The organism is Merdimmobilis hominis (assembly GCF_900104615.1).
GTDB lineage: Bacteria > Bacillota > Clostridia > Oscillospirales > Ruminococcaceae > Merdimmobilis > Merdimmobilis hominis.
In genome coordinates this window covers 1,349,001-1,406,671 of record NZ_LT629939.1, presented here as the reverse complement: position 1 = coordinate 1,406,671, position 57,671 = coordinate 1,349,001, and the positions used below count along the sequence as shown (strand labels likewise).

At 56.2% G+C, this 57,671-nt stretch carries 48 protein-coding genes, 1 tRNA gene and 1 riboswitch (1 of these 50 only partly in view); of the genes, 16 read left to right on the top strand and 33 right to left on the bottom strand.

Annotation, left to right across the window (positions count from 1 at the left end; all coding sequences use genetic code 11):
• On the bottom strand, positions 1–63 hold the 5' portion of the coding sequence (locus tag BQ5353_RS06760; protein ID WP_054331261.1) for a M20 family metallopeptidase. It extends 1,116 nt beyond the left edge of the window; 63 of the gene's 1,179 nt are visible here — the first part of the coding sequence; its start codon is at positions 61–63; its stop codon lies beyond the left edge, outside the window.
• A gap of 375 nt (positions 64–438) precedes the next feature.
• Positions 439–3,174 carry a preprotein translocase subunit SecA gene (gene secA, locus BQ5353_RS06755; protein ID WP_071427537.1) on the bottom strand — a complete coding sequence of 912 codons (2,736 nt, stop codon included), beginning with the start codon at positions 3,172–3,174 and terminating at the stop codon, positions 439–441.
• A 263-nt stretch (positions 3,175–3,437) separates the two neighbouring features.
• On the opposite strand from secA, the gene BQ5353_RS06750 reads away from it, so the two are divergent.
• A complete protein-coding gene (locus BQ5353_RS06750; protein ID WP_054331841.1) occupies positions 3,438–3,767 on the top strand; it encodes a hypothetical protein in 330 nt (109 codons plus the stop codon).
• 214 nt (positions 3,768–3,981) lie between these two features.
• On the opposite strand, the gene BQ5353_RS06745 is transcribed toward BQ5353_RS06750, so the two are convergent.
• Positions 3,982–4,890, bottom strand: coding sequence for a LysR family transcriptional regulator (locus tag BQ5353_RS06745; protein ID WP_054331842.1), 909 nt, complete (start codon positions 4,888–4,890; stop codon positions 3,982–3,984).
• Positions 4,891–5,159: 269 nt separating this feature from the next.
• Between BQ5353_RS06745 and BQ5353_RS06740 the strand changes: the two genes are divergently transcribed.
• The gene (locus BQ5353_RS06740) at positions 5,160–6,407 is read left to right on the top strand and encodes a cation:proton antiporter (RefSeq protein ID WP_071427536.1); all 1,248 of its coding nucleotides are present in this window, start codon (positions 5,160–5,162) and stop codon (positions 6,405–6,407) included.
• 51 nt (positions 6,408–6,458) lie between these two features.
• Here BQ5353_RS06740 and BQ5353_RS06735 read toward each other — a convergent pair whose 3' ends face one another.
• The 3 genes from BQ5353_RS06735 to brnQ form a co-directional block, all read right to left on the bottom strand.
• Positions 6,459–7,127: a rhomboid family intramembrane serine protease gene (locus BQ5353_RS06735; protein WP_231357953.1), complete on the bottom strand. Its 669-nt coding sequence runs from the start codon at positions 7,125–7,127 to the stop codon at positions 6,459–6,461.
• A gap of 197 nt (positions 7,128–7,324) precedes the next feature.
• Positions 7,325–7,576, bottom strand: coding sequence for a kinase to dihydroxyacetone kinase (locus BQ5353_RS06730; RefSeq protein ID WP_054331843.1), 252 nt, complete (start codon positions 7,574–7,576; stop codon positions 7,325–7,327).
• A gap of 82 nt (positions 7,577–7,658) precedes the next feature.
• A complete protein-coding gene (gene brnQ, locus BQ5353_RS06725; RefSeq protein WP_071427535.1) occupies positions 7,659–8,972 on the bottom strand; it encodes a branched-chain amino acid transport system II carrier protein in 1,314 nt (437 codons plus the stop codon).
• A gap of 234 nt (positions 8,973–9,206) precedes the next feature.
• Here brnQ and BQ5353_RS06720 point away from each other — a divergent pair, with 234 nt between their 5' ends.
• Positions 9,207–9,884, top strand: a complete 678-nt coding sequence (locus BQ5353_RS06720; RefSeq protein WP_143117178.1) for a hypothetical protein — start codon at positions 9,207–9,209, stop codon at positions 9,882–9,884.
• Between the two features lie 254 nt (positions 9,885–10,138).
• On the opposite strand, the gene BQ5353_RS06715 is transcribed toward BQ5353_RS06720, so the two are convergent.
• Together BQ5353_RS06715 and BQ5353_RS06705 are read right to left on the bottom strand one after the other, a co-directional pair.
• Positions 10,139–11,926 carry a Na/Pi cotransporter family protein gene (locus tag BQ5353_RS06715; RefSeq protein WP_071427533.1) on the bottom strand — a complete coding sequence of 596 codons (1,788 nt, stop codon included), beginning with the start codon at positions 11,924–11,926 and terminating at the stop codon, positions 10,139–10,141.
• 297 nt (positions 11,927–12,223) lie between these two features.
• Positions 12,224–13,186, bottom strand: coding sequence for a delta-lactam-biosynthetic de-N-acetylase (locus BQ5353_RS06705; RefSeq protein ID WP_071427531.1), 963 nt, complete (start codon positions 13,184–13,186; stop codon positions 12,224–12,226).
• 269 nt (positions 13,187–13,455) lie between these two features.
• Here BQ5353_RS06705 and eno point away from each other — a divergent pair, with 269 nt between their 5' ends.
• Positions 13,456–14,757, top strand: a complete 1,302-nt coding sequence (gene eno, locus BQ5353_RS06700; protein ID WP_054331845.1) for a phosphopyruvate hydratase — start codon at positions 13,456–13,458, stop codon at positions 14,755–14,757.
• Between the two features lie 84 nt (positions 14,758–14,841).
• Here the strand turns inward: eno and BQ5353_RS06695 are convergent, their stop codons facing one another.
• From BQ5353_RS06695 to BQ5353_RS06650, 9 genes are all read right to left on the bottom strand, one after another.
• Positions 14,842–17,172, bottom strand: a complete 2,331-nt coding sequence (locus tag BQ5353_RS06695) for a hypothetical protein (RefSeq protein WP_054331846.1) — start codon at positions 17,170–17,172, stop codon at positions 14,842–14,844.
• Positions 17,173–17,598: 426 nt separating this feature from the next.
• Positions 17,599–18,639, bottom strand: coding sequence for a G5 domain-containing protein (locus BQ5353_RS06685; RefSeq protein WP_054331848.1), 1,041 nt, complete (start codon positions 18,637–18,639; stop codon positions 17,599–17,601).
• Between the two features lie 644 nt (positions 18,640–19,283).
• Positions 19,284–19,682: a 30S ribosomal protein S9 gene (gene rpsI / locus BQ5353_RS06680; RefSeq protein ID WP_054331849.1), complete on the bottom strand. Its 399-nt coding sequence runs from the start codon at positions 19,680–19,682 to the stop codon at positions 19,284–19,286.
• Between the two features lie 20 nt (positions 19,683–19,702).
• Positions 19,703–20,131, bottom strand: coding sequence for a 50S ribosomal protein L13 (gene rplM / locus BQ5353_RS06675; RefSeq protein ID WP_054331850.1), 429 nt, complete (start codon positions 20,129–20,131; stop codon positions 19,703–19,705).
• 403 nt (positions 20,132–20,534) lie between these two features.
• On the bottom strand, positions 20,535–20,801 hold the full coding sequence (locus BQ5353_RS06670; RefSeq protein ID WP_054331851.1) for an AbrB/MazE/SpoVT family DNA-binding domain-containing protein: 267 nt from the start codon (positions 20,799–20,801) through the stop codon (positions 20,535–20,537).
• 102 nt (positions 20,802–20,903) lie between these two features.
• A complete protein-coding gene (locus tag BQ5353_RS06665) occupies positions 20,904–21,182 on the bottom strand; it encodes an AbrB/MazE/SpoVT family DNA-binding domain-containing protein (RefSeq protein ID WP_054331852.1) in 279 nt (92 codons plus the stop codon).
• 276 nt (positions 21,183–21,458) lie between these two features.
• Positions 21,459–21,923 carry a COG2426 family protein gene (locus tag BQ5353_RS06660; protein WP_054331853.1) on the bottom strand — a complete coding sequence of 155 codons (465 nt, stop codon included), beginning with the start codon at positions 21,921–21,923 and terminating at the stop codon, positions 21,459–21,461.
• Between the two features lie 41 nt (positions 21,924–21,964).
• The gene (locus tag BQ5353_RS06655) at positions 21,965–23,368 is read right to left on the bottom strand and encodes an oligosaccharide flippase family protein (RefSeq protein ID WP_054331854.1); all 1,404 of its coding nucleotides are present in this window, start codon (positions 23,366–23,368) and stop codon (positions 21,965–21,967) included.
• A gap of 212 nt (positions 23,369–23,580) precedes the next feature.
• On the bottom strand, positions 23,581–24,258 hold the full coding sequence (locus tag BQ5353_RS06650; RefSeq protein WP_054331855.1) for a helix-turn-helix transcriptional regulator: 678 nt from the start codon (positions 24,256–24,258) through the stop codon (positions 23,581–23,583).
• 679 nt (positions 24,259–24,937) lie between these two features.
• On the opposite strand from BQ5353_RS06650, the gene BQ5353_RS06645 reads away from it, so the two are divergent.
• Complete coding sequence (locus BQ5353_RS06645; RefSeq protein WP_054331856.1) at positions 24,938–25,318, top strand: RidA family protein; 381 nt, start codon at positions 24,938–24,940, stop codon at positions 25,316–25,318.
• 397 nt (positions 25,319–25,715) lie between these two features.
• On the opposite strand, the gene BQ5353_RS06640 is transcribed toward BQ5353_RS06645, so the two are convergent.
• The 8 genes from BQ5353_RS06640 to BQ5353_RS06605 form a co-directional block, all read right to left on the bottom strand.
• A complete protein-coding gene (locus tag BQ5353_RS06640) occupies positions 25,716–26,576 on the bottom strand; it encodes a YitT family protein (protein ID WP_054331857.1) in 861 nt (286 codons plus the stop codon).
• 430 nt (positions 26,577–27,006) lie between these two features.
• Complete coding sequence (locus tag BQ5353_RS06635; RefSeq protein WP_054331858.1) at positions 27,007–28,395, bottom strand: MATE family efflux transporter; 1,389 nt, start codon at positions 28,393–28,395, stop codon at positions 27,007–27,009.
• A gap of 73 nt (positions 28,396–28,468) precedes the next feature.
• Positions 28,469–28,927 carry a MarR family winged helix-turn-helix transcriptional regulator gene (locus BQ5353_RS06630; protein ID WP_054331859.1) on the bottom strand — a complete coding sequence of 153 codons (459 nt, stop codon included), beginning with the start codon at positions 28,925–28,927 and terminating at the stop codon, positions 28,469–28,471.
• 370 nt (positions 28,928–29,297) lie between these two features.
• A tRNA-Leu gene (locus BQ5353_RS06625) sits at positions 29,298–29,385 on the bottom strand.
• A 109-nt stretch (positions 29,386–29,494) separates the two neighbouring features.
• Positions 29,495–31,666, bottom strand: a complete 2,172-nt coding sequence (locus BQ5353_RS06620) for a sensor histidine kinase (RefSeq protein WP_071427529.1) — start codon at positions 31,664–31,666, stop codon at positions 29,495–29,497.
• A gap of 51 nt (positions 31,667–31,717) precedes the next feature.
• Positions 31,718–32,422 carry a response regulator transcription factor gene (locus BQ5353_RS06615; RefSeq protein ID WP_054331863.1) on the bottom strand — a complete coding sequence of 235 codons (705 nt, stop codon included), beginning with the start codon at positions 32,420–32,422 and terminating at the stop codon, positions 31,718–31,720.
• 406 nt (positions 32,423–32,828) lie between these two features.
• Positions 32,829–33,146 carry a helix-turn-helix domain-containing protein gene (locus tag BQ5353_RS06610; RefSeq protein ID WP_054331864.1) on the bottom strand — a complete coding sequence of 106 codons (318 nt, stop codon included), beginning with the start codon at positions 33,144–33,146 and terminating at the stop codon, positions 32,829–32,831.
• Positions 33,147–33,433: 287 nt separating this feature from the next.
• Entirely contained in the window at positions 33,434–34,288 is an 855-nt protein-coding gene (locus BQ5353_RS06605) for a DUF4438 domain-containing protein (protein ID WP_054331865.1), read from the bottom strand.
• Positions 34,289–34,596: 308 nt separating this feature from the next.
• Between BQ5353_RS06605 and BQ5353_RS06600 the strand changes: the two genes are divergently transcribed.
• The 5 genes from BQ5353_RS06600 (at position 34,597) to BQ5353_RS06580 (ending at position 38,777) form a co-directional block, all read left to right on the top strand.
• Positions 34,597–36,384, top strand: a complete 1,788-nt coding sequence (locus tag BQ5353_RS06600) for an aminopeptidase P family protein (protein WP_071427528.1) — start codon at positions 34,597–34,599, stop codon at positions 36,382–36,384.
• A gap of 6 nt (positions 36,385–36,390) precedes the next feature.
• Positions 36,391–37,476 (top strand): ethanolamine utilization protein EutH, encoded by a 1,086-nt coding sequence (locus BQ5353_RS06595; protein ID WP_054331868.1) that lies wholly within the window; start codon positions 36,391–36,393, stop codon positions 37,474–37,476.
• A gap of 159 nt (positions 37,477–37,635) precedes the next feature.
• Positions 37,636–37,908: a sporulation transcriptional regulator SpoIIID gene (gene spoIIID / locus BQ5353_RS06590; protein ID WP_054331869.1), complete on the top strand. Its 273-nt coding sequence runs from the start codon at positions 37,636–37,638 to the stop codon at positions 37,906–37,908.
• Positions 37,909–38,081: 173 nt separating this feature from the next.
• Positions 38,082–38,387 carry a hypothetical protein gene (locus BQ5353_RS06585; protein WP_054331870.1) on the top strand — a complete coding sequence of 102 codons (306 nt, stop codon included), beginning with the start codon at positions 38,082–38,084 and terminating at the stop codon, positions 38,385–38,387.
• A 24-nt stretch (positions 38,388–38,411) separates the two neighbouring features.
• Positions 38,412–38,777 (top strand): DUF134 domain-containing protein, encoded by a 366-nt coding sequence (locus tag BQ5353_RS06580; protein ID WP_054331871.1) that lies wholly within the window; start codon positions 38,412–38,414, stop codon positions 38,775–38,777.
• Positions 38,778–38,873: 96 nt separating this feature from the next.
• On the opposite strand, the gene BQ5353_RS06575 is transcribed toward BQ5353_RS06580, so the two are convergent.
• From BQ5353_RS06575 to BQ5353_RS06565, 3 genes are all read right to left on the bottom strand, one after another.
• The gene (locus BQ5353_RS06575; RefSeq protein ID WP_071427527.1) at positions 38,874–40,178 is read right to left on the bottom strand and encodes a M20 metallopeptidase family protein; all 1,305 of its coding nucleotides are present in this window, start codon (positions 40,176–40,178) and stop codon (positions 38,874–38,876) included.
• Positions 40,179–40,241: 63 nt separating this feature from the next.
• The gene (locus tag BQ5353_RS06570; protein ID WP_071427526.1) at positions 40,242–41,273 is read right to left on the bottom strand and encodes a 1-aminocyclopropane-1-carboxylate deaminase/D-cysteine desulfhydrase; all 1,032 of its coding nucleotides are present in this window, start codon (positions 41,271–41,273) and stop codon (positions 40,242–40,244) included.
• A gap of 97 nt (positions 41,274–41,370) precedes the next feature.
• Positions 41,371–42,318: a DMT family transporter gene (locus tag BQ5353_RS06565; protein WP_161802862.1), complete on the bottom strand. Its 948-nt coding sequence runs from the start codon at positions 42,316–42,318 to the stop codon at positions 41,371–41,373.
• 664 nt (positions 42,319–42,982) lie between these two features.
• Here BQ5353_RS06565 and BQ5353_RS06560 point away from each other — a divergent pair.
• Positions 42,983–43,732, top strand: coding sequence for a YaaA family protein (locus BQ5353_RS06560; RefSeq protein WP_054331877.1), 750 nt, complete (start codon positions 42,983–42,985; stop codon positions 43,730–43,732).
• A gap of 228 nt (positions 43,733–43,960) precedes the next feature.
• Here BQ5353_RS06560 and BQ5353_RS06555 read toward each other — a convergent pair whose 3' ends face one another.
• Positions 43,961–46,936, bottom strand: coding sequence for an EAL domain-containing protein (locus tag BQ5353_RS06555; protein WP_071427525.1), 2,976 nt, complete (start codon positions 46,934–46,936; stop codon positions 43,961–43,963).
• Between the two features lie 41 nt (positions 46,937–46,977).
• On the bottom strand, positions 46,978–48,417 hold the full coding sequence (locus tag BQ5353_RS06550; protein WP_233424502.1) for an extracellular solute-binding protein: 1,440 nt from the start codon (positions 48,415–48,417) through the stop codon (positions 46,978–46,980).
• 445 nt (positions 48,418–48,862) lie between these two features.
• Positions 48,863–49,027, top strand: a riboswitch (Lysine riboswitch).
• A gap of 153 nt (positions 49,028–49,180) precedes the next feature.
• On the opposite strand from BQ5353_RS06550, the gene BQ5353_RS06545 reads away from it, so the two are divergent.
• From BQ5353_RS06545 to BQ5353_RS06535, 3 genes are all read left to right on the top strand, one after another.
• Positions 49,181–50,593, top strand: a complete 1,413-nt coding sequence (locus BQ5353_RS06545; RefSeq protein WP_071427524.1) for a YfcC family protein — start codon at positions 49,181–49,183, stop codon at positions 50,591–50,593.
• Positions 50,594–50,635: 42 nt separating this feature from the next.
• A complete protein-coding gene (locus tag BQ5353_RS06540) occupies positions 50,636–51,808 on the top strand; it encodes a M20 family metallopeptidase (RefSeq protein ID WP_071427523.1) in 1,173 nt (390 codons plus the stop codon).
• Positions 51,809–51,942: 134 nt separating this feature from the next.
• Positions 51,943–52,485, top strand: coding sequence for a flavodoxin family protein (locus BQ5353_RS06535; RefSeq protein ID WP_054331881.1), 543 nt, complete (start codon positions 51,943–51,945; stop codon positions 52,483–52,485).
• 181 nt (positions 52,486–52,666) lie between these two features.
• On the opposite strand, the gene BQ5353_RS06530 is transcribed toward BQ5353_RS06535, so the two are convergent.
• Positions 52,667–53,155 carry a hypothetical protein gene (locus BQ5353_RS06530; RefSeq protein WP_054331882.1) on the bottom strand — a complete coding sequence of 163 codons (489 nt, stop codon included), beginning with the start codon at positions 53,153–53,155 and terminating at the stop codon, positions 52,667–52,669.
• A gap of 460 nt (positions 53,156–53,615) precedes the next feature.
• Here BQ5353_RS06530 and BQ5353_RS06525 point away from each other — a divergent pair, with 460 nt between their 5' ends.
• A complete protein-coding gene (locus BQ5353_RS06525) occupies positions 53,616–53,900 on the top strand; it encodes a UxaA family hydrolase (RefSeq protein WP_054331883.1) in 285 nt (94 codons plus the stop codon).
• A gap of 14 nt (positions 53,901–53,914) precedes the next feature.
• Complete coding sequence (locus BQ5353_RS06520; protein WP_054331884.1) at positions 53,915–55,078, top strand: UxaA family hydrolase; 1,164 nt, start codon at positions 53,915–53,917, stop codon at positions 55,076–55,078.
• Between the two features lie 115 nt (positions 55,079–55,193).
• Here the strand turns inward: BQ5353_RS06520 and BQ5353_RS06515 are convergent, their stop codons facing one another.
• Positions 55,194–55,694, bottom strand: coding sequence for an NUDIX hydrolase (locus tag BQ5353_RS06515; RefSeq protein WP_054331885.1), 501 nt, complete (start codon positions 55,692–55,694; stop codon positions 55,194–55,196).
• 4 nt (positions 55,695–55,698) lie between these two features.
• On the bottom strand, positions 55,699–57,671 hold a 1,973-nt coding region (locus BQ5353_RS13050; protein ID WP_162273115.1), incomplete at its 5' end, for an ATP-binding protein.

Genomic DNA, 57,671 nt, shown 5'->3' with positions numbered 1-57,671 from the left:
ATCCAGCATTTCCTGCCGGTGGGCGTCGATGTACGCGGCGGTTTTCTCCATCATTTTATCCATAATTGTCCTCCTCATCGTCTGGGATTTCATGTACATCCTCCATTCTACACGCAGAAGGCCGATTTTTCAACCTTCCCTCCTTTTCTTTGGGGAAAAGAAAAGGAGGACAAAAGAAACCGCGCACCCGCTTTGGGATCAGGTTTCTCCGAAATCCAGGCAGGGTTTCACCCCTCCCCTCTCTCGGGACAAGAAAGGGGGGACATAAAAACCGCGCACCCCTTTGGGGCCAGGTTTCCCTGAAATCCAGGCAGGGTTTCACCCCTCCCCTCTCTCAAGATAAGGAAAGGGGGCAAAAGAAACCCATACCTCCACCATGAAAAAAAGCGGAGCTGCATAAAACAGCTCCGCTTTTCTCACACCTGTGTTAGGCTGGGATTACTCATCCTTGCCGCAGCATTTTTTGTATTTCTTACCGCTGCCGCAGGGGCAGGGATCGTTGCGCCCCACCTTATGGCCCTTCTTGGCCGGGGTGGATTTCACCGTGCCATCCCCTTGGTTGGTGGTCAAGGGTTTTGCCACCTGTTCCCGTTTTGGGGGCTCGCTGGTGCGGATTTGTACGGTGAGCAGCATCTTGACAGTATCTTCCCGGATGGAGGCGATCAGCTCGTCGAACATCTCAAAGCCCTCAATGCGGTACTCCACAACCGGGTCCTTCTGGCCGTAGGAGCGCAGGTAGATGCCCTTCTTCAGCTCATCCATGGCGTCAATGTGATCCATCCACTTGGAGTCCACGTTTTTCAAGAGGATGATCCGCTCCAGCTCCCGCATGATATTGCTGGAGAACTTCTCCTCCCGGCTGGCATAGAGCTCATGGGCTTTTTCGGTCAGCTGCTGGGTGATCTCCTCCCGGCTGGTCTTCTGGAGGGCCTCGTCGTCAAACCGCAGGTCGTCCTCGGTGGTGATCCAGCCGCGGAAGTATTCCCGCAGGCCGGAGAGGTTCCAATCCTTGTGTTCCACCCCTTCGGGCAGGTACCGTGCCACCCCTTCGCTGACCACGTCGTCCACCATTTTGGAGATAATCTCTCCCAAGTCTTCGCCGTCCAGCACCTTTTCCCGCTGGCCGTAGATAATCTCCCGCTGGCGGTTCATGACGTCGTCGAACTGGAGCACATTTTTGCGGATGGCGAAGTTGCGGCCTTCCACCTTGCTCTGGGCGCTTTCGATGGTGCCGGAGAGGAGTTTGGCCTCGATGGGCATGTCGTCCTCAATCTTCAGGGTGTCCATCAGGTTCTGGATCCGGTCGCCGCCGAAGAGGCGCATCAGGTCGTCTTCCAGGGAGAGGAAGAACCGGGTCTTGCCCGGGTCGCCCTGCCGGCCGGAACGGCCCCGCAGCTGGTTGTCGATCCGGCGGGATTCGTGGCGCTCGGTGCCGATGATGAACAGTCCGCCCGCATCCCGGACCTTTTCGGCCTCGCCTTTGATCTCCTCTTTGTGTTTGGCCAACAGTTCCCGGAATTTCTCCCGGGCGGCGAGGATCTCCTCGTCGTCGGTGTTGGAGTAGCCCTCCGCCTCAGCGATCAATTCATCGCTGTAATCCAGTTTGCGCAGGTCTGCTTTGGCCAAGTACTCGGCGTTACCGCCCAACATGATGTCGGTGCCGCGGCCGGCCATGTTGGTGGCGATGGTCACCGCGCCGAATTTACCGGCCTGGGCGACAATCTCCGCCTCTTTTTCATGGTACTTAGCGTTGAGCACCTCGTGCTTGATGCCCCGGCGGCGCAGCATGGAGGACAGGTGCTCGGATTTTTCAATGGATACGGTGCCCACCAGCACTGGCTGGCCGATGTTGTGGCACTCGATGATCTGCTCGATGACCGCGTTGAACTTGCCATCCTCAGTCTTGTAGATCACGTCCTCCATGTCGATCCGCTGGATGGGGCGGTTGGTGGGGATCTCAATGACGTCCAGCTTATAGATCTCCCGGAACTCGTTCTCCTCGGTGAGGGCGGTACCGGTCATGCCGGCCAGCTTCTTGTACATGCGGAAATAGTTCTGGAAGGTGATGGTAGCCAGGGTTTTGGACTCCCGGGCCACGGTGACCCCTTCCTTGGCCTCGATGGCTTGGTGCAGGCCCTCATTGTACCGGCGGCCGATCATCAAGCGGCCGGTGAACTCGTCCACAATGATGACCTCGCCGTCCTTGACCACATAGTCGATGTCCCGCTTCATAATGCCGTGGGCCCGGATGGCCTGGTTGATGTGGTGGGAGATGGTCATGTTCTCCGGGTCGGTCAGGTTTTCCAGGTTGAAGTATTTTTCAGCCTTGCGCACGCCCTCGGGGGTGAGGGTGCAGGTGCGGGCCTTTTCATCCACAATATAGTCGCCTTCGATGTCGTCGTTGTCCTGTTTGTCGTCCAGCTCCTTGACCTTGGTCATGGTCAGGGTGCGGGCAAACTTGTCGGCGATCTCGTACAGGTCGGTAGATTTATCCCCCTGGCCGGAGATGATCAAGGGGGTTCTGGCCTCGTCGATGAGGATGGAGTCCACCTCGTCCACAATGGCGTAGGCATGGCCCCGCTGGACCTGGTTCTCCTTGTAGGTGACCATGTTGTCCCGCAGGTAGTCAAACCCGAACTCGTTGTTGGTGCCGTAGATGATATCACAGGCATAGGCCTTTTTCTTGGCGGCGTTGTCCATGCCGCTGATGATCAGGCCCACCGAAAGCCCCAGGTAGTTGTACAGCTTGCCCATCCATTCGCTGTCCCGCTTGGCCAGGTAGTCGTTGACGGTGACAATGTGGACGCCCTTGCCGGAAAGGCCGTTCAGGTAGGCGGGCAGGGTGGCCACCAAGGTCTTGCCTTCACCGGTCTTCATCTCGGCGATGCGCCCCTGGTGGAGCACGATGCCGCCGATGATCTGCACCGGGTAGTGTTTCATCCCCAGCACCCGCTGGGCCGCTTCCCGGCAGACGGCGAAAGCGTCGGGCAGAATGTCGTCCAGCGTTTCACCGGCAGCCAGCCGGTCTTTCAGTTTAGGGGTCATGGCCCGCAAGTCCGCATCGCTCATGGCGGCGTAGGTCTCGTCCAGAGCCAGCACCTTGTCCCGGATGGGATATATATGTTTCAGCTCTCGCTGTGAGTAGGTACCAAACAGCTTATCAAAAAGCCCCATTCATTTCACCTCTGTATGTTATTTGCAGGACTATCATTGCATATGAAAACCCATTTTAGATTAACATTAACATTTTACCCTTCGTCTCTTGCTTTGTCAAACGACTTTGGGTATTATATTCTTAATTTTCTGTGTCCAACAATAGTTCCCAAGGGATTTTTCCGAAAATTGCCCCCAGCGGGCGGAAAGATTTGCCCTGCTGCCCATATTTTGCCCCATTTTTAGGCATGCTACACCGTAGAATTGACGGGAGGGATTTTGACATGGAGCAGCAATGCCCAAAGATAGAAGCGGCCCTCCAGCACCTTCTGGCCACAGTCCGGCCCAAGCTGGTCTACCTGTACAAGCACCGGATCTCCGACCAGGGGGAGACGGTGGGGTTCAAGTTCTGCGTGGTGACACAAGTCGCCGACCCGGTGGAGCTGGAGCGGCGGCTGTACTTGGCTGTAGATTGTCCAGTTACCTTTGGCCTTTTAGTCTACACCCCTGAGGAGTGGGACGTTCTCTGCCGCTGCCCTGGCAGCTTTGCCCATGAGATTTTAGACCGGGGCGAACTGCTTTTCCAGCAGGAGGGCGCTGGAGCCCCGCTATAGCCATCCCTTGGTGCCGGCCTTTTGAAGAGGGGCGTCCGGCGTGAACATCAAAGGGGGAGCGGCGCATGGCATCTGCCATGCGCCGCTCCTTTTCTTTTACCACTTATCAAAAAAGCAAGACCGCACAATCTTTCCCCTCTGTGGGTCACAGTGCTTCTTTCAAAAGGGGCGCTCCTTCTACACGGCCTTCCAGCCCTGCGGGCGGGAGCCCCGCTCAATCGGTGGCACTGGCGGGCCAGGAAAGCCGCGAATACAGTTTGCACAGCTCCTCCAACAGCTCCAGATGGGAAAAGTCCTTTTGATAGACCATGACGATGTCCCGGGTCATCCGGGCGTTCTCGATGGGCACCACAGCCAGGCGGCCCTGGGCCTCCTCCTGGCGGCAGGCGCTGCGTGCGATGATAGAGACCCCCATATTGAGGGCCACCAGATCCTTGATCATGGCCACATTGTCCACCTCCATGATCACATGGAAGTTTTTGATGTTCTCCGACTGGTTGTACAGGTAGTTGTCAAACAGCTGCCGGGTGCCAGCCGAGCTGGAGCGCAGGATCATATTCTCCTCTTTGAGCTCCTGCAGGGAGACGCTCTGCCGTTTGGCAAAGGGGTGTTTGGGGGAGGCGATGACACAGAGGAAATCGGTGTCCAGCAGCACCGACTGGAACTCGTCATCGGGCAAAACCCCCTCCACAACCGCCATATCCAGCTCGAAGGAGCGGAGCCTATTATAAAGATTTTTTATAGAATCGGTATAAATATTTATTTGTGTGCCCGGGTGTTCAGCGCAGTAGGCGGCGATGACCTGGGGCATGATATTCTCACCGGCGGTGCGGGTCATGCCGATGGAGAGGTGGGTCAGCTGCCGCCTGGAATCGTCGATCACCTGGCGGGCGGTGTTGTATAAAGCCATAATCCGCCGAGCATACTTCACCAAAATCTCCCCTTCAGGGGTGATTTTAAGCTCTTTTTTATCCGGATAAAAAATTTTTATTGAAAACTCCTTTTCCAGCTGGCGGATGTGGTTGCTCACCGCCGGCTGGGTCAGGTGGAGTTCTTCCGCCGCACGGGTATAGCTTCCCACATTGACCAGGGTCAACAGGGTGCGGATTTTGGTATCAATCATAGGAATTACTCCTTTTAAGGAAGGATTATAAATTTAATTTATAAAAACCCAATCAATTATTATTTGATATTAGCACAGTTGACCGTTATAATCAACAGTAAATCAAGATCGTGTAAACAAAAAACCGTTAAAACTGCTATCTAGGTTTGTTTTTTCCTATACAGGGAGGCTCGTTTTTTTGCCTCCTTCCTCCCCCCGTGACCGAGGAATCGCCCGATCTTCTACAAGGCCAGAACACCTCAAACACCATCGAAAGGAGCCCCGACATCATGTTCCATCTGTCGTCCATTACCAACGCGTCCGCCCAAGTCATTCTTGGCCTGTCGATCATTCTATTCGCCGGGTTTGTCATCACCCGGATCACCAAAAAACTGCGCCTGCCCAACGTCACCGGCTACATCCTGTCCGGCGTGCTGATCGGGCCCTACGTATTGGACCTGATCCCCGGCGAGATTGTAGAGCACATGGAGTTTGTCACCGATGTGGCCCTCGCCTTCATCGCCTTTGGCGTGGGGCGGTATTTCAAACTGTCCACCCTGCGGGCCAGCGGGAGCAAAATCGTCATCCTCACCCTGTTTGAATCGTTGGCTGCCGCCGTGCTGGTCACCGCCTCCATGGCTTTGATTTTCCACCTGCCCATGCCCTTCTGCCTCTTGCTGGGGGCCATCGGGTCGGCCACTGCACCCGCGTCCACCATCATGACCATCCGCCAGTACCAAGCCAAAGGGGAGTTTGTAAACACCATCCTCCAGGTGGTGGCCTTGGATGACGCTGTGGCCCTCATCGCCTTCAGTGTCTGCGCCGCCGTGGTCAGCGCCATGGAGGACAGTTCCAAAGCCTTGGATTTTGGCGTAGTGATTCTGCCGGTCATCCTCAACGCGGTCACCGTTATCGCCGGCGGGGCCTTAGGCTATGTCCTGCACCGTCTGATCGACAACGAGCGCCGTTCCTCTGACCACCGGCTGATCCTCACCACTGCGATCCTCTTGTTCATCACCGGCTTTTGCACCTGCTTTGACATTTCGCCCCTGCTCTCCTGCATGGCCCTGGGCGCTGTTTACACCAACGTCAGCGACAACGACCGGGTATTCACCCAGGTAAACAGCTTCACCCCGCCCATCCTTCTCATGTTCTTCGTCCTGTCGGGCATGCGTCTCAACCTGCCCTCCCTGGCGACAGCCGGGGTCATCGGCATATTTTACTTCTTCATCCGCATCCTGGGCAAATACACCGGCGCTTACGCCGGGGCGCGGATCTGCGGTTACTCTGCCAACATCCGCAATTACCTGGGCTTGGCACTGATCCCCCAGGCCGGCGTCTCCATCGGCTTGGCGGTGCTGGGGCAGCGGCTCCTCTCCCCCGAGACCGGCCTTATGCTCTCCACCATCATCCTCTCTTCCGGTGTGCTGTATGAAATGGTTGGCCCGGCTTGTGCCAAGGCTTCCCTTTTCCTCTCCCACACCATTGAAAAAGAGGATGCCCACCCTGTCCAGCAGGAGGGAGCTGCCCACAACTGAACCACACAAAAAGGCCGGGCGCCTCAAAGCGCCCGGCCTTTTTTCACCGAGTTACCAGCCCCGGCGGTCATCGTTCATCTGCCGGCGAAAATTATCCCGGACCGCCTTGAACTTCCGCCGCTCCCGCTCCCGGCGCAGGTAATCCGGCCCAAAGAACAGGAAGAAGTTGATCAGGGAGGCCACTGCGGCTGCCCGCATGGACCAGCTCCCAAACAGGAGCCCTATGGCAAAGTAGCCCAAATCCAGATAAGCCAGATACTTGACCTTCATGGGGATGACAAAGAAGAGCAGAACCTCCTCCTCGGGGAAGAGGGCGGCAAAGGCGAGGAACAGCGACATGTTCAGGTAATTGTTGGTGGCATAGCCGGTGATCATCGCCGCCACGATGGTCCCCAGCACTCCACACAGGTAGTAGACGTTAAACCGGAAGGATCCCCAATGGCTCTCCAGAGCACTGCCGATAAAGTAATAGAAGTACAGCATCAGCAGCACGGTGAGGATGGAGGAGGAGGGCGGCAGGAACACAAAGGTGATCAGCCGCCAGACCTGCCCCCGCAACACCAAGGAGGGCACCAGGGACAGCCATTGGTTGACCGGGAACAGCCCCAATACATTTTGAAAAAGGTAGAGCACCAGCATGGTGCTGGTGATATAGAGCATCAGATCCGGAATTTTGTAGCGGCCATATCTCCGCTCCAGCCGGTCCAGCCAGTTGTTCAAGGAAAACGCCTCCGTTCATCGAGTTGGGCAGCTGCCCATAGAGTGATTGTGTTCCATAGTATACCCCAAATTTTGGGTTTTCACAATCCAAAGCACCAATTGTTTTAAGATTGTTCACGACCGCTGCGCCTGTCAGGGGATGCAAAAATCCCCCGGGGAATGCCCCCTGGGGGATCTTACGGCCTAGCGGGAGGGCATCAGCCCTGGAGGCCGTTTTCCTGCCGCTCCATATTTTCTACCACCACATCGTGGATGTCCCCCAGCGAGGCGCCGTACTCCAGCACCTTCCAGGGGGCGTTGGTGTGGAAATGGATTTTGATCAGCGTTTCATCCCCCACCACCAAAAGGCAGTCACCGGGGATATTGGCCACAATATAATCGTGGATAGCGTCCTCCGAAAGGGCTTCCCCCTCGATGAGGAGCTGGGTGTCAAACTTGTATTCCAGCATAGGTACTCTCCTTTTCATACATCGTTTTGGGGAGAGTATGCCCCGCAGCCCGGCGGGGCAGCCATCCCCAGCAAAATTCCAGCTACCCCTCCTGTTTGGCGGGGATCAAAAGGCCTAACAGGCAGCCCGCTATGGCCGGCAGAATCCATCCCACCCCCAAATCATAGAAGGGGAGCATCTTCGCCAAGGCGGTGATGGGTCCCAGGGTGATTTTTAAGCTTTCTAGGCCGCTGATCCCCCCCACTGCCAGCGCAAAGCCCATCCCGCACAGATAGACCGGCTTGCGCCCGCCAAAGGCGTCGTGAAAGTAGGAGAGGACAATCATCACCACCACAGCGGGATATAAGGTCACCAGCACCGGCAGGGTGTAATAGATCATGGTGGAGAGGCCAACATTGGATACAGCGAAGCTGAACAGGTTGACCGCTACCACCACCTGGCGGTAGGTGAACCGTGGGAATGCCTTGTGGAAATACTCGGCGAAGGAAGTGGTCAGGCCGATGGAAGTGGTCAGGCAGGCGAACAGCACTGCCAGGCCCAAAATCATCTGCCCATAGGGGCCAAACAGCTGCCGGGCGCCCATGGTGAGCAGCTGACCCCCGTTCTCAAAGAGGGGAAGGCTGGAGCAGCTGGCCCCGATGTACCCCAGCGCCACATAGACCAGCGCCAATGCGGCGGAAGCGATAAGCCCCACCCAGAAGGTATTTTTCTGCAACAGCTTTTTGTCGGTGATGCCGTACCCCTTCATGGAGTTGATGACAATCCCCGCGAAGATCAGCGAGGCAAAGCCGTCCAGCGCCAAATACCCCTCCACCAGGCCCTTGAAAAAGGGGATTTCGGCATAGGGCCCTGTGGTGGGGACAATGGCCCCCAGGGGGTGGAGGATGGACGCCACCGTCAACGCCCCAATGGCCAACAGAAGGATGGGGGTGAGCACCTTGCCCACAATGTCCACTACCTTGGAGGGGTTGAGGGACAAAAAGATGGAACACCCAAAAAATGCCAGGGTAAACAGGAGGGAGCCCATTCCCGGAGAAACGGGGAGGGCGCCCAAAAAGGGGAGCATCGCCAGCTCAAAGGAGACTGCACCGGTCCGGGGCATGGCGAACAACGGCCCCAGCATCAGGTAGATGAGCAGGGAAAACCCGACGGAAAACCGGGGCCCGATCCGGCCGGCCAAATCCTCCAAGGTGGAGCCGACCCGCACCACCGCCATGATCCCCAATAGGGAAATCCCCACGTCGGTGGCCACAAATCCCATGATCCCCCACAGGTATTTGTCCCCGGCCTGCTGGCCCAGCGCCGGGGGGAAGATCATGTTTCCAGCGCCAAAAAAGATGGCGAACAACATAAATGAAAGGGAAATCATCTGGGAAGCCGTCAATTTTTCTTTCATACTGCACCTCATCCCACGGGAGAAGCCCCTGTGGGGATTCCTCCAAAATGGCCCCTCGTAAAAACCGGGGCTCTTTCTCTCTCGCCCCGATGCTTTCATAAACTAAAGCAAGTATAACACAGTCCCAGCCAATTGGGTAGTGGCAATTTTCATAAAATCATCACACTCCCTTCCCCCATCCAACAGGGGAGGGGGGTATTCTGTGGACAGCAACCAAAAAGGAGGAATCCAGAGTTGAGACGATTGCCCGCTCTTCTGTTGGCCGGTCTGCTGCTGTGCAGCCTGCCCACCTATGCCGCATTGGGGGACGATATGCTCCCCACGGTGCAGCGAACCACCTCCCACCGGTATTTGATCCGCGGGGAGTACGACCGGGAGGAAACGCTGGACACCGCCGTCATCTCCGCCGAACGGGTGGAGCTGGAAAACAAAGCCATCACCGGTGACCTGACCATCGACTCCATGGTGGGAGAAGGCCCTGTGGATCTGAAAAACGTCTCCATCGGCGGCACCCTATACATCTACGGCGGAGGGGAAATCACCTTAAACGGGGTGACGGCCGCCCAAATGGTGGTGGACTCCCCAGACACGGAGGTGGAGCTGACTATCCGGGGAAAAAGCGAAATTGCATTGGCCCAGGTGAAAACCGACCTCTCCATCACTGAAAATATGCTCTCCTCCGGGTACGGCGGCCTCAAGGCATTGGAAGTCCCTGCGGACACCACCTGCACCCTCCTTCCACTGACTTTTACCCATTGCCGCTTGGATTCCATGACCGTCCATTCCCCCACAGAGATTTCCGGCACTGGAAGCTGTAAAATCACCCAGCTGACCGCGAACCGCACCACCTCCCTCTCCGGGGTGGAGGTAGTGGAATCCACTGGCAGCGTCACCGGAAATGATGACAACTAAATTTGCTAGACTACTTCTTCGCGATAAATCTCCATCACATTCTCACAGGCAGAACACCCCCGCTGTTGAGCGGGGGTGTTCTGCTTTCTCGATCCAATGGCATAAAGGTTTGCGGATTATAGGGAGTTAGCGCCAGATGTTTGCGCCTTCTGTCCCCCCGGCGGGGAATCCACTGGAAGGCGGGCCCCTTTTCCCCCTGGGGTGCAAAATGGCCCCTTTGGCATCTCTGCCAAAGGGGCCTTGGCTCAATTGGATTAGTCTTCCGCAAGGGCAATGCGGTCGTAGTATTTTTTCTCATAGGCAGAAAAGTGTTCGGCGTAGTGTTCGGTTTCCCCTTTGTGTATCATCCGCAGGTACTCGTGGCGGTCGAAATCACCGTCTTTCTCGCCCTCATGGCTGATGATGTAGGTCCCCACATTGGAACAGTGGTCGGCAATCCGCTCCAGGCAGGAGAGGGCCTCTACAAAGGGGAAAGCGGCGTCGGGGGTGCATTTGCCTTGACGCAGCCGCTCAATGTGCCGGTCTTTCAGGGTCTCCTCCATCAGGTCGATGACCTCCTCCAAGGGCTCAATGTTGGTGGCCACCTGGACGTCCTCCGACTCAAAGGCGCTGACTGAAATGTCCAAAATCTCATATACCGCCTGACCGATGGTATCCATCTCCGCTTGGGCGGCCTTGGAGAATTTGGAGCCCCGCTGATACATGGTTTCAGCCGCTTCCATCACATTGACCGAATAGTCGCCCACCCGCTCGTATTCGCTGACTACGTGGAGCAGCTCGGAAACCGCGCGGCTGTCCTTCTCGCTCAGCTCCTGGGCGGAAACCATCAACAGATAGGCGCTCAGGCGGTCCTCCATCCGGTCCAGCATATCCTCCACTTCATTGATCCGCTCCACCTTTTTGGAGTCGTAGTGGCGCATTAGGCCCATGGCGGAGACAAAATTCTCCTTGGCCAAAAAGCCCATCTTTACAATGATCTTCCTCCCTTGCTGGATGGCCAGGCCGGGGGACCGCATAAAGCGTTCGTCCAGCTCGAGGGCGACGTCGTCGCTGTCCATATCCTCGGGGGAGTCCTTGACAATGGCGCAGGCCAATTTCTCCAACTGTTTCGTGAAGGGCAAAAAGAGAAGGGTAACCACCACATTAAACAATGTGTGGAAGTTGGCGATGCCCCCCTTGTCGATGGGGTCAAGCCAGAAGGGGAAGCCGATCAGCGCCTGAATGGTGTAGGTGCCAATCAAAAACACTATTGTGCCGATGACGTTGAAGGAGAGGTGAACCACCGCAGTCCGCTTGGCGTTTTTAGAAGCGCCGATGCTGGCGATCAGCGGAGTGACGCAGGTGCCGATGTTCTGGCCCATAATGATGGGAAAAGCGGAGGCATAGGTGATCATACCGGTGGAACTCAGCGCCTGCAGAATGCCCACCGAGGCCGAAGAGGACTGGATGATGCCTGTCACTACTGCGCCCACCAGCACGCCTAAAATGGGGTTCTGGAACTTAGCAAAGAGGGCGGTAAACTCCGGCACGTCTTTGAGGGGGGCCACTGCGGCCTCCATGGCGAAGAGGCCGGTGAACAGGATGCTGAAGCCCAGCATCACCTGGCCGATCTCCTTATGGCTGCTTTTGCGGGCAGTCATATACAAAATAATGCCGATGACCGCAACCAGCGGGGCTAAGGTGGTAGGTTTCAACATCTGAAGCAGGAACCCGCCGCCGGAAAGGTCCGCCAAGCGCAGGATGTGGGCGGTGATGGTGGTGCCGATGTTGGCCCCCATGATGACCCCAATGGCTTGGCGCAGGCCCAAAATCCGGGAGTTGACCAGGCCCACCACAATGACGGTGGTGGCGGATGAACTCTGTACAGCAGCGGTCACTACCGCGCCGAACAGGACGCTTTTGAGGACGCTGTTGGTCAATTTTTCCAGTGTTTTTTCTAGGCGGCCGCCACTGGTCCTCTCCAGACCGGAACCCAGCACGCTCATGCCGTACAAAAAGAGGGCCAACCCGCCCAACAGACTGATGACGCCAAAAATATCCATCGTGTTCCTCCGTTACCGGTTGTATTTGCGCCGCTCCCCTTTGACCCTCTGGCCAAAACAGCGCAGGCTTTTCCCATTGTTCGACCCCATTATAGCATTGGGCGGTGCCTTTTGTATGTAAAAGGAAGGTAAAGTACCTGTAAGCTTTTCTATGGATTTCTTTAAAAAAACCGGCTCTACCACCGCAAAATCCGCGGTTTTTCCCCAGTGGGAGCAAAAATCGGAGGGCACAGTGTCAGTGTACCCCCCGTTTGGTGGAAAATTATTTGTGTATTATTTCCCAGGTGACATTTCCGTTTATTTGCTGCTGGACTCCTCAGCTGGGGAATCCTGAACGGTGTAATCCACGTCGTAGTCGGCTATGGTATACCCCTCGGCCCGGATGTAGTCAATCAGCCGGGGCAGAATTTCCGCATTGTCCTTGGATACGGCGTGAAGCAGCATAATCTCACCGGGGTGGAGGTTCTCGGTCACCTTCTGGAAGGCGGCCTCAGCGCCCATCTGCTTGTCCACCTCCCAATCCCGGTAGGCGAAGCTCCAGAACACCGTTTTGTAACCCATGGACTGCAGGAGGGCCAAATCCTTTTCACAGAATTCCCCCATAGGGAAGCGGAAAAGGGTCATCTCGTAGTTAAAATTCTCCTTCATGTAGTCGTGGAGCCGCAGCACATCCGCACGGGCATCCTCCAAGGAGAGGTCGGGGTAGGAAAGGTGCTTGTCGCTGTGGTTGCCTACTATATGTCCTTCGTCGATCATCCGCTGCACCAGTGCGGTGTTTTGTTTGACATAGGGCAGGGTGACAAAGAAGACCGCGTGGGCGTCCTTCTCTTTGAGGGCGTCCAAAATCTTTTCGGTATAGCCGTTTTCATACCCTTCGTCAAAGGTTAAGTAGATGTTTTGGCTGTCCGGCGCAATGTAGTGGGCATTGTACTTGCCGTATTTTTCCTGGTACTGGATGGCGCCATAGGGCCGCCCCCGCTCATCTTTGTTGGTGCCGGGCCCCCAGCCCAGCTTGGTGCCGTCCAGAGTACCGATTTGCTCCAAATCGGTACTCATGGCGGACTCGGCTTCGCTGCTGCCCTCCGGCTCCATAGGCAGGGAGGAAGAGGAGGACTCTTCATCCATAGAACTGCTGGGCTCCGGGACCGAAGAGCTCATCGGCAGGGAGGAAGAACTGCTTCCATCCCCATCGCGGGAACTGCAGGCGGTGACGGACAATACAAGCGCTGCGGCCAAAGCCAAGGTTGCAAAACGTTTCATAAAACTATCCTCCGTTATTCAATCACCGGATTTCGGTGGATTTCGACTGTTTTCAGCATACTCCAAATCCGGTGGAAAATCGAGGTGGAATTGTAAATTTTGCTCCAATCCCTCGCTTTCCCCTCTAGTATGTGCCAAAAAAGGCAGTCCATCACTGCATCTTTTTGACAATCGGCGAAATTTGATGCCGGCCGCAAATCCCACCGGATTTGGGATAGAATAACGGGGAAGTTTGCATGTTTACCAAGTCACATAGGAGGAATTGAAATATGGGATATTTGCAGCAGATCGCATCGGTGCACGCCCGGCAGATCATTGACAGCCGGGGCAACCCCACAGTGGAATGCGCTGTCACCTTGGAGGATGGCTCTGCGGGCCTGGCCTCGGTGCCCTCGGGGGCGTCCACCGGCAGCCGGGAGGCAGTGGAACTGCGGGACCATGTGGACAAGCTTTGGAAGGGCAAGGGGGTGATGACCGCCGTCCTGGGGGTCAACCGGGAAATTGCCCACGGCCTGGTGGGGATGGACGCATCCAACATCCCCGCCATCGACCACGCCATGCGGGTGCTGGACGCCACTGCGGACAAAAGGAACCTGGGGGCCAACGCCATCCTGGCAGTCTCCCTGGCCGCAAGCCGGGCCATGGCTGCCTCCACCGGCCTATCTCTGTACCAATTTTTGGGCGGTTGTGATAAGCGCACCCTGCCGGTTCCCCTGCTCAACATCATCAACGGCGGGCTGCACGCCTCCAACAACCTGGACATCCAGGAATTCATGATTGTCCCGGTGGGCGCCCCCAGTTACCGGGACGCCCTGCGCTGGAGCTGCGAGGTCTACCACACCCTGGGGGACCTGCTGCGCAGCCGGGGCAAATCCACTGCCGTAGGGGATGAGGGCGGGTTCGCCCCCGACCTTGCCAGCAACGAGGAGGCCATCCAGTGGATTTTGGAGGCCATCAGCCTTTGCGGCTACCAGCCTGGCAAGCAGTTCATGATCGCCTTGGATGCCGCGGCCTCCGGCTGGAAAACCGCCGAAGGGTACACTTTGCCCAAGCAGGGCCGTTCCCTTTCCTGCGAAGAGCTGATCAGCTATTGGGACGACCTCTCCCGCCGCTACCCCGTCGTGTCCATCGAAGATCCCTTGGGGGAGGAGGACTGGCCCTCCTGGCAGGAGCTGACCCGCCGCATCGGCGACCGGGTTCAGCTGGTGGGGGATGATCTGTTCGTCACCAACCCAGGGCGCATCCGCCAAGGTATCCAGAAGAAGGCGGCAAATGCCGCGCTGATCAAGCCCAACCAAATCGGCACCTTGACCGAGACATTGGAGGCGGTCTCCATCGCCCAGAACGCCGGATACCGGGCGGTGATCTCCCACCGTTCCGGAGAGACGGAGGACAGCTTTATCGCCGATTTGGCGGTGGCGACAGCCGCTGGGCAGATCAAAGCGGGCGCCCCCTGCCGAAGCGACCGCACCGCCAAATACAACCGGCTTTTGCGGATCGAGGAGCACCTGGGCCGCCGTGCCCGCTACGCCGGGCGGGAGGCATTCGCCTGCCTGGCACAGCAGCAGTAAACTTATGGGATAACAAACCACCCCGGAGGCATGCCTCCGGGGTGGTTTGCGATTCATCCTATATTCAACCGGTTCACCCATAGGCTATTCTTCACTGGAAGAAGAACCCTGCGAAGAAGGAACCTCTTCCGGGGAAGTTGAGCTGGCAGTATCCACCACCCACTCTGCCGGCAAGGTATACCAGGGAGAATTGTGGGATCCGGCTGCATCGGTCAATGTCAGCCGCCATGTTTTGCCGCCCAAATCCAGGGCGGTATTGTCCCATTTGAGCTCTACAAAACTTTCACTTAAAGAATTAAACGTATAAAGGCCAGGGGCATCCGCCTTATCTTCGGTGACTGTCAATTGGGCAGGGGTATTCATCCCACTCCAAACAGCTTTAATACACTTAGCAACAGAATCATACCCAAATTTCAGCCGTAAATCCCATGTTTGGGTGGAAATTGGGTCGCTGTCCAGGTTCAGGTTTCCATCGCCTCTGGAGAGCACCGAAATACTAAAGGTATCCACCCCATTCAGCACAGACAGTGGAATATTGCAGGTCGTACTGCCGGCTGCGATGGTATACGTTGGGCTCAAGGGCGAGCCACCGCTTACAACAGTCACCTGATAGCTGGCAATCCCTGTAATATCACTGGGCGGGGTAATGGTCAACTGGGCATCTTTCTTAGTGTCAATATTCCCATCGGCATCCAAGGGAATGGCTGATAGCTTGACATCAATGGGGGCGCTAACCTTAGCGGGCTGCGGCACCTTCCAATCGGGGAGGATATAGCGTGGCGATTGATGGCTTCCATACACCAGCTGCACATAGGCGCTGGGGGTAAGGGGCTTGGCAACACCATCGCTGCTGGCAACCACCGCGGAACCATCCTCTAAAACAGCCAGCTCATAGCTTGTTTTTGAGCCGTCGCTGCGGTGCTGGTTCACCGTCAACGTCCCGCTGCCAGCCAGCTGGCCTTTGTGGGCGGTGATCTTTTGGGTACCGCCGTCATAAGACAGCCGCAAAGTCACCTGATAGGTGGCGCTTGTGCCCGGTGCAGAGTCGGTGCGGTTCTGAGCGCTGTCGCCTTTGGCCACCACCTGGTAGGCAATGGTATTTTGTGGATTGATTTCGCTGGAGGTAAACACCGCGCTCCGATCCCCGACGCCAAGTGTTTTTGCCTTATCGGTCAGCAGGGCGCCATCCACAATGGGAGTAACCACATAACCGGTCACTCCCGTTGTATTGGACATGGAGAAAGAAAAGGTCCAGCTTTCTGCCTCCGCGCTGTTGTCGTTCTTCAATTTTGCCTCCGGCACACTGGCAGAAGGCATCGCCACCGGTGTCTTCACCGGTGTGGGGGTGCTGCTGGAGCTGGAGGAACTGGAACTGCTGGGCTTATGGCTTCCGCCGCCTCCCCCTTCATCGGGTTCTGGTGTGCCGATGGGATAGCCTCCCAGTTTGGGTTCTTCATAGTCCCCTTTTACCTGGATTTTCTTGGGTTTCACCGAGTAGGAAACCCGGTCCGCCTTCACCTGCAAAGTGCCGATCTGGCCTTTGCCGGTAAAGTGGACATTGGCCGCCGCCACAACCGTCCCCACCTTGGTGTTGCTGGACAGGTTGATGTTGGCGGGACTATAAACTGCAATCTCGGTCAGCACGGCATTTTTGATGGAGACTTCGTACCAAATCTGGGTGGACTCCATCAAAGTCACCCGCATAAAGCCCTCCGCGTCATCCGCCAACCTTTTTTCTTCCAGGGTGGCATGGGCTTTGAGGACTGTATTGTTGATTTTGGTATTGCCTGTCGCCGTGATGTGGAACCCATCGGAACTGCGCTGCACCGTCATATTGGGGGCGACCACATCTTTCAGTTCGATCTCCCCGCCGCCGTAGACATAGAGTTTCCCTTCTACGATCACATTTTCCAGCTTGACGGTCCCGCTTTTGCCCACTCCGCTTTGGATGGTCAAATCCCCTTTGACCGTCTTGTTTTTGACGGTGACGCCGCTGGCGCCGATGGAGAGGGATTTGCAGATCTGAGAATCGTCATAGGTGCCCTTGGAGTTGTAGGTCAGCTTGTTCTGCACCGTCTGTGCTGGGGCTTGGCTGGAACTGCTGGGGGCGGAGGATGGGGGCGTGGGATAAGTGGGCCGGCTCACCGGCGTGGTGCTCCCTCCGCTCACCGGCCGGGAGGAACTGACGGTAGAGGACGAGGAGGATTCTTCCTCTTCCTCCGGGTCGCTTTCCTCCGGTTCACTGGAGGAACTCTCCTCCTGGCTGCTGGTCGGCAGGTTCCCCGACACTGGCTGGTCGCCATTGTTCCGGGCAAACATCATGCCGATCACCGCCACCAACAAGATGATGGTGATAACCAGCAAGGTGATAATCACCATGAGCAAACTGTTTTTGTTTTTATCCATCTCACTCATATTGTTCCCTCCTTCACAGGGATTCTGAGGTTCCCCGTCCCTCCCACGGAACCGGTTTCCCCCCATTGTTGCGTGCGGTGTGCCGCATCCAGGCCGCGATTCCCTGGACCGGGGCCGACGCCCTCATAGCGGGGGCCGCATGGCGGGCAAAGAAAATTCCCGCCATGACGGCAACACCTCTGCCTGTCAAGATGATCTCTCTGAAATCATTGTAACATAAACCCAGGATAGTTTCCAATTTTGGGGCGCTGTTACCCCTCGATTTGGAAGCTCTGTCATAGATTAAGTGTTGCTCCTGGCAAAGTTTACTGCATTGCGGGATTGTTTCCTCCATCTCCAAATTCTCCCAGAAATCCGCCTCTAACTGCAAACAAAAACAGGATGGAGAAGCTGCTCCATCCTGTTCCTTTTCTCAGGGATTTCCCCTTAATCCAAAATATAAATATTGACGATGCGGTGGCTGCTCAGGCAGCTCTCGGTATAGGTGTCATAGAACAAGTCCACATCGATGACGTCCTGCATAAGGCCGGTTCCTGTGTCCGCCGCAATGGCATACCCATAGACAAAGCTGCCGTCTGGGCTGGCGATGTACATTTTGGTGCCATAGGGAATCTCATTGGGGTTGGTGGCCACATATCCAGGGGAAAGCCGCATGCCGCTGGCCCCCCAGGCACCCCGCTTGGCACTGTAGCCGGTGGCCCGCTGGCCGGTGAGAACCGTGCGGTAATTGGTGGGCACGCCGTTTGCCCCCACGGTGCCAAACTGCAAGGGAGATATTGGGGAATTGTCCCCCACTAGGATCTCTTCGGTGACTGGGCGCTTGGTGATATTCTCCCCCACAAGCTCCCGCTCTTGAGGCACCCCATCGATGGACATATCAATATAGGTGGTGACCTTATGGCCGTTCTCCCCCCGGGTCAGCACCCGGGTGCGCCCGTTGGGGATCAGGCTGGTGCTTTTGGTGATGGTTTCATAGGGGATGTCGCTCTCCTCGGTGACAGTGGTGTATTCTACCCGCTGGATGACGATCCGGTCCCCTTCCTCCACCGGTTTGCCCGGCCGGTAGTTGATGAGGTCATCCGAATCGATGGAAAGACCCACCTGATCCATGGCATCGCCCACTGTGCCACCGGTGACCATCACCGTTTGGGTGGAACCGTCCGCGGTGATCTCCACTGGGAAAGCTCGGGTGATGCTGATTTCCCCTACCCGGCCGTGGAACCCGTCAAAGTCGACAATATCACAGGCCATGGTGGCGATGCCGTTCTCTTCAAGGATATCATCGGCGTCCTGGCGGATGGTAAATTTCAAAATGGTTTCCTCTCCATCGCGGATATACACTGCGCGGGTGAGGACGGTGAGCTGAATCACGGTCAGCGCCAGCGATAGGGTCAGAAGAACTGCTGCAAAAGTTCTGCTTTTCAGCTTGCGCAGCAGCACGATCACCCAATTGGCAACCTTATCCATACACTTCTCCTTCATGGTAAATCAAATTCTTGCAAGGCTTGGGACAAGCCCGCCAGTCTTATTTTTACCAGATTAGTTGCCATTATATGCAGTGGTCTATCCGCTGTCAAGTTTTTAGGTCGACGAAAAGAGGCTTTCTCATGCCCTTTTTTCGGGTTTTTCCGGGTGAATTTCCACCACCTGACAAATTATCGCCGGAAAAATCCGTTGTCTTTCTGTGGAAAATGAACAAAATTTTAAGAAGTTTCTGTATCTGTTTATTTTAAACAGTTTTACTATTTAATATCCTTTCTGTTTTATTGTAAATACATAAATAGTTTGTGAAATTTTCCATGCATTTCCTTTGCAGCAAAAATTCATTTTCACCAGTTCCATGAATTGTCGTTCCCCTTATGTCCTCCACTTTTTGAGTAAACAGCGTCCGTTTTCGGCATATCCGTGGGAAAAAACAACACCTTTCCCTCTTTTTGGCCCCACTTTTCCACCTTCCGCATTTGGAAGCCTCCCATTGTGCCGCCCGCCGGGAGATGCCTTTTTGTTGTGAAAATACCCAAAAGACCCTTTTTCCCCACAGGGGGGACAGGGGATATATGCAAAAAGTCCGCCCCATTGCTGGAGCGGACTGATTGGCAGGAAGGATAAAACTATCTCTTGGAGAACTGAGGAGCGCGACGTGCGGCTTTGAGGCCGTACTTCTTTCTCTCCTTCATTCTGGGGTCACGGGTCAGGAAGCCGGCTTTTTTCAGGATGGGGCGGTTGTTCTCATCCTGCTGCAGCAGAGCTCTGGCAAGACCGTGACGGATGGCACCAGCCTGGCCGGTAACGCCGCCGCCTGCAACGGTGCAGATGACATCAAAGCGGCCAGTGGCTTCAATCAGCTCCAGGGGCTGGCGGACGATGAGCTTCAAAGTCTCCAGGCCAAAGTAATTGTCAATATCGCGGCCATTGATGGTGATCGCGCCGGTGCCGGGGTAAACACGGACACGGGCAACGGAATTCTTTCTTCTACCAGTTCCGTAGAAATAAGGTTTGGAATCGTACATCAAATTTGTCCTCCTTCCGGTTACAGGGTCCAGGCCTCAGGTTTCTGAGCCTGCTGGTTGTGGGTGGCGTCTCTGTAGATTTTGCATCTGGTCAGAGCTTTGCGGCCGATGGTGGTGTCAGGCAGCATGCCTTTGACAGCCAGCATCATGGCTTTTTCGGGGTTCTCAGCCATCAGTTTGGAGTATTTGACCTCCTTCAGGCCGCCAACCCAACCGGAATGATGACGGTACACCTTCTGCTCCAGTTTTTTACCGGTCAGAACCGCTTTGCTGGCGTTGAGGATGATCACATGGTCACCGCAGTCAACGTGAGGGGCAAAGGTGGTTTTGTGTTTGCCGCGCAGGATCATGGCAGCAGTCGCTGCGGTGTGGCCAAGCGGCTTATCAGCTGCGTCGAGAATATACCATTTACGGCTAATCTCTTGTGCCTTAGGCATAAAAGTGGACATAGTCTTACCTCCTAATTCTTTTGATCACATATCGAAACCATGCCCTTGCGGCATCCTAAGCCGCAGGGCCAGGAAGGCATGGGATGGATGCTCCACACTTGCTTTTGTCAGGGAAATTCCCGCAAAAAAGCGCAGCATGGCTTAGATCAGCAAGACTTATTATAGTAAACGGGACGGGTTCTGTCAATAGGTTTTTCCCAATTTTTTAATTTAATGCCGCCGATCTTCCAATTTCTCTTGATTTTGGCCCCAATCTCTTTAGTTCTCCTGCGTCATTTCACTTTTTTGCCGCCTGCCGCCGGAGAATTCTTTCTCGATTTGGCTATTCTGTCTAATAAGAGCAGACGGCAAAAAGCCCCGGTCCCATGGGACCGGGGCTTTTTCGCTTTCCCTTGGCGATGGGTTAGAAATCCATACCAGTGGTCATGAGACGGCCGTCTTTGATCTTGGCCATGCACTTGTCACAGACACAGTACAGCGGGGGCACCAAGTTTTCGGTGGAGCCGCACAGCACGCAGTGGTCGATGTGCTTCTCAATGACAATGTGGCCAGACCGCTCGACGACGCTCACGTTGTCGCCGGCTTTCAAGCCCAATTTGTCCATAACCTCTTTTGGCACTTCCAAAACGCCGTTTTCGTTGACCTTTGCCATCCTGCTCAATTCGCTCATGACAGTTCCTCCATTCAGCTGCCTGTGGGAACCATGTGCCTAAGCCTTTTGTCCTGCTGCGGTTCCCTGTACTCGATGGGTTTTTCCCTTACAGTCCAGTTGCTAAAAGATATCAATCCGGTTGGCACCGCTGGTCAGCGCACTGCCGCTCTTAATCTTGGCAGCACATTCCTCGCAGACGCAGTACAGCGGCGGCAACAGGTTTTCGGTGGAACCACACAAAATGCAGTGGTCGATGTGTTTTTCAATGACGATGTGGCCAGACCGCTCGACAATGCTCACCTTGTCGCCGACTTTCAAGCCCAATTTATCCATGGCTTCTTTGGGAACCTCTAAAATGCCGTTTTCATTGACTTTAGCCATCATGTTCAATTCGCTCATTACAGTTCCTCCATTCAGTTGCCAGTAGAGCCTCCACAAAATCGGATCTATGCCGCAGAACCCACTCCATGGCGGCCCGTTCATTCCATACGCCTACTATCCCTTTGGGGATAGCCCAAGCGGAAACCCCTTTAGGAGGCGGCCCTCCCTTGGATTACCCTTTTAGTATACCTTGGTAAACTTATGGCCGCAAGTAGTTTTTTCCACAAACTTTTGGCTATTTCAAGCCGTTTTTTAGAATTTCGCACTTTGTGTGAATGGAGTGTCACAAATCGGTTAACCCCCGATTCCCAAAAGGCCTAGAATCCCCCAGGAGCCGATGCCCATGAGGATGCCGCTGGTCATCACTCCAAGGGCGATGACCAAAAACGCCTTCCACAGCCGCATCTGGAGCAGGGTGGCGATGAGGGAACCGGTCCAGGCGCCAGTGCCCGGCATGGGAACGGCCACAAATAAGTAGAGGCCCAGGTATTCATAGTTGCCCAGTTTATCAATCTTACTCTGGCCGATGTCAATAATCTTTTGGAAGTACTTGCCGATCTTTGGCTGTTTGGCCAGGAAGAACAGCACCCGCCGGGCAAAGAGGATCAGCACCGGCACCGGCAGGATGTTGCCCAGCACACAAACCAGGTAGTTGAGCCAAAAGGGTATGCCCCAGGCGGCGCCCAGGGGGATGGCCCCCCGCAGTTCTACCACCGGGACCATGGAGAGGACAAACAGGAAGAGGAGATGCTTCAGCATACAGGTGCTCCTTATAAACAGAATTGGTTTTGCATCGTTTTCTACAGGCGGATTCCCACCATCCGCAGGGCTTGGAAGAGAAGGCGGCCGATGGATTTTAAGTTGACCAGGCAGAGCAGCAGCACAATGCCAATCTGGATCGGGTAGAGGAACTTGACCTCATAGAGGAGGCAGAGGGCCTGTGCGGCCACCCCCAGGGTGTTGAGGGCCATGCGGCCCAGCCCCAGGTCCAGCCGGACGATCCTCCGGGTGTCCACCGCACGCAGCACAAACACAGTGAAGTAGCAGGCAAAGGTGGCGAAGGCCGCCCCATTGACCCCATATTTAGGGATCAAAAAGTAGTTGAGCACCAGGTTGAGCCCAGCGCCCACGCAGGTGGTGACCAGGGCCATGGCGTTCTTTTTGGCGACCATGTAAAAAGTGCCCAAAAAGGTGACAAAGCAGGAGAAGATGACCGACAGCACCAAAAAGGGGACATACTTCCAGGAGGGGTAAAACGCCTCCGACACCAGGATGGCGGTGATGGGCTTGATGAGCAGCAAAACCCCCGAAGCACACATGAAAACCACCGTCTGATAGCTGGAAAAGATGTCGGAGTAAAACCGGGACTGACCCGGGTCATCTGCCTCGGTGACGGCGGAGATCTGCCACGCCTGGGAGAAGATGCCCGAGATCATGGTGATCACCGTGGGGATTTTGTAAGCCACCGAGAAAAGGCCGTTGGCGCTCTCCCCTAAGAAGTAGGTGACCATGTACCGGCCGGAGACGTTGGTGATCCACCAAAAGATGGTGGTGGGGATCAAGGGCAGGGAGTAGACCAGCATCGCCTTGGCAATGGCGGGGGAGACCTGCCGGGGCTTGACGAACTTTTTCAGATTGGCAATCCAGAAGAGGAACAGCACCGACAGCACATTGGAGAGGACGGTGGACAGCACATAGCCGTTGATTCCCCATTTAAAGACCACCAGAAGCAGGATGTTGAACACCACGGTGGTGAAGGTGGAGAGGATGCCGTCGAAGGCGTAGAGCTTCACATAGCCGATGGCCCGCACAAACTGGGACACCACCGATTTGAGGCAGCCCGCCAGCACATAGGCATAGATCAGCATGGTATAGCTGGAGATGAACTCCACCCACTTCATCAAAGGGATAAACAGGCCAAAGACAAGAAACCCCGCCAGGCACACCCCCAGCCCGGTGGAGAGGACGTCGCTCTTGCGGACCGACCGGTCCAAGCCGAAGCGGATGATCCCCTCGTTGATGCTGACCATCACAATGGGGATCAGCAGGTTGGAGGTGTTGACAATAATGTCCATCACCCCATAGTCCGAGGTGGTCAGCACCCGGGTGTACAACGGCATCAGCAAAAACACCAGCAGCTTGGAACTGAAGCTGCCGATGGCAAAAATGACGGTATTCCCTATCAGCTTTTTGTATTTGTTCATCGGTTCACCTTTCCGCTCCCATCGAAAAGGGAGGGATGCCGCCCTCCCCCAAGATGTCTTTGCCAGCCTGTCCCCAGGCTATGGGAACATTATAGCCCAATTCCCATGGCGTGTAAATTCAGTATGGGAAAAAAAGGGGAAAATATCCCTTTTTGTCACCCAATCCGCACATTAGACAACAAAAAGGAGAGGGCAGAGCCCTCTCCCTCCAATCAGTTCCCTGATTCGTTCTGCTTGTTGATCTTGCCCAGATACCGGTAGATGCTGGCCGCAGAACAGTGGAGCCGGGTGGCCACCTCGTTGACCGCACCTTTTAATAAGAAGATGCCCCGCTCCTCCAGCTGCTTGACGATGGCCATCTTCTCCTCCTGGGTCAACCGTTCGGGCGGGATGCCATCCTTCAAATACCGTTTGAGGACAGTGTCGGTGACCTCGGAAATGGAATCGGAGAAATTCTCCACCTCGCCCGCCGGGTGGAGGTGGTTGTCCTCCAGGAAGATCTCCCCATCCAGGCCGCAGAGCTTCAGGATGTCTTGGGAGGCTTTTTGATAGCGGCTGGGGTCAAAGTTGATACACAGCATGCCGATGAGCCTTCCCCCATCGTCTTTGATAAACATGGTGGAGGCCCGCAACGTCCGCTCGTCCTTAGAGCGGCCGGTGTAGTTGCACAGGAAGTCCTGGTCCTGGTAGGTTTTGTCGGCGATAAACCGAAGGGCTTTGTCTGTTAGGGGCGCGCCCACATTCCGCCCGCTGATTCGGCCATTGGCGATAGCTGCCACCGACTGGTCCTTTCCGTTGATGTCATGCAGGACAATTTCATAGTCTGGGCCCAGCGCCGCGCCTAGGAACTTGACCAGCGCGGTGTATTGGGCAAGCTTGACTTTATTCATCTTCAAAACCTCCCCTAGGTGTTTTCATTTTGCTGGGAGAATACTGGTGTTCTCACACACACAAGGATTCCCCGGAGCCACACGGGCAAGGTGGAATGGCAGGAGCCTCTCTCCCTTGAGCATGGCACAGACAGCCCTCCTGTGTAGGCAGGGCTTGCAGGCAGACCAAATGGCGACAAAACTATTTCCCCGGACTACAAATGGCCCGCGATTCCAACAGAATTTGCTATCCAATTGCACAAGTTTTGACCGTAAGGCGATAAAAATTATCCTTGGGGGAGATACCTCCCTAGAACTGCGGGTACGCCTTTCCATAAAAGGGGCAAATGCGCAGGAAACCGGGCGTTCCTGCACTTTGTAAAGCGATGGCCCATTTTGTGACTATTTTTTATTATGTTCCTAGTATTTTTACATCATTATACTATCTTTTCCCCCATACTGTAAAGCTCCATCCGCATTTTTCACCACATGATATACAATAATTTTTTATTATTTTGCCCCTGATTTGTTACATTATTTTCCAATTAGTGGCTTTTTCTATTGACAGCCTGTACCAAATTTGGTACTCTTGAATTAACGGAAATGTTTTCCGTCCATAGACAAGCAACCGACCGGCCTTTGGGCAGGCCGGTGGTTTTAGTACGGCCAAATGGCTAATTTAAGAAAAGGAAGATGCATCATGAAAAAAGTAGTTTCTACCCCCAACGCACCCGCTGCAGTTGGCGCCTATTCCCAGGCAATCCGCGTAGGCGGCCTGCTGTTCATCTCCGGCCAGATCCCCCTGGTTCCTTCCACCGGCGCCATTGTGGAAGGTGACGTTTGCGCCCAGGCCAGACAGTCCTTGGAGAACCTGAAAGCCATCCTGGCTTCTGAGGGCTACACCATGGACGATGCGGTTAAAACCACCGTCCTGCTGGAAGACATCAACGACTTTGCCGCTGTCAATGACGTCTATGCCGAGTACTTTGTGAAGGACTGCCCTGCCAGAGCTTGCTTTGCTGTCGACAAACTGCCCAAAGGCGCCAAGGTTGAAATTGAGCTGATTGCCTACAAAGACTAATTATTGCCATAATTATAAAACCGGCGGGGAACCCTTCCCGCCGGTTTTTTCTTTTTCAAAGTGACTTTATCGGGAAACCCGATTTTCCCGCTCCATCCAATTGAAAAAAACAATTGGATTTTCCCCTCGACGTTTGGTATCGTAAGGGAAGTGCAGGGGGAGTCCCCCAGCACTTCCCGTTGTAAGACAGAGTTTACTCGTTCCATACCAGCAAAAGAGACGCCTGCAGGCGTCTCTTTTGCTATTTTCTGGCATTTCCTTCTTGCTTGAGCTGTCTTTACACTGGCCTTCCTGGGAATGGCGGCGCCTTACAAAAAGGGGGCCTTGCCGGGGCAACGCCAATGAAAAACGGCGCGGCTTCGACCGCGCCGTCCTAGATCGGAAGATTGTTTCGCCCTTAGATGCTGCCGCGGAACCCTTTGCCCACGATCTCGCTGCTGTTGGTGATGAGGATAAACGCCTTGGGGTCCACTTCCCGGGCATATTTTTGCAGCTGGGATGCCTGGCGGCGGTACAGGGCGGTGAGGACGATGGTCCGGTCCTCATGGGTGTAGTAACCCTCGCCTTTATAGATGGTGGCACCCCGGTGCAGCTCCCCGACGATGTAGTCGCAGATAGCTTGGGGCTCGGTGGTGATGATGGTAAAGTATTTGTTGCGGTTCATATTCTCCATAATGGCATCCACTGCAATGGACTTGGCGGATAGGCCGAGGATGGAGAGGAGCCCTGTCTTGGGCCCAAATACAAAAAAGGCGGCCAAGGTGATGAGGATATCGCTGGCCAGCAGGCACTGGCCAATGTCCATGTGGGTGTATTTGCGGACGATCATCGCCACAATGTCGGTGCCGCCGGTAGAAGCGTCGATGCGGAACAGGATCGCCGAACCGATGGCGGGCAGCATCACCGCGAAGATCAATTCCAAAAGGGGTTCATCGGTCATGGGGCCGTCCATGGGGAATATGCGCTCCAACACCCACACCCCGGCGGAAAGGACGGTACTGGTGTAGGCAGTTTTAATGCCGAAGCCCTTTCCCAGCATCAGGTAGCCCACCACCAAGAGGGCCATGTTGATGCCGAACACCAGGGATCCAGGGGAAATCCCTGGAAGGAAAGGGGCGACCACCACCGACAGGCCGCTGACGCCGCCGATGGAAAAGTTATTGGGAAATTTGAAGAAATACACACCGATGATGACGGGGAGAATCCCAAGATTCAAAAGCAGGAATTCCCGAAACTTGGAGCTGTTTTGCTGGCTCATACAATCCCTCTTTATAAACTATTTTAAAATACCCTTGGATGGCCCATCTAAAATAGCACAGCCCCTCGGGGATTGCAACAGGGATTGCAACAAAAATTTTCAGAATCAGGCTTTTGTTCAACATTCGTAAAATTTCAATTATCAATTTAGATATTCTGCTGTTTATTCTGCTAAAACATGAATTTCTTTCTTCATTTTAGAGGAAAATCCCACCTTGTTTCGCCAATCTTTTTCAAGGGAGGCAATTCTGCATTCCTTGGGTACCCAAGCTGCAAAAAGTGGGTAGAGCTGCCTTGAAGTGGAAGCCTCCCTTTGCCTTTCAATAGCAAGAGAAAACCCCCAGCCAGGCTCCATCGCCTGGCTGGGGGCTTTCTCTTATTCTTATTTTTCTGGGATTACCCTTTCCCTCTAGGGAACAATGGTCCTTCTCTTAAATCTGTTCAGGCTGAGATTTTTTGCCTGACTCCAGTTCACGCATCGCTTTGCCAAACTGACGGGAGAAGAGCACAAGGGTAAATGCGACCGCAAGCACATCTGCAACTGGCTCTGCCAGGTAGACGCCCATGGTGGGGTTAGACACCAAGTGTGGCAGAATGTAGATAAGCGGCACAAGCAGGATGAACTTCCGCATAACAGCCACCATAATCGATGCCTTGGCGTTGCCAATGGAAGTAAAGGTCATCTGGCAGGCAACCTGCGCACCAAAGATACCCATACCAGCACAGTAGATCCGTAGCGCCCAGCTTGTAAAGTCAATGAGCTCAGGTTGTGGCACAAAAATCTTGGCAAACATCTGTGGGAAGGCCATAACCAGCGTCCAGACAACCATGGTATAACCCAGCGTACAGCAAAGCAGAATTTTAAAGGTCTTGCGCACACGGTCCGCGTTGCCCGCTCCGTAGTTGTAGCTGGTGATGGGCTGTGCACCCTGGGCCAACCCCTGTGCGGGCAGGTTGGAGAACTGCATGATGCTCGAGAGAATGGTCATGGCGCCCACCGCCACATCGCCGCCGTACTTGAGCAGCGAGGAGTTGAAGCAGACTAGAATGATGCTCTCACTTGCCTGCATGATAAAGGCCGAAAGGCCCAGTGTGAAGATGGGCTTGAGGATGCGTCCCTCCAGCCGCATATTTTTGCGTCGGATGCGCAAGGTGGTCTTTTTCCCAGTCAAAAAACGCAGTACCCAGAGGGTTGACATCGCCTGGGAGAGGATCGTCGCCAGCGCTGCACCCTTGACACCCATATCCATTCCGTAGATGAAGATGGGGTCGAGGATGATGTTGCATACGGCGCCGATCAGCACACTCAGCATACCGGTGGTGGCAAAGCCCTGTGCGGTGATGAACATATTCATGCCCAGGGTGAGCTGTACAAAAACCGTGCCGATTGCATAGATATTCATATAGTCGGTCGCATAGCCGATGGTGTTTTCACTGGCGCCAAACGCCAGCAGAAGGGGGCGGTTAAACAGCAACAGGGCTATGGTGAGTGCCGCCGAAATCAGCAGCTGTACACAGAAGCTGTTGCCCAGAATTTTCTCTGCCTCCTCATGGTCCCCGCGTCCCATTGCCATCGAAGCACGTGGGGCAGCGCCGCTTCCCACAAATGCGGCAAAGGCCGATACAATCATAATGACCGACATGCATACGCCCACGCCCGTGAGCGCCAGGTCACCGACCTCGGGCATATGACCGATATAGATGCGGTCGACCATGTTGTACAGCAGGTTGACAATCTGTGCCGCAATCGCGGGCAGCGACAGCCTTAACAACAGCTTGCCAACGGGTTCTTTCCCTAAAAAATCATTTTTCTGTTCCATTTTTACAAATCCACCTACCTAACAGAATAACTGCGATGCTTGTAGCTTTTGCATCTATAAAGTTCTGCGCACCCTATTCGCCCGTAGGGTTGGCCGCGTCAATCTCCGCACGAAAGTTCTGAATATACTTCTCCAGCAGAGAAAGCACCATTTGCAGCTCCTCGGGGGTGGCAGCCTCTCGCACCCTATGCTCCGCCTGGAAAATCCAGGCAACCTTCTGCTGTCCAAAGGCGCGTCCACTTTCGGTTAGGCAGATGAGCTTTCGGTTGCGGCTGTTTGGGGCGGGCTTTAGGCAGACATACCCCTTCTTCCTGAGATTGGCGATCAGCGAATTGACCGTCTGGCGCGGCAGGGAGAAAAAGTCGCAGATATCCTGCTGGGAGCATTCCTTTTCTAGGTGGAGTAACACTAACCAAATGGCGAGCTCCCCCTCCGGAATATTTGCCCTGGCAGCCGCCCCGCGGTAGATGGCGTCAATCTCCCGCATTTTGCGCATAATCAGCCCAAATTTCCACGGGTGTACCTCCTGCATCTTCCCTACCTCCTGCTGTTTTGGCGATAGTAGGAATTATAGTCCGAGTTCGGATATTTGTCAATGTCTTCCTACTCCTTCTCCCCAATATTTACAGGGCGTTCATATTGTTCACAAAGGGTTGCGAGTTTGCTGCAAGCCTCGCCCATTTTCCCATCCGTTGCATTTCCCACAGTTTCATTGTCCAAACGCCCCTCCTTCTTAGAAGAGCTGGGGGGGCTTTTTATTCCAGGGTGATGCGATAGACCAGGAGGTATCTGATGTTACAGGCGGGGGGAATCAAATAGATGATCGCTGAAAAACCGCATTGTGACGCGATTTTTGAGCAATTACAAAAGAAAAAACCAGCCATTTCTGACTGGTTTTTTCTTGGTGCGGATAAGAGGACTTGAACCTCCACCGAGTTGACCCCGACTAGAACCTGAATCTAGCGCGTCTGCCGATTCCGCCATATCCGCATATTCCATTTGCTTTCTACCGGAGAAAGCTTTTTTATTATACCAAGGCGTTGTTTGTTTGTCAAGAGAAAAAACGGGGAATTGAAAAAAATTTTCGATTCCCCGTTTTTTATTCTTTTCCCACAGTCAAAGGCCCTTCCTTTGAGGGCGATTCCAAATCATCTTTGGGCACAAATCGGGGCAGCAGCACCGTCGCCTTGAAGAGATCCCCATCGATAGAGACGGCAAACTCCCCCTCATGGAGGGCAACAAAACTTTTCACGATGGCAAGGCCCAGGCCGGAGCCTTCGGTAGTCCGGGAGGAATCCCCCCGGACAAACCGCTCGGTGATCTCATCAGCGGAGAAGTTCATCTCATATCCGGCCACGTTTTTGAAGGCAATCTTGACCCAATTTTCCTCGGCGGAAAGGGAGACATACACCCGGCTTCCAGCCAGCGAGTAGTTGAGTGCGTTGACCAGCAGGTTTTCAAACACCCGGTGGATGCGGTGGCCGTCGGCCAGAATCCACAGCCGCTGGGCGGGGAATTCGGTTTTCACCGAAAGACCGCTTTGGGAAATCCGGTTGTCCAGCTCCGCAATGGTCTGTTCCAGCAGTTCCTGGACGTCAATCTTATTTTTTTGAATGCGGATTTCCCCGCTGTTTGCCTTGGAGATGTCAAACAGATCCTGTACTAGGGTTTTGAGCCGGTCTGCTTTCTGTTTCAAAATGCGCACATAATCGTTGGCGTAATCCGGGGTCAGGTCTTCTTTAGAGAGGAGGTCCGCATAATTGATGATCGAGGTCAGCGGGGTTTTCAGATCGTGGGAGACGTTGGTGATCAGCTCCACCTTCATCTTCTCACTCCGGACCTGTTCATCCACCGCCCGGCGCATACCGTTCTGCACATAATTGAGGCTGTCTGCCGCCGGATAGAGGATCTGGTCCTCGGTGAATTCCAGGGGATGGGAAAAGTCCCCCTCCCGGATCCGTTCCACCTGGTCGATGATCGCCTCAAACTGCTTGAGAGTCCCGGTGTAGCTGCGCAGGTAGAGCACAGGCAGCAAAATGCCCATCCCCAAACAGAGCAGAAAGAAAAAATCACAGACAAAGGAGCCAAAATTGCTGGTAGTGATGGCGGTGACAAAAAACAGCCCCCCAAAGAAGATCAGCGCCCCTTCGCTGAAGATGAGGAAGAGCAATTGATTGCGCATCCGCCGCCCAAAGCGGTATTTGAGCTGGCCGCGGTGCCACATCCCCTTGATGGAGGAGACGGTGTTGCGCTTCAAAAAACCTTCCCGCTGCAAAAAGAGTTCACACAGCATGGGATAACACAGCCAAAAATAGACGAGGAACCAGCGGATGGCATCGGAGTTCCAGTAGCTGCTCAGTTCCCCAACCAAGGTATACAACCACCCGGCGGTGAAAATCAACCACACCACCTTGACCTCGGCAAAGACCCGGCTGGATTTTTGGGCCATCCTTTGGTGGAGAATCCACAGACGTTTGCGGCCCGCCATGGCGACGGCGACCAGCCCCGCGCCAGCAGCGGCGCACAAGCCAGTCAGGTTGAGGATACTCCCACGGCCGCTGAGATACCCTGTGTACACCTGGGTCAACCGCCCAGCTCCGGTGGGAACCAATGGCACACAGAACAACAGGTAGGCATCCCGGATATTGCGCCCAGAGGCGCCGCTGTCCCGCACATAGGTGTTGTGCTGCAACCGGTTGGCAAGAGCGGCCTCCTGTTCCTCCGCAAGGCCGTCCCTCTGGGCCAGGCCGAAGAGCATCTGCACCTGTTCCCACAGGGTGGGCTGATAGTTGGGGATCGTCACCTGGTAGGTACCATTTTTTAGCTCGATGAGGATGGCGCTGCCATCCTGGTATTCCTGTAAAAACTGCTGGGGGTTGTAAATGCCGGTATTGCTGCTCACTGCCTGGTAGATGGAGGAGTAGGCGATATACTGGAAGGAGCCGCTGTACTCCTGGTAATCGCTGATGGTGGTGCCGCGGATCTGGATGGTGGGCGGGGCCGGCTGGGTGGAGACCTCCACCTGGCCGAAGCTGTACTCCTGCGCACCATCCGGCACCAGGACTTGGTTGCCCCAGATGGTGTCCAAGGCATTCTGTACATTCGCTTCGATGATGTAAAGGCTGGGGGTGGAGAGGAACCAGTTGCTTAAATACCCCATCCCAGAGATATGCAGGCACCCAAACAGCGAGACGATGAGCAGCGATATTCCCGCCATCCAAGCGACGGCGGGCAAAAATGCGGAACGGCGGCCAGTTTGTTGCGTATTCATGGCGCCATCCTCCTTCTTTGTTTCCAGATGAATGAGGCGGGCAGACACCGGCTATAATTTTTCAATCTTATAGCCGATGCCCCACACCACCTTCAGATATTTGGGGTCCTTGGGGTTGATCTCAATCTTTTCCCGAATGCGGCGGATGTGGACAGCCACTGTGTTTTCCGGCGCGAAGCTGGGCTCGTTCCACACCCGTTCATAAATTTCATCGATGGAGAACACCCGGTTCTGGTTGCGCAGCAAAAGCTCGGTGATCTTCAGTTCAATGGGGGTCAGTTTCACCGGTTCCCCATCCACTGTGACTGTCTTGCTGCGGCAGTCCATCACCAATCCGCCGGAGCGGAGAATCTCCTCATCGGGCTGTTCCTGGGGCAAAGTTCCCAGCTTAACGTACCGGCGCAGCTGGGATTTTACCCGGGCGATCAGCTCCAAGGGATTGAAAGGTTTGGTGATGTAGTCGTCCGCCCCCATGTTGAGGCCGAGGATTTTGTCGGTGTCTTCGCTTTTGGCGGAAAGCAATATGATAGGGATATTGTTCTCCTCCCGCAGGCGCATGGTGGCTTTCATGCCGTCCAGCTTGGGCATCATAATGTCCATGACAATAAGGTGGATGTTCCCCTGTGCAACTGCCTCCAGGGCCTCCAAACCGTCGTAAGCTTTGACGACATGCATCCCCTCGTTCTCCAGATAGATAGCGATGGCCGACACAATCTCCCGGTCGTCATCCACCACCAAAATGTTGTATTTATCCATGCTTTGACACCTCCATTGTGTTCCCGGCGCTTTTTGTTTGCCAATCCCCAGTCCGCTGGGCCATATCACAAAGTCTGCACAAACGGCAAGAATTGCGGTGCGGCTGTTGCCGCAAAGGGCTTCGCCCGGCAAGCAATTCTTCGAATGCCACAGCTTTGCTGTGGCTATTATACCACAAAGTCTTCCCCTGTGGACGCCCTGCGTTTATTGTGTCACCGAAAGGATTGGCTTCGGGGAACCCAAAGGGCCCTACAGCATCAGTATAAAAATTCCTTCTTACAAACCAAAGGGTTTCTTTCTTACAATATTCTTAACCCGTCCAAAAAAGCCCACAGTAAAAGAGGGAAGAAGGTGGGCCTTCTTCCCTTTCCCGCCGAAAAGCCCAGCGGGAGCCGGCATTCCCCGGTCAACGTTGGATGGATTTGCTGTTGGCCTCCCGGAATTCCTCCGCCAGTATTTCCAGAGCCTTCTCCTGGGAAGGGGTTAGGCCTTCAATCACCAAAACCCGTTTCCGGTCGTTTTTTACCCCTAAAAGGTAATCCACCGATACGCCGTAAATGTCGGCCAAGCGAACCAGGGTGTCTGCGGGAGGAGTTTGAGTGTTGTTTTCATAATTGCTGATACTGGAACGGGTCAATCCCAGCCAGTCGGCCAATTGCTGCTGTGACAGGCGCTTTTTCTCCCGAAGTTCCCGCAGCCGGAGACCGAAATCAAAGATTTCCATAGAATTCCTCCTTTACAGAAAAATTGTATGGAAATGGAGTCGAGCTATACTGTCACATTCTGTAAATAAAGAAAATTTAAATGTCAGAATAGGATGTAATTACTGGCAATTGTCTTGTTTTTCTTCGTTTTTTCACAGAATTGTTTCCTTGCCTGGCATATTGTTCTTCTCCTTCCGTGGAGCTGGCTGAAACTACCGACAGGAAAAGGCGGTTTTCCCTTATAAAACCCGGTCAGAATAACAAAAGCCCCGCCTCTCACCGGAGGGGGGCTTCTGGAACGCCCTACTTACAGCAGGATGTCCGCCAAGTTGGCTTTGGGGTCGATCTTGCCCTCGATCAGCGGCCGTTTGCTGGTCAACAGGGTGGTGACACCGGGGCCGTGGCCCATGATGCGGCAGTCGCTGTGGACTACCACACCGATGGTGCAGGCGCCGCTGAGGTAGTTGCGTCCGTGGGTGTTGTCGCAGTCCTCCAGGAGAACGATATCCCCCAGCCGCAGATCCCGCAGGCCATATTCCGCCACCGTGGCATCGTCAAACAAGCAGATGTCGTAATCGCCTTTGTTGGTGGTGTTGGAGCCAAGGCCGGAACCCATGATCTTGGCGGGCACCTTTTTGGCCACCGGGACGATCAGTTTGCCGCTCTTTTCCTCAATGTTCAGCTTGTCCAGCAGGTCAGGGTCCAGGTTTTTCACGGTGATTTCGGGGTAATCCAGCAGTTTGAGGCCCTGTCCATAGGCTTTGACATTGACTTTGTCCCCGATGTTGAGGGTGTCCAGGATAGCGGGGTCAAAGTACATAATGACGTGTTCGATGCCGCCGTGGGTGCCGGTGACAAAACCTTTGGCCCCCTTGCCATCGCCGGTGATGATGGTCGCCTCATTGCCGATGCAGGACAGGTAGTTGTAAGCGTTGTTCTTCATCTCATCGTAGTTTTTGGTGGAGACACCGGGCTCCACATGGTCGCACTCAAACCCGCAGGCCGGGTCGCCGATCTTGACGTTGTAAGTGATGCCGCCGGTTCCGGGCAGAACAAAGATCCGGCCCTCGGAATCCAGTTTTCCGGGGTTGCTGTAGATGGGGGCGCTGATCTCCCCCTGGACGGAGATTTTTACCACTTGGTCGCGGTTGGTTCTAAGCATGGGGGTGTCCTCCTACAATTCAATTTCTCTATGGTGGCAAGGGCCGGTTGCAGCCCTTGTGAGAGATGCCCTGCAAGCAATTCTTCGAATGGCACAGCTTGGCTGTGACTATCCCAACGGAAAGTCTGCACAGATGGCACAGCTTTGCTGTGACTATGGTACCATACTCCCCCTGCAAAAACAAGGCGAGGCGATTCTTCCCCTTCAAAAATGTTGGATTTGCCATGCCTTCCCCCCTTGAAACCACACAGAACTTTGCTACAATAGGGGTATATGCCCTATCTGAAAAGAAAAGAGGAACACCACATATGACAACCAATGAGAAACTATCTCTTTTGCGCGTGCACATGAAAGAAGCTGGGGTACAAGCCTACCTGATCCCCTCTTCCGACCCCCACATCAGCGAATATCTCCCCGACCATTGGCGAGCCCGGGCCTGGCTCTCCGGGTTTGACGGTTCCGCCGGCACCCTGGTGGTCACCGAGACGGAAAGCGGCCTGTGGACCGACGGCCGGTACTTCATCCAAGCCCAGCGGCAGATGGAGGGCAGTGAAATTGTCCTCTACCGCATGGGGGAGAAAGGGGTCCCCACTGTGCAGGAATTCCTGCTCTCCCGCCTGAAAGCCGGAGAGACCTTGGGCCTGGACGGCATGGTCACCGCCACCAGCATCGTGCTGGATATGGAGGCTCAGTTTGTGGAGCGGGAGATCGGCATCCGGGCAGTGGACCTAATCGCCCCCATCTGGGAAGGCCGTCCCGCCATCCCCCAAAGCCCTGTCTATCTGCTGGAGGAGAAATACGCCGGCCTTTCCGCCGCCGAGAAGATCGCCCAGGTCCGCGCCTGTCTCCGGGAGAACGGCGCCGGCGCCATGGTGGTCACCCGGCTGGACAGCGTGGCCTGGCTCCTCAACCTGCGGGCCTCTGACGTGGCGTACAATACCTCCTTTGTGGCCTATGCCCTCCTGACCCAGGAGGAAGCGGCTGTCTATGTCAACTCCAGCCGCATCTCCCCGGAGGCCCTCGCCTACCTGGAGAAAAACGGGGTAGCCATCCGCCCCTATGAGGGGATTTTGGAGGGTGTCGCCGCCATCTCCAAGCCCACCGTCATGCTGGTCAGCGTGGAAGATGTCAACTACCGGCTGTACCTTGCCATGGAGGAAAACCCCAACCTGACCATTTTGGAAGGGGAGGAGCCCGCCTTCTGCCTGAAGGCCGTCAAAAACCCCACCGAGATCGCCAACACCAAAAACGCCCACATCAAGGAGGGCGTGGCTATGGCCCGGCTTCAGATGTGGCTGGAAAAAGCCTTGGCCGCCGGGGAGACCATCTCCGAGGTGGATGTGGGCGAAAAGCTCGTGGAGTTCCGCCGCCAGCAGGAGGGTTACCTGGAGGACAGCTTTGCGGTGATCGCGGCCTACGGCCCCAACGCCGCCATGATGCACTACCATCCCACAAAGGAGAACCACGCGGTGCTGCAAAAGAAGGGCTTCCTCCTCTTGGACACCGGGGCCCAGTACATCGACGGAACCACCGACACCACCCGCACCTACGCCCTGGGCGAACTGACCGACGAGGAGCGCCGGTATTACACCTATGTCCTCAAATCCAACATCGCCATGGCCCGCACCGTCTTTATGGAGGGCTGTTCCGGGGCCAACCTGGACATCATGGCCCGGAACCAGGTGTGGCGCTACGGCATCGACTACCGCTGCGGCACCGGCCACGGCGTCGGGTTTGTAGGCCCCATCCACGAAGGCCCTCAGAGCATGCGGATGACCAACCACGTTCCCTTCCAGCCCGGCATGACCATCACCGACGAACCCGGCATTTATGAGGAGGGCATTGTGGGTATCCGCACCGAAAACGAGCTTTTGGTGGTGGAGCATATGGAGACCAAATACGGCCGGTTCTTCGCCTTCCAGCCCATCACCTACCTGCCCATCGACACTACACCGGTGGTGCTGGAGTTGATGAACGAGGAGGAACTGGGCTGGCTCAACGACTACCATCAGATGGTCTATGACACCTTGAGCCCCCGCATGGACGACCGGGAGAAAGCCTGGCTCAAAGAAAAAACAAAACCATTGGAGAAGTAAACCTGCATGAATATCTTCATCGGCATCCTGCTGATCTTCGCCCTCCTGGGCCTATTTGATAAACTCTTTGGGGGGAAACTGGGCCTGGCCGCCGAATTCGATTCCGGCCTGGAGTCGATGGCCTCCCTGGCCCTTTCCATCGTGGGGGTCTACTGCATCGGGGTCACCGCGGTCAAAAGCAACCCGGAGGCCATCGCCGCCTTTGCCGCCCACCTGCCCTTTGACGCCTCCATCCTCATCGGCAGCCTGCTGGCCCCAGACATGGGTGGCTATGCCATCGCCAAGGAGATGGCCGCTACCCCCGCCCTGGGGATTTTCTCCGGGGTAATGGTGGCTTCCAGCCTGGGCGCCACCATCTCCTTCACCCTGCCGGTGGCCCTGACCACCATCCGCAAGGAGGACACTGCCCCCTTTATGCAGGGCATCGTCTGGGGGATCGTCACCATTCCCGCCGGGGTGGTGGCGGGTGCGCTGCTCACCGGCCTGCCCATGGGGGATCTTATCCGCAACCTTCTGCCCATCCTCCTTCTGTGCGCCGGCATCTGCCTTTGCCTCCTCAAGGCCAAGGACGTCACCATCCGGGTGCTGTCCGCCTTGGGCAACCTGGTGCGGATTGCCAGCCTCCTCCTCTTTGCCCTGGTGATGCTGGGGGTGTTTCTTCCCTCTTATCAGATAGTTTCCGACGATCTGTTCTTCGAATCCCTCACCATCGTCATCAAAATCGCGGTGGTGGTGGCTGGGTCGATGGTGGCCGCTTCCCTCATCCTGCGGTATTTCTACAACGCCATCGCCCGCATCGCCGACCGGCTGGGCATCAACGCCTATTCGGTGGTGGGGCTGATCGCCAGCCTGGCCACCTGTATCTCCATGATCCCCATGCTGGATAAGATGGACCAGCGGGGCAAGGTGATGAATGCTGCCTTTGCAGTCAGCGGGGCCTTTGTTCTGGGGGGACAATTGGCCTTTATGGCCAGTGTAGAACCCTCCTCGGTGGTCTCTGCCTACATGGCGGCCAAGTTGACCGGGGGCATCTGTGCGGTGGTTGCCGCCATGGCCTTCACCCCCAAATCCAGCGCCCTTCCTCAACAATAATAAAAAAGCCGCCTTCCCCACATCTGGGGAGGGCGGCTTCTCTTATTGGGGAACCCCAAGATTTTTTCCTTTTCCCGCCCAAAGCGCCAGACAACCGCATAAACCCTTTTCCCAGTGCATACTCATGTGTTAAACACTAGACACGGGGAGGGAACTGGGTTGAAAGGGTTGCCCGAGGAGCGTGCCATTACGCTGGGAAACTATATTATCGAACACGATGCCACCGTGCGGCAGGCCGCGAAGGAATTCAATATCAGCAAATCAACGGTACATAAAGATGTTTCGGAACGTTTAAAAGCCATCAGCCCACAGCTGTACCAACAGGTGAAACAGGTGCTGGAGAAAAACAAAAGCGAGCGGCATATCCGCGGCGGAATGGCCACCAAATCCAAGTATGAACGGCTCAAGGAACGGGAATCCAAGGGGCGGTAGCCAAAACACACAAGAGGGCGGGGAACGGTGTTCTCCCGCCTTTTTTGCATACCAGCGGCTATTTTTTCGCAGATAGTTATTGACATATGCCAAAAATAATAGTATGCTAAGGTTGCAAGGTAATTAGCATATGATAAAAACCTATCTGTCCACAAGAAAGGAGAGCTACACAAATGAGAAATCATGCCAATTGTCAAAATGGAATGGGCGGCTGCGGACGCCGCCAGGAAAAAATGGTGCATGACAGCTGCGAATCCCACGGCAAAGGGAGCTCCTGCTGGATGAACAGATGCAGCCCCAGACGGGATGGCTGCGGACCTCATGGCAAAGATGGCTCCTGCCGTCGGATGAACTGCCAGGAGGCTCCCACTCGGGAGCTGCTGCTTCAGCAGAAGGAGTTTTTGGCCCAGCGGCTGGCAGAGGTGGAAGAACAGCTGAGCCATCTGCCCGCCGAGCCAACAGAACAGCCTGCACAGTAAAAACGAAACGAGGTGCTTTTTCCCATGGGACGTCCAAGAAAATGGAAACGAGTCTGCGGCCTCCCCCCGGTGGAGAGCTTTTCCGGCGGGTGGAACGGCCATGATGCCCCCATCCTCCTGAATGTGGAGGAATATGAAGCCATCCGCCTCATCGATTTGGAGGATATGACTCAGGAAGAATGCGCCGCTCAGATGGAGGTCTCCCGGCCTACGGTGCAGCTGCTTTACAACAGCGCCCGCAAAAAGGTGGCCCAGTTCTTGGTCGGCGGCGGCCGGCTGGAGATCGCCGGGGGAGATTACCGCATCTGCGGAAGCGACGGTCCCCGCGGCGAAGCTTCCCGCTGCCATCACCGCCACTGCTGCAAAAAACATGGGAACTGCCCTCATTAACTCATCCAAGGCCAAAAAAGGAGACGCAGATGCGTCTCCTTTTTTTCTATTCCCATGCAGGTGAGAGCAACCGGGCCCTCTCTCCCCACAGCACCCTTACAGCTGGATGCCGTCGTAATAGCTCTGGACCGTCGCGCCGTCCACCCCGCGGGTGTCATACAACTCCGGCAAAGTGCCTTTCCACTGGCTGCCCAAGGTGTCGATGCCGCTGTCCAGGAACTGGAGGGCATAGACCACCGCTCCGGTAACCCCCAAGGCCAGAACATCCTCGTCCAGGTCAAAATATTCGTTGTGGTGGTCGGCCCCAGTGCCTTTCTCCGGGTTGTTGACCCCCAGGTAGACAAACACACCCGACCACATCTTTTGCAGCTGGGAGAAGCTCTCCGACGCCATCCAAGGCTCCGGCTGGCAAATGGCATCCTCCCCGATTTCCGCCCCGATCACCTGGCGGGCAAAGGCGGCGCACACAGGGTCGTTGTCCACCGGGAATCCCGGCTGGGTGAAGCTGTTGTAGGTGACGGTACAGCCGTAGGCCGCCGCGGTGGAATCCACCAACCGGCGCATCTCCTCCCGGAAGGGAAGGCCCACCTTTTCCCGGTCAAACAGCCGCACCGTCCCGGCAAACCGCAGGTCGCTTGGAATGATGTTTTTCGCGGTGCCGGCCTCCACCAAGCCGATGGAGAGGGTCAGCGGCGCAAAGGGGGTGACCTTGGTCAAGCGGGCGGCTTGCAGCCCGTTGTAGATGGCCACAAAGCAATCCACCGGATTGACCGCTAAATCTGGCCGGGAACCATGGCCTCCCCGGCCGTGGAGGGTGATGTCAAACCCCATGGCGGTGGAGGCGGCCCCTCCAGTGATAACCCCCACCTTCCCGGACTCCAGGGAAGCGGACATATGGGTCCCATAGACGGTGTCTGGACGGATGCCATGGCGATCCATATAGGCCAGGATATAGCCGATCCCCCCGCCGTTTTCCTCCCCGCGCTCAAACAGCAGCAGCACGGTTCCGTGGATGGCCTCCCGGTGGGAGGAAAGGATTTTAGCGGCTCCCAACAGCATGGCGATGTGGCCGTCGTGGCCACAGGCGTGCATCACCCCGTCCTCCTGGCTTTGGCAGACCCGGGGCTGGGATAGGTTGCAGGGCTGCTCTTGCACCGGCAGGGCATCGATGTCCGCCCGCAGCAACACGGTTTTCCCCTTTCCGGGGTCCAGACCCTGGATGGTGGCCAAAATACCCCCTTTGGGGATCTCCTCATAGGGGATATCCATGTCGGTCAGCTCCTGGGCAATGCGCTGGATGGTCTTATCCTCCCGGTTGGAGAGTTCAGGATGCTGGTGGAAGTACCGGCGCATCTCAACGACATAGGGTTGTACTTCCTTGGCAAGGGTAGTAATCTGCATAGATGGCACCTCCTGTTGTAGGGCTGTCAATGAGATTTTGATTCCTCCTATAAAACCAATGGATTAAATGGTGTGGGAACTGCCCTCACCCCAAAGCTCCTCCTGGAAGGAGTCCAGATGCTCTTTGGTCCACAGGGCGGGGATTCCGCCAGTGTGCAGGAAGATGGCGCTCTCCCCCTTGGGGATGATCCCCGATTTGACCATGTCCACAAACCCGTGGAACACCTTGCCGGTGTAGCAGGGGTCCAGGAAGATGGCTTCGGTGCGGGCCAGCAGCGCGATGTGGGCCCGGGTGACAGGGTCGGGGGTATTGTAGGCAACACCGGAGTAATTCTCTTCCCTGTTGCCTTTGAACAGGCGGATTTCCTCCCCTTTGGCGGTGACGCCCAGGCCGTACATCTCGCTCATCCGGTTGATGTATTCAGCGCAGGAATCGGGGGTGCGGGGGGTGGCAGGGTTGATGGTGACACCCAGCACTTCAAAGGGCGCGCCATAGTATTTCGCGCCCAGCCACAGGCCTCCAAAGGTGCCCTGGGAACCGGAACCACAGACCAAGTATTTGGGAGCAATGCCCATCTCTTTGCACTGGGCCATCAGTTCCGGCACCATCTGGATGTAGCCCACCGCACCCAGCTCATTGCTGCCGCCGGTGGGGATCACATAGACTTTGTCCCCCTTGGCCTCATATTGGGCGATGACCTTCTTAGCCGCCTCTTCCGGGTCGCCGGTGGTAAAATAGAGGTCCGCCCCCATCAGTTTATCCAGCAACAGGTTGCCGCTCATATAATCGGGGCGTTCCCCGGTGAGGATGAGGATGCATTTCATCCCGCACCGCACTGCGGCCGCTGCCGTCAGCCGGCCATGGTTGGTCTGGGGGCCGCCAAAGGTCAACAGGGTGTTGCAGCCCTCTGCCTTAGCCTGTGCCACCAAATACTCCAGTTTGCGGATTTTGTTGCCGGAAAGGCCCACATCGGTCAGGTCATCCCGCTTGATGTACAGGTCGCCGCAGCCGATCTCCTTGGTCAGATTCTCCATTTTTTGCAGGGGTGTGGGGAAAATACCCAGGGAAGCTTTTTCCAATTCGCACAGTTTCATAGCCAATCGCTCCTTTTTTCTGGGAAAATTGTGGTAATTCAGTACTCCTATTCTACGCCATTTCCCATAGGGGCGCAAGGCCCCAAAGCGGATTTTATCAGCTTTGGGCTTCTTCCTCCGGGGCAGGGGCCGCAGGGGCAGATTCTTTGCTGTAACAGTAACTAAGGCCAAACACGCCGCCCAAAATCAGCGCCACACCTGCCACATCCACCCAGCGGAAAGGCTCGTGGAGGATCAGGACGCCCGCTAAAATGGAGATGACCGTGCTGACCGTGGAAGTGGAGGTGGAAATGGCAATGGGCAGATGGGCCAGGGAGTAGGTCATGAACAGGAAGGCCAGCACACAGGAGCCTATGCCCATATACAGCACCGAGATGATGAAGTCCTTGTTCCACAGGCCGTCAAAGAAGTGGGGAAGATCCCCCCGCATGGCATGCATGATCACCGTTTCGATGGAAAAGCCCAAGGCGCCCATGCCGGTGGTCAGATAAACGGTCTCAAAGGAGGTAAAATGCCGGCCAGCCCGGCGCACAAAGGTGCGGTTGAAGGCGATGGTCACCACTGCCGCAAAGATCAGCGCCATTCCGATGCCGGTAGCTCCCGAAAGGTCACGGCCCACAAAGTTGACCACAAACACGCCCAGCACTGTCACCCCCATAAAAGCCATCTGCATTTTGGATGGCAGGGGGTCTTTGTTGATCAGCACCGACAGCACCACGACCAAAATAGGGGTGATACTGCTGACGCAGGCGATCAGGCTGGTGGGGGCGTAGCTGGTAGAGGTAGTCTCCAAAATCTGGCTGATCAAGGGGTTGAGGAGGCCGCACAACAGCAGAAGACCGATGGGTTTGCCTGCGTAGTCCACCTTCTGCACCTTAAAGAGCAGGAGGAGGGTCATCACCACAAAACCGGTGGTGAAGCGGAAGGCCAGGAATTTGATGGTATCCTGGTTGACCACCGCCATGCCTTGCTTGATAAAGAGCAGGGCCAGGCCGAACAAGGTGGCTGACGCCAAACTGGCCGCCAGGGGGAGATATTTCTTCATGGGGTACCCGCCATTTCTCCAGCGGTAAATCATGGGGATTTCCCCTGCCGCCGCCGGCCGGACAGGGAACCGTGCCTCTTCTACTTGGGAACAGGCTGTTTTTCCCTATTATAGCGCGAAACAAAATGGGGTGCAATCGCAAGGGGGCAAAAAGTGCGCCTGGGCTTCCATCCTCCTGCACCGGTTTTGAACCCTTTCACTAGAAAAGGTAGGTTGGGATGTGCTACAATAATCGCGGGGCGATTATTGGGGAAGAAATCCTCTCTCCATTGTTACAAGCATCGCTTGTAACATGCGCAAAATTGCTTTTTGCCGTACAGCGGCAACGCAATTTTGAGGGGCTGCCCTCCCGCCGCCAAGCGGCACCGGGATTTTTCCGGTTTAACCAAACTTTATGGCTTGGCAGCCGCGGGGCGATTATTGGGGAAGAAATCCTCTCTCCATTGTTACAAGCACCGCTTGTAACATGCGCAAAATTGCTTTTTGCCGTACAGCGGCAATGCAATTTTGAGGGGCTGCCCTCCCGCCGCAAAGCGGCACCGGGATTCATCCGCTCTGACACGGCCTTTCGCCGCGATATCGCCTTTGTGGGCTGTTCTCTATTTTATATCCCCCCAACTTCCCCGGCTTCTGCCGCTGTGGGTTGGGATTATGAGGTGAAACCATGCTGGTTCTTTTGTCTCCAGCCAAAAATATGGCCGACGCCACCGGGGAGGGGCTCCCCCTCACTGGGCCGGTGTTCCTCCCGGAGACCGGCCCCATCCTCCGCGCCCTGCGGGCTTACAGCCCTTGGCAGTTAGAATCGCTGATGAAGGTCAATCCAGAAATCGCCCTTAAGACCTTTGATTTTTACCAAAAGTTCGACCCGGCCCTGCCTGGTTCCCCGGCAGCCCTCAGCTACCACGGCCTTGCATACCAAAATCTGGACGCCGCCAGCTTTACCGGGGAGGACTTCGCCTTCGCCCAACAGAGCCTGCGGTTTTTAAGCGCCTTTTATGGGGTGCTCCGCCCCCTGGATGGGATGCTGCCCTACCGGCTGGACTTCCTCTGCCCGGTCAAGGTGGAGGGAAAGCGCCTTTACTCCTACTGGGGGGATCGGATTTACCAGGAGATATTCTCCTCTGGCGAGCCGGTGGCCGACCTTTGCTCCGGGGAATACAGCCGGGCCTTCGACCCTTACCGCACCGGGCGGGAACCCTTTGTCCGCTGCCGGTTCTTGCAGTGGCGCAAAGGGAAGTGGGTTACCCTGCCCACCGAAGCTAAGATGGCCCGGGGACAGATGGCCCGGGCGGTGGTCAAACACCGCTGGACCCGCCCTGAACAGCTTCGGGATTTTTCTTGGGCAGGGTATGAGTTTATCCCCCAGCTCTCCACGGGGGAGGAATACGTCTTTCGCAAGGAACTGCTGGATTAGGGGGAGTTAGGGGCAGCCCAAGGCTTTTGAACGCTCCTCTATGGGGCAAGGTGAATTTTTTCTGGATAACCTTTCCCCCATTTCCCAGCTGGCTCCCAGATCATAGAACGCCCGCTGAATAAGGGAACACAAAGGCCCTCCCTTGGGAAAGACTTCCCAAGGGAGGGCCTTTTCACGTTATATGGATTTGAGGGCCGGCAGCCCGCCGGGGAACAACCGCTCTTATCCTCACAAGTCGATGGGGGGAAGTGCCGCCCTGCCAGCGGCTTCCTGAATTTCCTGCTTCCGCTCCTGAGGGATTCCCCGCACCCGGAAATCCGGCACAGCCAGATAATACCCCTGTATGTAGTCCACACCCGCCTCAATGAGGTAAACCATCTCCTCCCGGGTCTCCACCCCTTCGGCGATGATGCGGATGTCCTGGGTTTTGGAATAGGAGAGGATACCTCCCAGCAGGGTCTGCCGGCTCTTATCCCGGTCAATGCCCCGGACAATGGACATATCGATCTTCACATAACTGGGGTTGATGGTGAGCAGCACCCCTTCTGAGCTGTACCCTGCCCCAAAGTCATCCAATGCGATGGACAGTCCCCACCGTTGACACAGCGACTGCTTTATAGCCATGCAATTGTAGTCGGTCTGCTCACTTTCGATGACCTCCACCACCAGGCGGGAAAGGTCTTTCCCAAACTGTTGTTCCAAGGCCGCAAACCCCTCCTTAGAAAGGCAGGTGTTGGGCACCGAATTGATGAACAGCCGGGCTTCCCCAAATGCCTCCTTCTGTTGGGAAAAAGCTTCCAAAGCGCCGGTCCAGGTCAGTTCTTCAATCTGGTTCAGTTTGGATTGGGCCCTGACCAGCCGCATCACGTCGGATACTGTTTTGAGCCCCTCGCAGCTGGGGCGCATCAGCGCTTCATAAGCGTAAACCTCCCCGGTGCGGGCATCCACAATGGGTTGGAATGCAAACCGGGCCAGCCGGTGGTCCAAAAAGTGGTTGAGGGCCTCCTTGCCGCTAAACAACAGTTCATCCCGTTGGAAGGCATCTTGGTTGAACTCCTGAATGTCCCCCTTGGTGGAATTCTTGGCACTGTACATGGCAAAGTCGGCGTATTTGATCAGCAAATCGTAGCTGGCACCGTTGTCCGGGTACCAAGCCACCCCGGCCGAGGCCCGCAGCTTCACCGTCTTGCCATCTGGAAGCTGGAAATTGGTGCTGTGCAGCAGCTTGTGTACCTCCCGAATGCGGCAGAGCAGGGTGTTCCGGTCCTCGCCAGGCAGGAAGGAGAAGAACTCATCGCCGCTCATCCGGGCGACCTCTGCGCCGTCCTGGCGCAGCTGTTGGAATACCCGGGCCGCTGCTATGATATATTTATCGCCGGAATCGTGGCCATAGGTGTCGTTGATGTATTTGAGGTTGTCAAGATCCCACATGACCATTGCCCCCATCTGGAAGGGCATGGAGCGGAGGGCTTTCTCCACACTGCGGCGAAAGGAGCGGCGGTTGAGCAGTTCGGTGAGGACGTCGTAATCCCTCTCATACTCGATCTTCCGCTTCTCCAGCACGTCGCCCGTCACATCCTGGACCACCACCATATACCGGCTCTCGCCCTCGTTGTGTTTGAAGCTGATCCAGCAGATCCGGCCGTCGTCCCGGTGGAGCTCCAGAATGTCCTCCACCACTTTGTCCTGTTCCTGCCGACCCGTCTTTGCCAGGATCTTTTTCTTCATCCGTTCCAGCTCCTGCTGGAACTCGTCGTAGGGGAGTTCGGATTTCTCTCGGTTTTCAGGGGAAAAATCCAGCATTTCTCCAATTTTGCCGGTGCAGTAGACCAGTCCCCCCCGTTCTTTGTAGTACTCGACGGCCCCCAGGGAGGTGTTGGTGTACTCCAAAATCTGGGAGAGGCGGGAGGCGGAGTTGGCCACCGCGGCCGAAAGCTCCTCCACTGCGGTCGAAAGGCCGTCAATTTCCACAATTCCGGTCTGGGGGAGCAGAACCTCCTTGGCGGGGTCGCTCTCCCGCAGGGATTTGGCCAGCCGCTTGACCGGCGCGGCAAAGCTGGCGCTGATGACAAAAGCACCGGCCACCCCCACCCCCAGGGCGATGAGGGAGGCAAACCACAGGGACTGGTTGAGCCGGTTGACTGAGTAGAGGAGTTCCTGCTCCTCCATCAGCCCTATCACCATCCACTCCTCCTCTTCAAAGGGGGTGTGTGCGTTGTAAAGCTTCAGTTTCTGCACCGCGCCCACCGTCTCACTGGTGAGGGCTTGGTCTTCCAGGCGGTAGGTGTCCTTATAGACCTTTTCCTCAGTGATGGCCACCTTTCGGTCGTCAGCAAGAATGCGGCGGAACAGCGGGCCGCTCTCCCCCATTGCCAGCACCTCATTGCCCTGCCCCTCCCGCAGCCCCAGGAGATAGGCCCCTTTCTGGTTGGCCGAGAGCTCCCGGTAGGGCATCTGGTTGGCCAGGTACTCCAGGGTAATCTCCACCCCGACCACCCCGTAGACCTGTCCGTCCCTATCCAGCAGAGGCAGGGAGTAAGAGATGACCTCTAAGTCGTCCTTGGTGACCTGGTGGGGCCCGGCCCAATAGCCCAAGTCGCTGATCTGGCTGCTCTGGTATTGCTGGGCAGCCAAATAGGGCCGGAAAAAATACCGCTGGTTTTCATCCATCGGGTCCAGCTGGATGGAGGGGGACCAGCGGGAATCCATAGTCAGGCCCATCTCTTTAATTAAGGGGCCCGGCCCGATTTCCACTAGGATGTCGGTATTGTTGATCAAGCTAGTGGTGGGATCCATATCCCGCAGGTAGAGGGCGGGCCAGGGCGCCCCTTCCCCCAGCTGGGGACAGAAGATCACATAAGCACCGGTGGCGGTGGAGTTGCGCAGCAGGCTGATCAGCTCTTCTGCCATCTGGCGGGTAATTTGCACTTCGCCGCCCTCCGCCTGCTGGTATGCCGCCAGCGAGAGCTGCATCACCCGCTGGTAATTCTCCGCTTTGCCCCATCGCTGGGTCATTTCGTTTTCCAGCACAGCTGCGCGGCTGCTGACTTTATCGGCCAGCATGGAAAAGGCGTTTTCCCGCAGTTGGCCGGCGGTGTCCGCCCCCACGATGGTGCCAAAGAAGAGGAGGGCCTGTAGGACCAACACAAAGGCCACGGGAATGAGAATTTTTGTCCGGATGGATTGTTTGGCGCCAGGTCTCATTCTGCACTCCCCCTTTCCGGAACAAATTTAGATGAAAGAGATTACTGCCCCACGACCTGGCGAAGGGCCTTTGAAAAATCCTGGAACCATGCGTCGAAGTTCTCGTCGCTCAAATAGGGAGCCAGCGCCTCCCGGCGGCTCACCCCTTGGGCGATTTGGGCCTCTACAGCGGCCTTGTCGGCCAGGGCCCTGTCCACCATGTGGTTCTCCATCACTGCCCGGGCTTCGGTGCCGTTGTCAAAGGGTTTGCTGGTATAGAACTGGTAGGTCTTGGCCTCTTGGATGGAAGTCTCCAGTGTCTGCTCCACAATGGGGCTGACCTGGATGCCGTTTTCCTCCATCACCGCTTTGATCCGGTCGATGTCGTTGGCCTCTTTCTTCACTGGCATATAGGATGCGCTCAGGGAAAAAAGGATGTTCCGGTCAGCTTCGGTCAGCCATTTCAGGAACACCACGCTGGCATACTCCCGGGTGGCGTCGGTCTTGGCCACCGCCATTCCCGCGCCCTGTTGGACGGCGAAGGGCTCAGCCCCCGCAAAGCCGGGAAGGGGGAGAACCAGGCACTCAATAGGGTAGGGCTCCACGTCGTCTTTCGCCACCGATTCGGGGAAATAGGTGGCCCCGCTGGTGGAACCCACCAGGGCGATGATATCGCCGGTTTTGGCGTCATCGGAGGCAAAGCGGCCGTATTTGCCGAAGTGGCCTTGAACCATGGGGACGTACATGTTGTCCCACAGACGGCGCATGGCGTCCCGGTTTAGGTTGAGGGTGACTTCGCCGTTCTGGACCTGGAACACCTCCTGGCCCAGCTGGCGGCTGCCGATGATCATATAGTTGGCGTAGGCATCCCGGCCGAAAAAGGATTTGCCACCGGAATATTCATAGTATTGGGCCGCCGTTTGGCACAGTCCCTCCCAGGTGGAGAGGGCGTCCAGGCTGGCACCGGTGGCCTGGGAGAAGGTATCCCAGTCGGTCTTGTTGACCATCAAAATTTCGGTGGATTTTGCCACGGGGAAGAGTTTGAGGCTGTCTGTGCCGTCTATATAACCATCCGCCAAGTAGCCGGGGACATACTGGTCCAGTTCCTCCTGGGAGAAGTACCCTTCCAGGGAGGCCAAAAGGCCCATCTGGTCAATCTTCCGGGCAGTGTCGGAATAGGCGGAAAAAATGTTGGGCATCTCTGCCGCCCCCACCTTGCCCTCTGCGGAATCGGTCACCGCTTGGATGAGGTCGTTGACCCCGCCTTTGCTGGTGGCCTCCACCACAATGCCCAGCTCCTTGCCGGTGGTCTCGTTGAACGCCTCCACCAAGTTGTCAAAGGCGACCTTCTGGGAGCCGTTGTAGTAATGCCACACGGTGATGGCAACCGGTTCTTGGGGGTTGAGGCCATAGGAGGCATCCTTCGGTGTGCCGCACCCCACCAGCAGAAGCCCCATTGCCATAATCAGTGCCAGGCCTCGGCACAACACAGAATGTTTCAAAAAATCCCCTCCAAATCTTATGTTTTTCAACCGCCAAATACAACAAATAGCCGCTAGAAAACCCCTAAATAGGTATCTTCCCACGGCCATTCTCCAATTCTGGCTGCTATCTTCCGCCCATTCGGTCAGTTTGACTGTTTTCCCTCCGATGCGGCAGCATCGGCGCACGCCCAGCCATATAGGGACCAACTGCCCTGAAAACCCAGTGCAAAGATTAGCTTTAGCATAGCATATTGAGAATCATTTCGCAACCAAAAAAGCCCATTTTACCGCCCCTTTGCGGGGATTCTTTTTATTCAAAAAGAATCAGGAGAATTCGTCACATTTCACAACATAAAAGAAAACTTCTGCGGTGAATTCAGAATAGCTTAAAAAGTTTTTCAAAATTTGCCGTTTTCTCTTTACAAAGGGGAAGCCCCGTGCTAGGATAAAAGGCAAGATAATAAAAATTGGTAGAGGCGCAGCGCGAATCAGTACCCGATGGAGGAGACATCCGGTGAACTCGGGGAAAGGTCAAGCTGCCGAAGCGGTTCGTTTGGTGAAACGGCCGGCTGGGCTTGGTGAGAATATCATCAAGACTCCTGCTTAACGCAGAGGCGCTATCGATGATGACTGACAAATCGTTTTTTGTAAGGTTGCATCGATGGATGCAACCTTTTTGTTTTTCCTGGAAACCCCGTCGGCGGGCGGTAGGGCGAGGGAAAAATGAGGGCCCACCATCAATTTTTATTCTTCTAATTCTAAAATAAGGAGAATGAATTCGATGAGCAACCAAAACCCTTCCGCTACTAAGAAAAAGTTTAAATTCCCTCATCCGGTCGTTCTGATGTTCTGCATCGTTCTGATTGTAGCCCTGTGCAGCTACTTTGTCCCCGCCGGCGAGTACGCGCGCATCCAGGTGGATGGCCGCACCGTGGTCGACCCCAACTCCTACACCCGGGTGGAGAGCAACCCCATCGGCGTCATGGAGTTCCTGCTGGCATTCCCCACGGGCATGACCGCCGCCGCCTCCATCACCTTCTTCATCATGATTGTGTCCGCCTCTTTTAACATCATCACCGAGACCGGCGCCATCAAATCCGCCATCGGGCGGGCCGCTGTGGCCTTCCGCAGCAAGGAAAACCTGATGATCCCCGCAGTCCTGGCCATCTTCTCCATCGGCGGCGCCACCTTCGGCATGTCGGAGGAAAACGTGGTCTTTGTCCCCATCACCATCGCCTTGGCCCGGGCACTGGGGTACGACGCCATGGTGGGCACCTCCCTGGCGGTGCTGGGCGCGGCCTGCGGCTTCTGCGCTGGCGTCATCAACCCCTTCACCATTGGCGTTGCCCAGGGCCTGGCGGAACTGCCCATGTTCTCCGGCGTCGCCTACCGGATTTTGATTTGGGTGGTGCTGGTGGCTGTCACCTCCTTCTATGTGATGCGGTACGGCAAAAAGGTCCGCCTCAACCCACAGTCCGGCATGATGTATGAGACCGAACTGGCAGAGCGGGGCAACGGCATCGACCTCTCCCAGGTGGAGAAGATCACCGGCCGCCAGAAGATCGTCCTCGCTATCGTGGTCGCCGGGTTTGTCTTCCTGGTCTACGGCGTCATGAAGCTGGGTTGGTATGTCAGTGAGATCGCCGCCCTCTTCCTGGGCATGGGCATTGTCTCCGGCCTTGTATACGGCTTCACCCCCGATGAGATCGTCAAGCATTTCCAGACCGGTATCCGGGATATCGCCAACGGCGCCATCATGGTGGGTATCGCCCGCGCCATCCTCATCGTAATGGAACAGAGCATGATCATCGACACCGCCGTCCACGCCATGAGCGGCGTCATCGCCTCTCTGCCCTCTGCCATCTCGGTGCTGGGTATGTATGCAGTGCAGATCCTGACCAACTTCTTCATCCCCTCCGGTTCCGGCCAAGCTGCGGCCACCATGCCCATCATGGTCCCGCTGGCCGACGTGCTCCACATCAACCGCCAGGTGGCAGTCCTCTGCTTCCAGTTTGGCGACGGTTTCACCAACTCCATCCTGCCGGTGTCCGGCACTATGATGGCCATCCTTGCTATGGCCAAGATCCCCTATGAAAAATGGCTCAAATTCGCCGGCCCCCTGGTGGGCATCTGGATTGCCCTGGGCGGCGTGTTCATTGTGGCGGCCAACATGTTTGGCTACGGCCCCTTCTAACCGAATATCCACCCTTTTGATAGATGGAAAGGAAGTACCTTCATGAACCATTTTGATCAAGTCGCCAAGCTCGCCCAGGATTTGCAGCCCGAGCTGGTAGCCCTGAGCACATCCATCCACGACCATCCGGAAATGGGCCATCAGGAGACCTTTGCCGCCGACGCCCACTGCGCCCTGCTGGAAAAATACGGCTTCACGGTAGAACGCCCCTTCTGCGGTTTGCCCACCGCCTTTAAGGCCACCTATTCCTCCCAAAAACCCGGCCCCACCATCGGCTTTTTGGCCGAGTATGACGCCCTGCCCGGCATCGGCCACGGCTGTGGCCACAACATCCTGGGGGCCACCAGCACTGGTTCCGGCATCGTCCTGCGGGAGATGATCGACCAGTTGGGAGGCACGGTCATCGTGTTCGGTACCCCCGCGGAGGAGACGGACGGCGGCAAGGTTGCCATTGTCAACGCCGGAGGCTTTGACGGGGTGGATGTGGCTATGATGGCTCACCCCTCCGATAAATACTACAAGAGCGGCACCTCCCTGGGTATCGTGCCCCTGCGGTTTGAGTTCTTCGGCCAGACTGCCCACGCCGCTGCCGCACCGGAGAAAGGTGCCAATGCCCTGCATGGGGTAATCAGCCTGTTCAACAACATCGCCGCCCTGCGGGAGCATTTCCAGAGCGACGCCCGAGTGCACGGCGTCATCCTGGACGGCGGCAAAGCGGCCAATGTGGTTCCTGACTACACCCGCGCCGACTTCTATGTCCGCGCCGCCACCAAGCCTTACCTGAACAAGCTGGTGGAACAGGTGAAGAACTGCGCCCAGGCCGCCGCCCTCTCCAACGGGGTCACGGTGAAGATCTCCAATTTTGAGGCCATCTACGACAACATGGTCACCAATGAGACCCTCTCCAACCAGTTCACCCAGCGCCTTTTGGACTGCGGCGTGCCGGAAGTCATCGCCGCCCGGCCCGGCTCCGGCTCTTCCGACGCCGGCAACGTCAGCCAGGTCTGCCCCATGATCCACCCTCACTTCGCCATCTCCCAAGAGGCTTGCAACTCCCACACCGTGGAGTTTGCTGCCGCTTCGGTTACCGACTTTGCTAACGAGCAGATGGCCAAGACCGTTCGGGCCTTTGCCCTCACCGCGGCAGACATCATTGAAAACCCCCAGCTCCTGGCGGATATCACCGCCGAGTTCCGGCAGACTATGGGCCTGTAAGCCAAAAAAGCCAAGTCGTCCACCTCCACAGGAGGCGGACGACTTTTTGTGTTCCCAGAAAAATTCCCCTTGACTTGGAGTGGGCTTCAAGGAATATACTGGGGCTAACAATTTAGAGACGGGAGGATTTTTCTATGAGCAAAAGGGTTTTGATTGTCACCGGCAGCCCCCGCGCCGGGGGAAACAGCGACCAACTGGCCAAAGCCTTCGCCAAAGGGGCCCAGGAAGCGGGGCACACCGTCACCACCTTTGATGCAGGCCGCAGTAAAATCGGCCCCTGCCGCGCCTGCGATACCTGCTTTTCCAAAGGGGTGGCCTGTTCCTTTGACGACGACTTCAACAAGCTGGCTCCCCTGCTGGAACAGGCCGATGCCATCGCCCTGGTGTCCCCGCTGTACTGGTACGATATCTCCGGCCAGCTGAAGCTGGCCATCGATAAGCTCAAAGCCTTTTCCGGCCGCAACTTGCCCATTCGGGAATCGGTGCTGCTGATGTGTGGCGCTGTGGCCGACCCAGCCAAGTTCGACGGGGCGGTGGGTGTGTACCGCCGCATCTGCCAGGGGAGCCTTCAGTGGCAGGACCGGGGCGTGGTTTTAGCCACCGGCTGTTCCCAGAAAGGGGCGATAGCAGGGCACCCGGCCCTGGAGGAAGCCTACCAGCTGGGCCGCAATCTGTAACGGGGAAATATTGCACCCAATCCGCCAGAAGGGCCGCCAAATTTGGCATCCCCTCCGGCTTTGCCTCTTTTTCAGGCGGGAACCGCGAGTCCCTCTCCTTGATACTGCAAAGGGAGGTCAAAATCCAAAAAGTGCGCCCTGGGGAAGGGAACAGTGGCGCATGTCTGCCTTTTTCGCCGAATCATCTCTTGGTCCAGATATTGCCCCAGGAGGCGATTTCCCGCTCCAGAGGTTGTGGTTCCCTCCCATATAAGACATCCGGCAACGCCCCCCAACCGGAGGAGGCCGTGGTGTAATCCGGCCCTCCGGTTTCCACCACCCCTCGGGCTTGAATCTGGAGGGTTTGCCGGTCTTCGCTAATAGCAGCATGGCTGTATGCCTCCTGGAATCCATACTCCCCTGGGCCGGTTTTTTCGGTCCAGGTGGCAAGCACCTCTTCAAAGCTAAAAAAGCTCCCCTTGGCATAGCATTTCACAAGAGCGCTGGCCCGCACCGTCCGGCCCTCTCCAAAGTCCTTCTCCGCCGAGAAAACCGCCGTTTGATAACCGTCGGGCAGGTTTGCCTTTTCTTGGGCCGGATGGGAATCCGGCTCCCCTTGAGCGAGGAGTTTCCCCCTATTCCCAGGCGCCAAAAGCAATACCGCACACAGCATACCGATCCATAGTTTCATAACACGTCCCTCCCTCCAAAACGCCTTTCCAAGGTTTTTCTGGCTATCGGGATACAACCTGTTGGGGCCCCACGCCTTATGAGTTCAAATATTTTTTTAGCGCCTTAATCACCAGTATCCCAATATACACGATCATGCCCAAAAACAACAGCTGGGATAACTGCCAAATAAGCGTCCACATCTTATCACCTCCCACTTCTAAAAATAAAAGCAATCATGCATGCCACATCCACGGCCCCATGAGTCCCCTCCCCGTAAGGCAGATTTTCTTATTTTCAGTATACCCTGCCGCCTAGGAAAAGTCCAGAAAATCCCCGCAGCCGCAGGCAAGACAAAAAATTCTCATCATAATAATTTCATATAAATCCTGGGCTGAAAATTTGGTCAGTTCTTTTCTATACAAACTTTTTTCGCCATGATATACTATATTACATGTATTTTGAAAAAGGAGGAACCCCAGATGAATGCAGTCCTTCACGTCAGTGAAAAAGACAACCTGGTCACCTGCCTGCGCCCTCTGAAAAAAGGCGAGATCATCGAGTTCGAGGGTAAGAATTACACCGTCCAAAGCGATATCCCCGTCTTCCACAAGATGGCGGTCGCAGAAATCAAAAAAGGCGAATACTGCTACAAATACGGCGAAGTCATCGGCGATGCCACCGAGGACATCCATCCCGGCGACCATGTGCATGTCCACAACCTGGAAAGCACCCGCGGCCGCGGCGACAAACAGCAACAGGCATAAGGGAGGAAACCGCTATGAAATTGATGGGTTATCAGCGTGAAAACGGCCATTTCGGCGTGCGCAACCATGTATTGATTATCCCCACCTCGGTCTGTGCCACCGACACCGCCGAGAAGATCGCCGCTCAGGTCCCCGGGGCGATCGCCATCCCCAACCAGCACGGCTGCTGCCAAATCGGCTCCGACCTGGCCCTCACCCAGCAAACCATTGTAGGCTTTGGCAAAAATGCCAACGTGGGCGCCTGTGTGGTAGTCGGCCTGGGCTGTGACGGCATCCAGGCCCGGGCTGTGGCGGAGGAGATCCGCACCACCGGCAAACGGGTGGAAGTGGTGGTCATCCAGGAGGAGGGCGGCACCCTGCCCGCCATCGCCAAGGGCGCTTTGTATGCCGCCCAGATGGCCCGCGACCTCTCTATGCAGAAGCGGGTGGAGTTTGATATGAGCGAGATCATCATGGCCCTGGAGTGCGGCGGTTCCGACCCCACCAGCGGCCTGGCCTCCAACCCCTCCATCGGTTACTGCTCCAACCGTCTCATCGCCGAGGGCGGCAGCAGCATTTTGAGCGAGACCACCGAGGTCATCGGCGCTGAGCACCTGCTGGCTGCCCGGTTTGAGGACGAGGACCAGAAACAGAAGTTCCTGGACATGGTAAAAAATGTGGAGAACCGCGCCATCGCCTTGGGTGAGGACCTGCGCAGCGGCCAGCCCACCCCCGGCAACAAGGAAGGCGGCCTCTCCACCATTGAGGAAAAATCCTTGGGCTGCATGTATAAGGCGGGCACCGCCCCCTTCAAAGGCGCCCTCAACTATGCGGAGCTTCTCCCCTTGGAGAAAAAGGGCCTCTACTTTATGGATACCCCCGGCCAGGACATTGACTCCATCACCGGCATGGTGGCTGGCGGCGCCCAGGTGGTCATCTTCTCCACCGGCCGCGGCACCCCCACCGGCAGCCCCATCGCCCCGGTCATCAAAATCACCGGCAACGACGCCACCTACCGCAAGATGAGCGACAACATCGACATCAATGCAGGGCGCATCATCACCGAGGGCGCCAAGGTGGAGGAAATTGGCGAAGAGCTGTTCCAAATGGTTGCAGACGTCTGCAATGGCCAGGTCACCAAGGCGGAAAGCCTGGGCCACCGGGAGTTCGGCATCTACAAGCTGACCGGTACATTCTAAAATTCTGCATACGGGGATTTCCCCGGAAATACACGCAAAGCAAAATGGACGCCAAAGCTGGCGTCCATTTTTTTGTTGCTCTCCCTTAAATACAACCGCGCATTTGGGGGAAAGGTCACCGGCACAGTTCCTTCACCCGGCCAAGGACATCCTCCAACTCTGGGTAACGATACAGTTCCCCCGTGGCGGCCATCTGGCGGAAGATATCCGGGGTAACCCATCTCGCTTCCGCCACCTCTTCCTCCTGCAAGCGCAGGGCTGAGAGAGGCGTATCCCGCCGCAGCAGGTACACATCCCAAATCAGCTCGGTGCGCCTGGCGCGGAGCAGAGGGACCAGCTCCTCCGGCTGGGCGGCAATGCCCAGTTCCTCCCACAGTTCCCGCACCGCCCCTTGGCGGGTGGACTCCCCAGCGGCTATCCGCCCCGTGGTCAGGCCCCAGACCCCGGGGAGGATCTCGCACCCGGCGGCCCGCCGTTGAATCAGGATTTCACCGTTTTTGTTGACCACCCAAATTTCAGCGGCCAGGTGGTACATCCCCAGAGGAAAGGGCTCCCCCTTGGGCCAGATACAGCCGGTGGGTTTGCCGGTTGCATCGCAGATATCCCAGTATTCCATAGCGTTACAAAACCTCCCCGTTTGCTTTGGACAGCTCCGGCATTTTGGTGGCGGGCAGGGTAAAGGAGAACACCGCCCCATGGGGCTGGTTGTCTCGGACTTCAATCGATCCGCCGTGGGCCATTACAATGGACTGGCAGAGGGAAAGGCCAAGGCCCAGCCCCCGCCGCCCGTCCCCCCGGTGGTTGCCGGCAGTGTAGAACATTTCGAACAATTTCGTTTTCGCTTCATCGGGGATACCGGGGCCGTCGTCGGCCACCTCCACTCGGATCATCGCCCCTTCCTCCCGGGCGGAGATTTCAATGTGGGACCCCGGCGGGGTGTATTTCATCGCGTTGTCCACCAGGTTGACCAGCACCTGGATGATCAGCCGGGCATCGCAGTCAACCAACAGCAAGCCCTCCTCCAGCCGGGAGGCGATTTCGTGGTCCTGTGCCCGGCGGCTCAGGTGGGAGAGGGCCTCCCCCACCAAATCCTCCAGCAGCTCTGGGGCCATGGACAGGCTGACGGTGCCGTTCTCAATGCGGGTGACCGACAGGAGGTTTTCCACCAGGTTGATCAGCCAGATGGAATCGTCGTAGATATCCGTGTACAGCTGCTGTTTCTTCTCCTCATCCAGCACACTGGAATTGCCCATCAGCACCCCAGCGTTGCCGCTGATGCTGGTGAGTGGGGTGCGCAGGTCGTGGGAGATAGACCGCAGCAGGTTGGCCCGCAGAGCCTCTTGGCTGGCCTTAATCTCCACTTCCTGCTTGGCCTCATCCAGGGCGTTTTTTTCGAGGGCGAGGCCGCATTCCCCCAACATGGCGATGAGCAGGCTCTTTTCAAATGCCCCCAGCCCATGGGGCCCCACGGCGATGGCCGCCACAGCCAGGGCCTTTTTCCGCCCCCGCACCGCCAGATAGAGGCATCGGGCATCGGGGAAGGTGTTGGTAGTGGCCCCGGCGTGTTTGTTGTTTTGATAGACCCACTGGGCGGCCTTTTGCTCCTGCTCCGCCTGGTAGGCGGGATCATCCTCTTGGCCGGGGGCGGGGTAGGCGATGGGGGCGCAGAGCTCCCCAGCCTTATCCACTGGGTAAAGGAGGACGGTACAGTCCAGCAGCTTGACCAGCTGGCCGGCGATGGCGGAGAAGATCTCACCAGCCCCTTCCGCCTGTTGAAGCTTTTGGCTGGTCTCCAACAGCACTTGGGTGCGGTAGGCCTTCTGCACCGCCATGCGGGTCTGGTCTTTGACCCGCATGGTCAAGGTGCTGGTGATAAAACTGGCGGCGAACATGATCAAAAAGGTGACTGGGTACCCGGCGTCGTAGGCGCGGAAGGTGAACCGTGGCTGGGTGAACAGGTAGTTGAACAGCACCACGCTGACTAGGGAAGCCAATCCCCCGTACATCCGGCCAGAGGTGAGTAGGGAGGTGATGAGCACCCCTAAAATGTAGACGGTGATGATGTTGGCATCCCCCAGGCCAGCCCCGTGGAAAAAAAGGCCCACCATAGAGCAGAACGCCACCACCGCCGCGGTTTTAAACAGGTCGGGCAGGGAGACCCGGAACTTCTCCCTGGCTGCCCGGTGAGGGGGAACAGTGGGCTGGCTGTCCGGGATGATGTAAACGTCCAGGTTGGGGGAGAGCTCCATGAGCTGGTCCGCCAGGTTCCGCTGGGGATGGACGAGGGTCCGCCTGCCGCCAGAACGGCCAATGACCACCTTGGTGACCCCGCCGGCCTTGGCGTATTCTGAAATTTGGAGGGCTAGGTCGTCCCCATAAACAGTGGCGATCTGGGCCCCGGAATCCTCCGCCAAGCGGATGTTCTCCCGAAGCTGGCCCAGGCTTTTTTCATCCATGTCCTGGGCGGTGGGAGACTCCACATACAAAGCGGTAAATTCACTGTGAAAGGCATCGGCCATCCGGGCCGCGGTGCGGATCACCTTGGCGTTGGAGGGGGCGCCGGAGAGGCAGATCAAAATATGTTCCCCACCGG

Coding starts and splice junctions, on each gene's coding strand:
- BQ5353_RS06670 (WP_054331851.1), bottom strand. CDS start 20,801: ATGAGCGAATTGAGCAGGATGGCAAAGGTCAACGAAAACGGCGTTTTG.
- BQ5353_RS06545 (WP_071427524.1), top strand. CDS start 49,181: ATGAGCAACCAAAACCCTTCCGCTACTAAGAAAAAGTTTAAATTCCCT.
- BQ5353_RS06565 (WP_161802862.1), bottom strand. CDS start 42,318: ATGAAGAAATATCTCCCCCTGGCGGCCAGTTTGGCGTCAGCCACCTTG.
- BQ5353_RS06685 (WP_054331848.1), bottom strand. CDS start 18,639: ATGGATAAGGTTGCCAATTGGGTGATCGTGCTGCTGCGCAAGCTGAAA.
- secA (WP_071427537.1), bottom strand. CDS start 3,174: ATGGGGCTTTTTGATAAGCTGTTTGGTACCTACTCACAGCGAGAGCTG.
- BQ5353_RS06750 (WP_054331841.1), top strand. CDS start 3,438: ATGGAGCAGCAATGCCCAAAGATAGAAGCGGCCCTCCAGCACCTTCTG.
- BQ5353_RS06575 (WP_071427527.1), bottom strand. CDS start 40,178: ATGCAGATTACTACCCTTGCCAAGGAAGTACAACCCTATGTCGTTGAG.
- BQ5353_RS06515 (WP_054331885.1), bottom strand. CDS start 55,694: ATGGAATACTGGGATATCTGCGATGCAACCGGCAAACCCACCGGCTGT.
- BQ5353_RS06630 (WP_054331859.1), bottom strand. CDS start 28,927: ATGCAGGAGGTACACCCGTGGAAATTTGGGCTGATTATGCGCAAAATG.
- BQ5353_RS06600 (WP_071427528.1), top strand. CDS start 34,597: ATGACAACCAATGAGAAACTATCTCTTTTGCGCGTGCACATGAAAGAA.
- BQ5353_RS06740 (WP_071427536.1), top strand. CDS start 5,160: ATGTTCCATCTGTCGTCCATTACCAACGCGTCCGCCCAAGTCATTCTT.
- BQ5353_RS06695 (WP_054331846.1), bottom strand. CDS start 17,172: ATGAGTGAGATGGATAAAAACAAAAACAGTTTGCTCATGGTGATTATC.
- brnQ (WP_071427535.1), bottom strand. CDS start 8,972: ATGAAAGAAAAATTGACGGCTTCCCAGATGATTTCCCTTTCATTTATG.
- BQ5353_RS06645 (WP_054331856.1), top strand. CDS start 24,938: ATGAAAAAAGTAGTTTCTACCCCCAACGCACCCGCTGCAGTTGGCGCC.
- BQ5353_RS06705 (WP_071427531.1), bottom strand. CDS start 13,186: ATGAAACGTTTTGCAACCTTGGCTTTGGCCGCAGCGCTTGTATTGTCC.
- BQ5353_RS06585 (WP_054331870.1), top strand. CDS start 38,082: ATGAGAAATCATGCCAATTGTCAAAATGGAATGGGCGGCTGCGGACGC.
- BQ5353_RS06620 (WP_071427529.1), bottom strand. CDS start 31,666: ATGAATACGCAACAAACTGGCCGCCGTTCCGCATTTTTGCCCGCCGTC.
- rplM (WP_054331850.1), bottom strand. CDS start 20,131: ATGTCCACTTTTATGCCTAAGGCACAAGAGATTAGCCGTAAATGGTAT.
- BQ5353_RS06655 (WP_054331854.1), bottom strand. CDS start 23,368: ATGAACAAATACAAAAAGCTGATAGGGAATACCGTCATTTTTGCCATC.
- BQ5353_RS06580 (WP_054331871.1), top strand. CDS start 38,412: ATGGGACGTCCAAGAAAATGGAAACGAGTCTGCGGCCTCCCCCCGGTG.
- BQ5353_RS06615 (WP_054331863.1), bottom strand. CDS start 32,422: ATGGATAAATACAACATTTTGGTGGTGGATGACGACCGGGAGATTGTG.
- BQ5353_RS06525 (WP_054331883.1), top strand. CDS start 53,616: ATGAATGCAGTCCTTCACGTCAGTGAAAAAGACAACCTGGTCACCTGC.
- eno (WP_054331845.1), top strand. CDS start 13,456: ATGGGATATTTGCAGCAGATCGCATCGGTGCACGCCCGGCAGATCATT.
- BQ5353_RS06745 (WP_054331842.1), bottom strand. CDS start 4,890: ATGATTGATACCAAAATCCGCACCCTGTTGACCCTGGTCAATGTGGGA.
- BQ5353_RS06650 (WP_054331855.1), bottom strand. CDS start 24,258: ATGAATAAAGTCAAGCTTGCCCAATACACCGCGCTGGTCAAGTTCCTA.
- BQ5353_RS06660 (WP_054331853.1), bottom strand. CDS start 21,923: ATGCTGAAGCATCTCCTCTTCCTGTTTGTCCTCTCCATGGTCCCGGTG.
- BQ5353_RS06640 (WP_054331857.1), bottom strand. CDS start 26,576: ATGAGCCAGCAAAACAGCTCCAAGTTTCGGGAATTCCTGCTTTTGAAT.
- BQ5353_RS06520 (WP_054331884.1), top strand. CDS start 53,915: ATGAAATTGATGGGTTATCAGCGTGAAAACGGCCATTTCGGCGTGCGC.
- BQ5353_RS06665 (WP_054331852.1), bottom strand. CDS start 21,182: ATGAGCGAATTGAACATGATGGCTAAAGTCAATGAAAACGGCATTTTA.
- BQ5353_RS06605 (WP_054331865.1), bottom strand. CDS start 34,288: ATGCTTAGAACCAACCGCGACCAAGTGGTAAAAATCTCCGTCCAGGGG.
- BQ5353_RS06595 (WP_054331868.1), top strand. CDS start 36,391: ATGAATATCTTCATCGGCATCCTGCTGATCTTCGCCCTCCTGGGCCTA.
- rpsI (WP_054331849.1), bottom strand. CDS start 19,682: ATGTACGATTCCAAACCTTATTTCTACGGAACTGGTAGAAGAAAGAAT.
- BQ5353_RS06540 (WP_071427523.1), top strand. CDS start 50,636: ATGAACCATTTTGATCAAGTCGCCAAGCTCGCCCAGGATTTGCAGCCC.
- BQ5353_RS06635 (WP_054331858.1), bottom strand. CDS start 28,395: ATGGAACAGAAAAATGATTTTTTAGGGAAAGAACCCGTTGGCAAGCTG.
- BQ5353_RS06535 (WP_054331881.1), top strand. CDS start 51,943: ATGAGCAAAAGGGTTTTGATTGTCACCGGCAGCCCCCGCGCCGGGGGA.
- BQ5353_RS06530 (WP_054331882.1), bottom strand. CDS start 53,155: ATGAAACTATGGATCGGTATGCTGTGTGCGGTATTGCTTTTGGCGCCT.
- BQ5353_RS06555 (WP_071427525.1), bottom strand. CDS start 46,936: ATGAGACCTGGCGCCAAACAATCCATCCGGACAAAAATTCTCATTCCC.
- BQ5353_RS06715 (WP_071427533.1), bottom strand. CDS start 11,926: ATGGATATTTTTGGCGTCATCAGTCTGTTGGGCGGGTTGGCCCTCTTT.
- BQ5353_RS06610 (WP_054331864.1), bottom strand. CDS start 33,146: ATGGAAATCTTTGATTTCGGTCTCCGGCTGCGGGAACTTCGGGAGAAA.
- BQ5353_RS06570 (WP_071427526.1), bottom strand. CDS start 41,273: ATGAAACTGTGCGAATTGGAAAAAGCTTCCCTGGGTATTTTCCCCACA.
- BQ5353_RS06560 (WP_054331877.1), top strand. CDS start 42,983: ATGCTGGTTCTTTTGTCTCCAGCCAAAAATATGGCCGACGCCACCGGG.
- BQ5353_RS06730 (WP_054331843.1), bottom strand. CDS start 7,576: ATGCTGGAATACAAGTTTGACACCCAGCTCCTCATCGAGGGGGAAGCC.